At 67.3% G+C, this 56,616-nt stretch carries 49 protein-coding genes, 2 tRNA genes and 2 pseudogenes (2 of these 53 running past the window's edge); 34 read left to right on the plus strand and 19 right to left on the minus strand.

Going from position 1 to position 56,616, the window contains the following annotated elements:
- Positions 1–633 carry the 3' portion of an SIMPL domain-containing protein gene (locus ACPP3B_RS11580; protein ID WP_424859074.1) on the plus strand. The gene continues 117 nt to the left of window position 1, outside the view, so 633 of the gene's 750 nt are visible here — the last part of the coding sequence; its start codon lies beyond the left edge, outside the window; it ends in the stop codon at positions 631–633.
- An 8-nt stretch (positions 634–641) separates the two neighbouring features.
- Here ACPP3B_RS11580 and ACPP3B_RS11585 read toward each other — a convergent pair whose 3' ends face one another.
- Positions 642–1,412 (minus strand): 3-hydroxybutyrate dehydrogenase, encoded by a 771-nt coding sequence (locus tag ACPP3B_RS11585; protein ID WP_424859075.1) that lies wholly within the window; start codon positions 1,410–1,412, stop codon positions 642–644.
- Between the two features lie 66 nt (positions 1,413–1,478).
- Here ACPP3B_RS11585 and ACPP3B_RS11590 point away from each other — a divergent pair, with 66 nt between their 5' ends.
- From ACPP3B_RS11590 to dnaB, 7 genes are all read left to right on the plus strand, one after another.
- Positions 1,479–2,453, plus strand: a complete 975-nt coding sequence (locus ACPP3B_RS11590) for an alpha/beta fold hydrolase (protein ID WP_299021445.1) — start codon at positions 1,479–1,481, stop codon at positions 2,451–2,453.
- The gene (locus ACPP3B_RS11595; protein WP_424859076.1) at positions 2,450–4,693 is read left to right on the plus strand and encodes a RelA/SpoT family protein; all 2,244 of its coding nucleotides are present in this window, start codon (positions 2,450–2,452) and stop codon (positions 4,691–4,693) included. Before ACPP3B_RS11590 ends, ACPP3B_RS11595 begins: the two co-directional genes overlap by 4 nt.
- 77 nt (positions 4,694–4,770) lie before the next feature.
- Positions 4,771–4,847, plus strand: a tRNA-Val gene (locus ACPP3B_RS11600).
- Positions 4,848–5,058: 211 nt separating this feature from the next.
- Positions 5,059–5,667: a hypothetical protein gene (locus ACPP3B_RS11605; RefSeq protein ID WP_424859077.1), complete on the plus strand. Its 609-nt coding sequence runs from the start codon at positions 5,059–5,061 to the stop codon at positions 5,665–5,667.
- Between the two features lie 90 nt (positions 5,668–5,757).
- Complete coding sequence (locus tag ACPP3B_RS11610; protein ID WP_424859078.1) at positions 5,758–6,615, plus strand: phosphate/phosphite/phosphonate ABC transporter substrate-binding protein; 858 nt, start codon at positions 5,758–5,760, stop codon at positions 6,613–6,615.
- Positions 6,612–9,452, plus strand: coding sequence for an EAL domain-containing protein (locus ACPP3B_RS11615; protein ID WP_424859079.1), 2,841 nt, complete (start codon positions 6,612–6,614; stop codon positions 9,450–9,452). Before ACPP3B_RS11610 ends, ACPP3B_RS11615 begins: the two co-directional genes overlap by 4 nt.
- On the plus strand, positions 9,445–10,866 hold the full coding sequence (dnaB, locus tag ACPP3B_RS11620) for a replicative DNA helicase (RefSeq protein ID WP_424859080.1): 1,422 nt from the start codon (positions 9,445–9,447) through the stop codon (positions 10,864–10,866). Before ACPP3B_RS11615 ends, dnaB begins: the two co-directional genes overlap by 8 nt.
- Before the next feature lie 175 nt (positions 10,867–11,041).
- Here the strand turns inward: dnaB and ACPP3B_RS11625 are convergent, their stop codons facing one another.
- The 6 genes from ACPP3B_RS11625 to ACPP3B_RS11650 form a co-directional block, all read right to left on the minus strand.
- Positions 11,042–12,196, minus strand: a complete 1,155-nt coding sequence (locus ACPP3B_RS11625) for an MFS transporter (protein ID WP_424859081.1) — start codon at positions 12,194–12,196, stop codon at positions 11,042–11,044.
- Positions 12,197–12,378: 182 nt separating this feature from the next.
- A tRNA-Asn gene (locus ACPP3B_RS11630) sits at positions 12,379–12,454 on the minus strand.
- A gap of 35 nt (positions 12,455–12,489) precedes the next feature.
- On the minus strand, positions 12,490–13,437 hold the full coding sequence (locus ACPP3B_RS11635) for a thiamine phosphate synthase (RefSeq protein WP_424860188.1): 948 nt from the start codon (positions 13,435–13,437) through the stop codon (positions 12,490–12,492).
- A gap of 8 nt (positions 13,438–13,445) precedes the next feature.
- Positions 13,446–14,249 (minus strand): thiazole synthase, encoded by an 804-nt coding sequence (locus tag ACPP3B_RS11640; protein WP_299022248.1) that lies wholly within the window; start codon positions 14,247–14,249, stop codon positions 13,446–13,448.
- 8 nt (positions 14,250–14,257) lie between these two features.
- Positions 14,258–14,467, minus strand: a complete 210-nt coding sequence (gene thiS, locus ACPP3B_RS11645; RefSeq protein WP_424859082.1) for a sulfur carrier protein ThiS — start codon at positions 14,465–14,467, stop codon at positions 14,258–14,260.
- Positions 14,464–15,606 carry an FAD-dependent oxidoreductase gene (locus ACPP3B_RS11650; protein WP_424859083.1) on the minus strand — a complete coding sequence of 381 codons (1,143 nt, stop codon included), beginning with the start codon at positions 15,604–15,606 and terminating at the stop codon, positions 14,464–14,466. Before ACPP3B_RS11650 ends, thiS begins: the two co-directional genes overlap by 4 nt.
- An 81-nt stretch (positions 15,607–15,687) precedes the next feature.
- Here ACPP3B_RS11650 and thiD point away from each other — a divergent pair, with 81 nt between their 5' ends.
- Positions 15,688–16,551, plus strand: a complete 864-nt coding sequence (gene thiD, locus ACPP3B_RS11655) for a bifunctional hydroxymethylpyrimidine kinase/phosphomethylpyrimidine kinase (protein ID WP_424859084.1) — start codon at positions 15,688–15,690, stop codon at positions 16,549–16,551.
- On the opposite strand, the gene ACPP3B_RS11660 is transcribed toward thiD, so the two are convergent.
- Together ACPP3B_RS11660 and fdxA are read right to left on the minus strand one after the other, a co-directional pair.
- Positions 16,552–17,610, minus strand: coding sequence for an NAD(P)/FAD-dependent oxidoreductase (locus ACPP3B_RS11660; protein ID WP_424859085.1), 1,059 nt, complete (start codon positions 17,608–17,610; stop codon positions 16,552–16,554).
- Between the two features lie 26 nt (positions 17,611–17,636).
- Positions 17,637–17,966, minus strand: coding sequence for a ferredoxin FdxA (gene fdxA, locus ACPP3B_RS11665; RefSeq protein ID WP_299019248.1), 330 nt, complete (start codon positions 17,964–17,966; stop codon positions 17,637–17,639).
- A 209-nt stretch (positions 17,967–18,175) separates the two neighbouring features.
- Between fdxA and ACPP3B_RS11670 the strand changes: the two genes are divergently transcribed.
- A complete protein-coding gene (locus tag ACPP3B_RS11670; RefSeq protein ID WP_424859086.1) occupies positions 18,176–20,023 on the plus strand; it encodes a PHA/PHB synthase family protein in 1,848 nt (615 codons plus the stop codon).
- Here the strand turns inward: ACPP3B_RS11670 and mnmC are convergent.
- Together mnmC and ACPP3B_RS11680 are read right to left on the minus strand one after the other, a co-directional pair.
- Entirely contained in the window at positions 20,011–22,011 is a 2,001-nt protein-coding gene (gene mnmC / locus ACPP3B_RS11675) for an FAD-dependent 5-carboxymethylaminomethyl-2-thiouridine(34) oxidoreductase MnmC (protein WP_424859087.1), read from the minus strand. The genes ACPP3B_RS11670 and mnmC overlap by 13 nt on opposite strands.
- A 1-nt stretch (position 22,012) precedes the next feature.
- The gene (locus tag ACPP3B_RS11680) at positions 22,013–22,288 is read right to left on the minus strand and encodes an oxidative damage protection protein (protein WP_299019242.1); all 276 of its coding nucleotides are present in this window, start codon (positions 22,286–22,288) and stop codon (positions 22,013–22,015) included.
- A gap of 238 nt (positions 22,289–22,526) precedes the next feature.
- Here ACPP3B_RS11680 and ACPP3B_RS11685 point away from each other — a divergent pair, with 238 nt between their 5' ends.
- From ACPP3B_RS11685 to ACPP3B_RS11705, 5 genes and pseudogenes are all read left to right on the plus strand, one after another.
- Entirely contained in the window at positions 22,527–23,306 is a 780-nt protein-coding gene (locus ACPP3B_RS11685) for a ferredoxin--NADP reductase (protein ID WP_424859088.1), read from the plus strand.
- Positions 23,296–23,823: a disulfide bond formation protein B gene (locus tag ACPP3B_RS11690; RefSeq protein ID WP_424859089.1), complete on the plus strand. Its 528-nt coding sequence runs from the start codon at positions 23,296–23,298 to the stop codon at positions 23,821–23,823. Before ACPP3B_RS11685 ends, ACPP3B_RS11690 begins: the two co-directional genes overlap by 11 nt.
- Before the next feature lie 7 nt (positions 23,824–23,830).
- On the plus strand, positions 23,831–24,973 hold the full coding sequence (locus ACPP3B_RS11695; protein WP_424859090.1) for an NAD(P)/FAD-dependent oxidoreductase: 1,143 nt from the start codon (positions 23,831–23,833) through the stop codon (positions 24,971–24,973).
- A gap of 52 nt (positions 24,974–25,025) precedes the next feature.
- Positions 25,026–25,883: pseudogene (locus tag ACPP3B_RS11700) on the plus strand (cation:proton antiporter); the annotation flags it as partial.
- The gene (locus tag ACPP3B_RS11705) at positions 25,881–26,345 is read left to right on the plus strand and encodes a universal stress protein (RefSeq protein ID WP_424860189.1); all 465 of its coding nucleotides are present in this window, start codon (positions 25,881–25,883) and stop codon (positions 26,343–26,345) included. The pseudogene ACPP3B_RS11700 and the gene ACPP3B_RS11705, both read left to right, overlap by 3 nt.
- On the opposite strand, the gene ACPP3B_RS11710 is transcribed toward ACPP3B_RS11705, so the two are convergent.
- Complete coding sequence (locus ACPP3B_RS11710) at positions 26,346–27,401, minus strand: quinone-dependent dihydroorotate dehydrogenase (protein ID WP_424859091.1); 1,056 nt, start codon at positions 27,399–27,401, stop codon at positions 26,346–26,348.
- Between the two features lie 49 nt (positions 27,402–27,450).
- On the opposite strand from ACPP3B_RS11710, the gene rpiA reads away from it, so the two are divergent.
- Positions 27,451–28,155: a ribose-5-phosphate isomerase RpiA gene (gene rpiA, locus ACPP3B_RS11715; RefSeq protein ID WP_424859092.1), complete on the plus strand. Its 705-nt coding sequence runs from the start codon at positions 27,451–27,453 to the stop codon at positions 28,153–28,155.
- An 8-nt stretch (positions 28,156–28,163) separates the two neighbouring features.
- On the opposite strand, the gene ACPP3B_RS11720 is transcribed toward rpiA, so the two are convergent.
- Positions 28,164–30,224, minus strand: a complete 2,061-nt coding sequence (locus ACPP3B_RS11720) for a M3 family metallopeptidase (protein WP_424859093.1) — start codon at positions 30,222–30,224, stop codon at positions 28,164–28,166.
- Between the two features lie 70 nt (positions 30,225–30,294).
- Positions 30,295–30,774 carry a YhbY family RNA-binding protein gene (locus tag ACPP3B_RS11725; protein ID WP_424859094.1) on the minus strand — a complete coding sequence of 160 codons (480 nt, stop codon included), beginning with the start codon at positions 30,772–30,774 and terminating at the stop codon, positions 30,295–30,297.
- A 40-nt stretch (positions 30,775–30,814) separates the two neighbouring features.
- On the opposite strand from ACPP3B_RS11725, the gene ACPP3B_RS11730 reads away from it, so the two are divergent.
- From ACPP3B_RS11730 to glmM, 5 genes are all read left to right on the plus strand, one after another.
- Positions 30,815–31,504: an RlmE family RNA methyltransferase gene (locus tag ACPP3B_RS11730; protein ID WP_424859095.1), complete on the plus strand. Its 690-nt coding sequence runs from the start codon at positions 30,815–30,817 to the stop codon at positions 31,502–31,504.
- Positions 31,505–31,710: 206 nt separating this feature from the next.
- Positions 31,711–33,609: an ATP-dependent zinc metalloprotease FtsH gene (gene ftsH / locus ACPP3B_RS11735; protein ID WP_424860190.1), complete on the plus strand. Its 1,899-nt coding sequence runs from the start codon at positions 31,711–31,713 to the stop codon at positions 33,607–33,609.
- Positions 33,610–34,041: 432 nt separating this feature from the next.
- Positions 34,042–35,406 (plus strand): group II intron reverse transcriptase/maturase, encoded by a 1,365-nt coding sequence (gene ltrA / locus ACPP3B_RS11740; protein ID WP_424858785.1) that lies wholly within the window; start codon positions 34,042–34,044, stop codon positions 35,404–35,406.
- Between the two features lie 115 nt (positions 35,407–35,521).
- Entirely contained in the window at positions 35,522–36,403 is an 882-nt protein-coding gene (gene folP, locus ACPP3B_RS11745; protein WP_424859096.1) for a dihydropteroate synthase, read from the plus strand.
- Complete coding sequence (gene glmM, locus ACPP3B_RS11750; protein WP_424859097.1) at positions 36,400–37,761, plus strand: phosphoglucosamine mutase; 1,362 nt, start codon at positions 36,400–36,402, stop codon at positions 37,759–37,761. Before folP ends, glmM begins: the two co-directional genes overlap by 4 nt.
- A gap of 162 nt (positions 37,762–37,923) precedes the next feature.
- Here the strand turns inward: glmM and ACPP3B_RS11755 are convergent.
- Both ACPP3B_RS11755 and asd read right to left on the minus strand, forming a co-directional pair.
- A pseudogene (locus ACPP3B_RS11755) lies at positions 37,924–38,064 on the minus strand (gamma-glutamyl-gamma-aminobutyrate hydrolase family protein); the annotation flags it as partial.
- A 284-nt stretch (positions 38,065–38,348) separates the two neighbouring features.
- Positions 38,349–39,266, minus strand: a complete 918-nt coding sequence (asd, locus tag ACPP3B_RS11760) for an archaetidylserine decarboxylase (RefSeq protein ID WP_424859098.1) — start codon at positions 39,264–39,266, stop codon at positions 38,349–38,351.
- Positions 39,267–39,305: 39 nt separating this feature from the next.
- Here asd and ACPP3B_RS11765 point away from each other — a divergent pair, with 39 nt between their 5' ends.
- Positions 39,306–40,976, plus strand: a complete 1,671-nt coding sequence (locus ACPP3B_RS11765; RefSeq protein WP_424859099.1) for an aminotransferase class III-fold pyridoxal phosphate-dependent enzyme — start codon at positions 39,306–39,308, stop codon at positions 40,974–40,976.
- A 10-nt stretch (positions 40,977–40,986) separates the two neighbouring features.
- On the opposite strand, the gene ACPP3B_RS11770 is transcribed toward ACPP3B_RS11765, so the two are convergent.
- Positions 40,987–41,592 (minus strand): hypothetical protein, encoded by a 606-nt coding sequence (locus ACPP3B_RS11770; RefSeq protein ID WP_424859100.1) that lies wholly within the window; start codon positions 41,590–41,592, stop codon positions 40,987–40,989.
- A gap of 158 nt (positions 41,593–41,750) precedes the next feature.
- Between ACPP3B_RS11770 and ACPP3B_RS11775 the strand changes: the two genes are divergently transcribed.
- Positions 41,751–43,013, plus strand: a complete 1,263-nt coding sequence (locus ACPP3B_RS11775; RefSeq protein WP_424859101.1) for a glycosyltransferase family 4 protein — start codon at positions 41,751–41,753, stop codon at positions 43,011–43,013.
- Here the strand turns inward: ACPP3B_RS11775 and lplT are convergent.
- Positions 42,964–44,217, minus strand: coding sequence for a lysophospholipid transporter LplT (gene lplT, locus ACPP3B_RS11780; protein ID WP_424859102.1), 1,254 nt, complete (start codon positions 44,215–44,217; stop codon positions 42,964–42,966). The two genes, ACPP3B_RS11775 and lplT, sit on opposite strands and share 50 nt — an antisense overlap.
- A 182-nt stretch (positions 44,218–44,399) precedes the next feature.
- Here lplT and ACPP3B_RS11785 point away from each other — a divergent pair, with 182 nt between their 5' ends.
- The 4 genes from ACPP3B_RS11785 to ACPP3B_RS11800 all read left to right on the plus strand — a co-directional run bounded on the left by ACPP3B_RS11785 (position 44,400) and on the right by ACPP3B_RS11800 (position 48,845).
- Entirely contained in the window at positions 44,400–45,251 is an 852-nt protein-coding gene (locus ACPP3B_RS11785; protein ID WP_424860191.1) for a GNAT family N-acetyltransferase, read from the plus strand.
- Between the two features lie 68 nt (positions 45,252–45,319).
- On the plus strand, positions 45,320–46,168 hold the full coding sequence (locus tag ACPP3B_RS11790; protein ID WP_424859103.1) for a UDP-2,3-diacylglucosamine diphosphatase: 849 nt from the start codon (positions 45,320–45,322) through the stop codon (positions 46,166–46,168).
- A gap of 104 nt (positions 46,169–46,272) precedes the next feature.
- On the plus strand, positions 46,273–48,366 hold the full coding sequence (gene ppk1 / locus ACPP3B_RS11795) for a polyphosphate kinase 1 (RefSeq protein WP_424860192.1): 2,094 nt from the start codon (positions 46,273–46,275) through the stop codon (positions 48,364–48,366).
- Positions 48,367–48,371: 5 nt separating this feature from the next.
- Positions 48,372–48,845: a SixA phosphatase family protein gene (locus ACPP3B_RS11800; RefSeq protein WP_424859104.1), complete on the plus strand. Its 474-nt coding sequence runs from the start codon at positions 48,372–48,374 to the stop codon at positions 48,843–48,845.
- Between the two features lie 22 nt (positions 48,846–48,867).
- Here the strand turns inward: ACPP3B_RS11800 and ACPP3B_RS11805 are convergent, their stop codons facing one another.
- On the minus strand, positions 48,868–50,355 hold the full coding sequence (locus ACPP3B_RS11805) for an exopolyphosphatase (RefSeq protein WP_424859105.1): 1,488 nt from the start codon (positions 50,353–50,355) through the stop codon (positions 48,868–48,870).
- A 141-nt stretch (positions 50,356–50,496) separates the two neighbouring features.
- On the opposite strand from ACPP3B_RS11805, the gene pstS reads away from it, so the two are divergent.
- The 7 genes from pstS to phoR form a co-directional block, all read left to right on the plus strand.
- Positions 50,497–51,534 (plus strand): phosphate ABC transporter substrate-binding protein PstS, encoded by a 1,038-nt coding sequence (gene pstS / locus ACPP3B_RS11810; RefSeq protein ID WP_424859106.1) that lies wholly within the window; start codon positions 50,497–50,499, stop codon positions 51,532–51,534.
- Positions 51,535–51,632: 98 nt separating this feature from the next.
- Positions 51,633–52,616, plus strand: a complete 984-nt coding sequence (gene pstC / locus ACPP3B_RS11815) for a phosphate ABC transporter permease subunit PstC (RefSeq protein WP_424859107.1) — start codon at positions 51,633–51,635, stop codon at positions 52,614–52,616.
- A 1-nt stretch (position 52,617) separates the two neighbouring features.
- Entirely contained in the window at positions 52,618–53,472 is an 855-nt protein-coding gene (gene pstA / locus ACPP3B_RS11820; RefSeq protein WP_058615584.1) for a phosphate ABC transporter permease PstA, read from the plus strand.
- Positions 53,473–53,521: 49 nt separating this feature from the next.
- Positions 53,522–54,340 (plus strand): phosphate ABC transporter ATP-binding protein PstB, encoded by an 819-nt coding sequence (gene pstB / locus ACPP3B_RS11825; protein WP_068609968.1) that lies wholly within the window; start codon positions 53,522–53,524, stop codon positions 54,338–54,340.
- On the plus strand, positions 54,340–55,041 hold the full coding sequence (phoU, locus tag ACPP3B_RS11830) for a phosphate signaling complex protein PhoU (protein WP_143968137.1): 702 nt from the start codon (positions 54,340–54,342) through the stop codon (positions 55,039–55,041). The genes pstB and phoU overlap by 1 nt, the downstream gene beginning before the upstream one ends.
- Positions 55,038–55,760: a phosphate regulon transcriptional regulator PhoB gene (gene phoB / locus ACPP3B_RS11835; RefSeq protein WP_424859108.1), complete on the plus strand. Its 723-nt coding sequence runs from the start codon at positions 55,038–55,040 to the stop codon at positions 55,758–55,760. Before phoU ends, phoB begins: the two co-directional genes overlap by 4 nt.
- Before the next feature lie 55 nt (positions 55,761–55,815).
- Positions 55,816–56,616 carry the 5' portion of a phosphate regulon sensor histidine kinase PhoR gene (gene phoR / locus ACPP3B_RS11840; protein WP_424859109.1) on the plus strand. It continues 522 nt past the right edge of the window, so only the first 801 of its 1,323 coding nucleotides appear in the window; its start codon is at positions 55,816–55,818; its stop codon lies off the right edge, out of view.

Below are 56,616 nucleotides of genomic sequence, written 5' to 3' on the forward strand. Positions count from 1 at the left end.
CTGTCCGCGCCGCCCCAACGGGTGGTGCATTTGACCGCGCAAGCGGAGCAGCGGCTGCCCCATGACTGGGTGGTGCTGACGCTGTCGGCGCGCCACCAGGCTGCTGACGCCCGCACGGTGCAACATCAGTTGAACGATGCGGTGCAGCAGGCGCTGAGCCTGTGGCGTCCGCAGCTGCGCCCGGAATGGATCGAGGCCAGCACCGCCGGCATGAGTGTGCAGCCGCGCTACGGTCGCGAGGGCCAGATCGTCGGCTGGCAGGGCAGTGCCGAGCTGACGCTGCAAGGGCGCGACATGGCGGCAGTGGCGGCGTTGGCGCAGCAGGCCCCCGGGCTGACCGTGACGGCGGTGCGCATGATGCTGGCACGGGCCACCCAGCGCGCCGCCGAGGCCGCGCTACGCCAGCAGGCCATCGCGGCGTTTCGCCAGCAGGCCGACGAGGTGGCGCAGGCATTCGGCGCGCGCGGCTGGACGCTGCGCGAGGCGCACGTCAACCCCGCGCCGCTGCCCGCACCGGGCGAGCCGATCGCCATGCGCACCCTGGCAGCGTCACCCAGCGCAGAGGCGCTGCCGCTGCAACCGGGCTTGGCCTGGCTGCAGCTGACGGTGACGGGCAGCGTGGCGCTGGAGTAGGGCCGCGCTCACTGCGCCAGCCAACCGCCGTCCATGTTCCATGCCACCCCGCGCACGTTGTCGGCGGCGGGCGAGCAGAAAAATACCGCCAGCTCGCCTATTTCCTCGGGGGTGGTAAAGCGCATCGAGGGTTCTTTTTCGCCCAGCAGCAGGCGGGTGGCCTCCTCGATGCTCACGCCCAGCGCAGCGGCTTTGGCGTCGACCTGCTTTTGTACCAGCGGCGTCAGCACCCAGCCCGGGCAGATCGCGTTGCAGGTAACGCCCGTGGTCGCGGTCTCGAGCGCCACCACCTTGGTCAGGCCCACGATGCCGTGCTTGGCCGCCACGTACGCCGACTTATGTACCGACGCTACCAGCCCATGCACGGAGGCCACGTTGATGATGCGCCCCCAGTTGGCCGCGCGCATGGCAGGCAGTGCCAGCCGGGTGGTGTGGAAGGCGCTGCTGAGATTGATGGCGATGATCGCGTCCCAGCGCTCGACCGGAAACGCCTCGATCGGTGCCACGTGCTGGATACCGGCATTGTTGACCAGCACGTCCACCCGGCCGAAGCGCGCGGCCGCAGCCTGCATCATGTCCTCGATGTCGGCGGGCCGGCTCATGTCCGCCCCGTGGTAGAACACCTCCACGCCCAGGGCGGCTACCTCCGCGCAGGCTTGGTCGACGTCGCCAAAACCGTTGAGAACGATGTTCGCCCCCTGGCGCGCCAGCGCCTTGGCGATGCCCAGCCCGATACCGCTGGTCGATCCGGTGACGAGGGCGGTCTTGTCCTTCAGCATGGTGCGTGCTCCGTTTCCGATACGATGACGGCCGCATTATCCTATCCGTCACACACGAACAACGATATGGAACCGACGCTGCATCACTTGGTCGTCCCGGGACCGAGGGCCAAACACGGCGGACCGCGCCGCATCGCTTGGTGGGAATGGAATGCCACCGGCACCGCGGAGCCGGGGCATGTCGTGGTGTGCGTCCATGGGCTGACACGGCAGGCGCGCGATTTCGACGTGTTGGCGCGGGTGCTGGCGCCCCATGCTGCCGTGGTGTGTGTGGACGTGGCTGGGCGCGGACACAGCGACTGGCTCGAAGACCCGATGGCCTACCAGATACCGACCTATGTCAACGATCTGGCGGTGCTGCTGGCGCATCTGCGGCAACGCCACGCCGCCGCCACGGGAACGGCCGAACCGTACGCGCTGGGCATCGACTGGGTGGGCACCAGCATGGGCGGCTTGATCGGTATGGCGTTGGCGTCGCAGCCCGCCATCGGCTTGCGGCGGCTGGTGCTCAACGACGTCGGGCCGGTCATCGAGCCCCAGTCGCTCGAGCGCATCGCGCAGTACGTGGGCGTGCAGCCGGTCTTTCCCAGCGAGCAGGCGGCTGCCGACGCCCTGTGGCAGATTTCGCGCTCGTTCGGGCCGCACACGCCCGAGCAGTGGCTGGCGCTGACGCGCCCGATGCTGCGACCGGTCGAAGGCGGTTGGACACTGCATTACGACCCCGCGATCGCGGTGCCGTTTCGCGCCATGCTCGAGGCCCAGCGTGCGGCGCAGGCGGCAGATTCGCAAGCCACCCAGTGGCAGGACAGCGCCCGGCAGGCCGGCGAGGCGGCCTTGTGGGCGATGTATGACGCCATCACCTGCCCGACCCTGCTGCTGCGTGGGGCTGAGTCAGACCTGCTGTCGCGTGAGACGGCGCTGGCGATGACCCTGCGCGGGCCGCGTGCACGCTTGGTGGAGTTCGAGGGTGTGGGGCACGCGCCGACGCTGGTGCAGCCAGAGCAGGTGCAAGTGGTGGCGGACTTTTTGCTCGCGCCATGATCAGCCACAGCCAAGCCCATGGCCCGGCTCAGGCCGAGGCAACGGCGATCACTGCTGCATTGGGGGGACCCAGCGCGGACGATGGGCGCACCTTGCCGCGGGCGCGCGCATTCGCCGAGCCGCTGCTCAGCGGCGAGGTGCTCGACACGGGCGAGCCCGTGCTGGCCCACGCCGACGCCGTGGTGCAGATTTTGGAGCGCATCGGCGGCACGCCCGACCTACAGGCTTGCGTCTACCTGGTCTATGCCAGCCCGTTTCTGGCGCGCCCGCGCGAGATGATCGCCAAGGCCTTTGGCGCCGCCAACGCCGACGTGGCCATCGAGACCAGCAAGCTGATCCAGTTGCAGCGCCAGGCTCGCGCACGGGCCAGCGCCGCGGAGGCGGGCACCCCGTCGGGATCGGGGCGTGGCGCACCCTCGGCGCTCGCCGCAGCGCAGACCGAAAACGTGCGCAAGATGCTGCTGGCATTCTCGCGCGACCTGCGTGTGGTGCTGCTGCGGCTGGCCTCGCGCTTGCAGACCTTGCGCTACTGCGCCGCGACCCGGCAGCCGCCCAGCCCCGCGCTGGCCGCGGAGTCGCTGCACGTGTTTGCGCCGCTGGCCAACCGACTGGGCATCTGGCCGCTCAAGTGGGAACTGGAAGACCTGGCATTTCGCTTTCTGGAGCCAGATACCTACAAAGAAATCGCCCGCTTGCTCGACGAAAAGCGCGTCGAGCGCGAAAGCCATGTCGAGCAGGTGCGCCAATACCTAGAGCGCGAACTGGCGGCGCTTGGCTTGCAGGCGCAAGTGCAAGGTCGCCCCAAGCACATCTACAGCATCGTCAAAAAGATGCGCGGCAAGGGGCTGGCGTTCGACCAGTTGTATGACTTGCGGGCGCTGCGCGTGATCGTCGAGACGGTCGATGAGTGCTACCGCGTGCTGGCCTGGGTGCATGAGCATTTTCAGCCCGTGCCCGAGGAGTTCGACGACTACATCGCGCGGCCCAAGCCCAACGGCTACCAGTCGCTGCACACCGTGGTGCGCGACGAGCAGGGCCGCGCGTTCGAAATCCAGATCCGCACCCGCGCCATGCACGAGCACGCCGAACACGGCGTGGCCGCCCACTGGGCGTACAAAGAGGCCGGCACCAAAGGGTACGCGGGCGTGACGGCCGCCTCGTCCTACGATGCCAAGATTGCCGTGCTGCGCCAGCTGCTGGCGTGGCAGCGCGACTTGAGCGGCCTGTCGCACGGCTTGTTCGACGATCACATCTACGTGCTGACGCCGCAGGCGGCGATCGTCGAGCTGCCGCAGGGTGCGACACCGGTCGACTTCGCCTACGCCGTGCACACCGACCTGGGCCACCGCTGCCGGGGTGCGCGCGTGGACGGGCAGATGGTGCCGCTCAACACCCCCTTGGCCAATGGGCAGACGGTGGAGATCATCGCTGCCAAAGAGGGCGGACCGTCGCGCGACTGGCTCAACCCCGAGGCGGGCTACCTGGTCAGCCACCGCGCCAAGGCCAAGGTGCGCGCCTGGTTCAATGCGCAGGCGGCGGCCGACAACATCGCGCGCGGGCGCGAGCAGGTCGAGCGGCTGTTGCAGCGCGAGGGCAAAACCGCCGTCAAGTTGGAGGAGTTGGCCCTCGCGTTGGGATTCGATAGCCCGGATGCGCTGTTCGAGGCCGTGGGCAAAGAAGCGCTCACCCTGCGCGCCGTCGAGCAGGCCCTGCATCCGGCCGAGCCGGTGGCGCCACCCGAGACCTTGCCGCTCAAAAAGGCGCGCAGCGGCACCGCCGGGCCCCAAGGCGGGGTGCTGGTGATGGGCGTGGGCTCGCTGATGACGACGCTGGCGCGCTGCTGCAAGCCCGCGCCACCCGATGAAATCCGCGGGTTTGTGACGCGCGGCAAGGGCGTGAGCGTCCATCGCGCCGACTGTCCCGACTTTCAGGCACTCGCGCGGCGACAGCCCGGGCGGGTCATCGAGGTCGCGTGGTCAGGCGCGGTATCCACGGGGCCCCACGCGCCCACCTACGCGGTGGATGTGGGCGTGCAAGCCCTGGATCGCCAGGGCCTGCTGCGCGATATTTCAGAAGCGTTCGCGCGCGAGAAGATCAACGTCATCGGTGTGCAGACGCAGTCGGTCAAGGGGGTGGCGTGGATGACGTTTACCGTCGAGGTCAGCGACGCCACCCGGGTCAGCCGGGTCATGGCCGTGCTGTCGGACGTCGCTGGCGTGCAAAAAGTCTGGCGACGTTGACGCATGCCCGGTGAAGGCCCGTTTTTGCGCTATACTCTCGGTTCTGTCGACGCATCGATGCGATGGTTGACGACGATAGGCGCGTAGCTCAGCTGGTTAGAGCACCACCTTGACATGGTGGGGGTCGTTGGTTCGAGTCCAATCGCGCCTACCAATGGGGGCAATAAATACGCCGTCCGACATGGCATGCCCCGTTGCGAAAATCCCTCCCCGTCGTTTGAACCGCTGCGACAAAGTCTCGTGAGCGCTAAGGACTCGGCGCCCGACGGGCAGGCAGTTCACATGGCTGCTCCCGCCGCCCAAGAGTGTGACGTCTTTGCGTGGCTGGCCCCATAATACGGGCCGGAAATTGCAAAGGATGACCCATGGGCGCAACGGCTGGCGAGATGAGCTGGGAAGAGATCAAAGCCCTCTTTCGTGAGACGGACCGCAGGTTCCGGGAAAGCGACCGCAAGTTCCAGGAGACCGAACGTCTGCTCAAAGAGCGTTCGGAAGAAACCGACCGCAAGTTCCAAGAGACGCGCGAGCTACTCGATCGCCTCTCACGCCGCTTTGGCGACCTGGGCAACCGCCTGGGCGAGTTCGTCGAGGCGATGGTCGAGCCTGCACTGGTGGACCTCTTTCGGGCGCGCGGGCTCGATGTCAGCGAGGTCCATCGCCGCGTGACCTCGCGTCGGGGTGGCGAGGCGATCGAGATCGACCTCTTGGTGGTCGACGGCGACACCGCGGTCGCGGTCGAGTGCAAAAGCCGCTTGACCAAAGAGGAAGTCGAGCGGCATGTTGAACGGATGAACAAATTCAAGCGGCTGCTGCCCAAATATGCTGACATGCGCATTCATGGCGCAGTGGCTGGGATGGTGGTCGATGAGGATGCGGTCGAGGCGGCACAGACTGCGGGGCTCTGGGTGTTAGCGCAGTCGGGCGAGACGGTGGCGCTGCGCAACGCCCCCGACTTCAGTCCGCGGGTGTGGTAAAAAAGGGGTTGGTGACGAGAGCCGTCAGCGGCTGCGGCACGAGACATCCCCAGCCATGGCCCAATACGCGCGCGACAGGAGGCCGCGACCGTGCATGAACCCGTGATCGACCGTCGTCGGCGTACCCTATCTCAGGCGGCAGCGGTCGCCGCGCTGATGGCGGCCGCCCCCGCGATACGGGCACAGGGCAACCCGTCCCTGACGTTGGGCATCGTGCCCTATTTGCCTGCCCAGCGCTTGGTCGCGCTCTACGCTCCGCTGGCACCCGTGGTGCAGTCGGTGCTAGAGCGGCGTGTGGACATCTCGAGTGCCCGCGACTATGCAACGCATGTGCAGCGCCTGCGCGCAGGCGCGTACGACGTGGTGGCGGATTCGCTGTTTTTGGCGCGGCTGGCCCAGCGCGAGCTGGGCCATGTGCCATTGGTGCGCACCCAGGTGCCGCTGGAGCCGCTGCTGGTGGTGGCGCGTGACGGGGCGGTGCAAGACGTGGCGCAGGTGCGCGGGCGCACGGTCGCCGTCACCGACCGGTTGGCGGCGCTGACCGTGTTGGGCACGCGCGGGCTGCGCGATGTGGGGTTGGTCGTGGACCGCGACTATGGTCTGACCATCTCGGGGTCGCACGCCAACTCGTTGCACCGCGTGTTGGTGGGCGATGCCGCGGCGGCCATCGTTTCGGCGACCACCCTGATCCAGGTCGATCCGCTGCTCGTGCAGCGCGTACGGGTGCTCATGCCCCTGCCCAAGGGGTTGTCGGCGGTCGTGTATCACGCCGCGCCCCGTTGGCGAGCGCGCGCACCGGCGTTGACACAGGCCTTGCTCGCCTTCGCCCAGACCGAGGAGGGCCGGGGCTTCATCCGCACCTTGGGGCATGGCGGCCTCGTGCCCGCCACCGACGACGACCTGCGCATGCTCGACCCCTACGTCGTCGAATACTATCGCCTCTCATGACGACGCCGTCTTTGCTCCGTTGGGCCAGCCGCTGGCGTGCGTGGTGGTTGCAGCGTATCGATGACCGACCGTTTCGCGTCCAGCTCGCGTGGCTCACGGCGCTGAGCGCGCTGGCGGTGCTGCTGGTGGCGACCGTGGCGGGCATGGGCGTGGCGGATCGCGCCAACCAGCGCCTACTGGCCGCCGAAGAGGCGGCGCTGCGCCCCATGGTCGTGGCGGCGCTGACCGCGCCCATGATCGAGCGTGACTACGCCAGGATTGCCGAGGTGGTGCGCGAGTTGATGCGCAGCGAAGCGATCGATGCCATTGCCGTGCTCGACCACGGTGGGTGCGTCGTCGTCGACGAGCGGGCATCCGGGGCTTTGATGCGGGTGCCGTTTGCGCACACACTGTCAGTGCCGCTGGCGCAGGGCAGCTTGCAGTTTGGTGAGGTGCGGCTGTCGCTCAACCCGGCACCATTCCAGGTGCTGCTGCACATGCTGCTGGGGGGCGTGCTGGTGGCCGTGGCGGCTGGGGTCGCGCTGGCGGTGTGGCTGTTTCGCGGCTGGGGGCAGCACGTGGGCCTGCGGCTGCAGACCTTGCAGCAAGCCACCCACGCGCTGGCGAGCGGGGACTATCGGGTCCGTGTGCACGATTTGGGCCGCGACGAAATCGGGCAACTCGGGCAGGCCTTCAATGAGATGGCCGCTCGCATCGACGAGGCGGTGCAGGCCCTGGTGGTCAGCGAAAACCGCGTCAATGCCATCCTGCACTCGATCGGCGACGGGCTGGTGGCCACCGACCGCGCCATGCGCGTGACCTACCTCAACCCCATCGCGCAGGCACTCACCGGCTGGACGGCAGAGGAGGCCATCGGGCGGCCGGTGACCGAGATCATGCACATCGCCAACGCGCTAACCGGCGAGCCGGTCGATCTGCCGGTGGCGCGCGTGTTGGAGTGCGGTCGCATCGTCGGGTTGGCCAACCACACGGAGCTGATCGCGCGCGATGGCACCCGGCGCCACATCGCCGACAGCGCCGCGCCCATCCGCGACGCCAGCGGCGAACTGGTCGGGGTGGTGATGGTGTTTCACGATGTGTCGGAAGCGTACCGCCTGCGCAGCACGCTGGAGGACAGCCGTGCGCGTCTGGCGCTAGCGCTGGAGGCGGCGGCCCTCGGGCTGTGGGACCATTTCGTCGATGACGATCGCGTCGTATTGGACGCGCGCGCAGGCACGCTGCTGGGGTTCGAGTCGGGTCGGCAAGCGATCTGCCGCGACGAGTGGGTGGACCGCATCCACCCGGAAGACCGCGCCGTCGTCGAGCACCTGTACGTCACCCACTGCGCAGGCGCGACGCCGCACTACGAGGCCGAGTACCGTGTACGCCAGTCCAACGGCGGCTGGCGTTGGGTGACCTCGCGCGGGCGCATCACCGAGCGCGACGCGCACGGTGGCGTGCGCCGCATCACCGGCACGCTGTTCGACATTTCGGAGCGCAAGGCAGCCCAGGCCGAAATCATCAACCTGGCTTTCTACGACGCCTTGACGGGGTTGCCCAACCGCCGCCTGTTGCTCGACCGCTTGCAGCAGGCCGAGGCGCTGGCCCGCCGCAACGACCAGCGCGGGGCGCTGCTGTTCATCGACCTGGACCGCTTCAAGCACATCAACGACTCGCGCGGCCACGCGGTGGGCGACGCGCTGCTGCGGCAAGTCGCGCAACGCCTGCGCAGCCGGCTGCGCAGCGCCGACACGCTGGCCCGCCTGGGCAGTGACGAATTCGTGGTGTTGCTGACGGATCTGCCGGGTGACGCAGCGACGGCGGGCAGCCATGCGCACGAGCTGGCCGATCAGCTGCGGAAGGCGCTGCAAATTCCCATTGATGTCGACGGCGTGCCCTATCACGTCTCGGCCAGCGTGGGCATTGCACTCTTTCCCGACCGGCAGCGCCCGGTGGAAGACGTGCTCGCCTCGGCCGAAGCGGCCATGCACGCGGCCAAAGACGCCGGGCGTGACCGGGTGCGTTTTTTCGACCCGGCCATGCAAGCCGCCGCGAGCCAGCGCCTGCACCTGGAAAACGATTTGCACGAGGCGTTGGCGCGGGGCGAATTGGAAGTCTTTTTGCAGCCGCAGTGCGATGCGGCGGGCCGCGTCGTGGCGGCCGAGGCGTTGTTGCGCTGGCGCCACCCGCAGCAAGGACTGGTGCCGCCTGGCGCGTTCATCCCCCTGGCCGAAGAGACGGGGCTCATCGTGCCCATCGGCGACTGGGTGCTGGAGCAGGCGTGTGCGCTGCTGCGCGAGCTCGACGCGGCGGGTTTGGCCATCGAAATCAGCGTCAACGTCAGCGCGCGCCAGATCCATGAGCCGGACTTCGTGCCCCGTCTGCAGGAGCGGCTACGCCAGCACGGCCCGATCGCGTCGCGGCTGACGCTGGAGATCACCGAAAGCCTGCTGCTGACCGACACCGACCAGGTGGTCGGCAAGCTGCACGCGTTGCACCGCACGGGCGTCAAACTGTCGGTGGACGACTTTGGCACTGGCTATTCGTCGCTGGCGTACCTCAAGCAGTTGCCGCTGCACGAGCTCAAAATCGACCGCGCTTTCGTCGATGGTCTGCCCAACGACGCCAACGACACGGCCATCGTCAGTGCCATGCTCGGGGTGGCGCGCAACTTTGGCTTGCAGGTGGTGGCCGAAGGGGTGGAGACGCCCGCGCAGCGCGAGCATCTGCTGGCACTCGGATGCAGTCGCCTGCAGGGTTACCACCTGGGGCGGCCGCAGCCGGCATCGGCGTACTTGGCGCAGTGGCTAAGCGGTGGCGGAGCCAGCATTGCTGCCACAATTGCCCCTGATGCTTGACGAACCGACCCGCCTGCCCCCCGTCACCGACCCCACGGTGCCCCTGATCGACGACCCGCAGCTCAGCCAGCTGCGCGTGCCGCCGCACTCGCTGGAGGCCGAGTCCAGCGTGCTGGGCGGATTGCTGCTGGACAATGCCGCCTGGGACCGGGTGGCCGATCTGGTGACCGAGACCGACTTTTACCGGCCCGAGCACCAGCGCATCTTTGCCGCCATCGCCGCCCTCATCAACGGCGGCAAACCGGCGGACGTCATCACCGTCTTTGAGCACCTGGCCAGCCTGGGCCGCGCCGACGACGTAGGGGGGCTGGCGTACCTCAACCAGTTGGCCCAGTTCGTGCCCAGCGCCGCCAACATCCGCCGCTACGCGGAGATCGTGCGCGAGCGCGCCATCCTTCGCAAACTCATCGCCGCCAGCGACGAGATCGCCTCCCAAGCCTTTGCCCCGCGCGGCAAGCCGGTGGCCACCATTCTGGACGAAGCGGAGCAAAAAATCCTCTCCATCGGCGAAGAAGGCAGCCGCATGAAGCAGGGCTTTCAGTCGATGGACAAGCTGGTCGTCGAGCTGCTCGATCGCGTGCAGGAGATGGCCGACAACCCCAACGACATCACGGGGGTGCCCACCGGCTTCATCGACCTCGATCGCATGACCGCTGGCCTGCAGCCGGGCGACCTGATCATCATCGCCGCGCGCCCCAGCATGGGCAAGACGGCGTTTGCCATCAACATCGCCGAACACGTGGCGCTGCACGAGGGGCTGCCGGTAGCGGTGTTTTCCATGGAAATGGGGGCCGCGCAGCTTGCGGTGCGGGTGGTGGGGTCGATCGGTCGCATCAACCAGGGGCACCTGCGAACCGGCAAGCTCACGCCCGATGAGTGGCCGCGCCTGACCGAAGCGATCGAAAAACTGCGCCACATCTCGCTCTACATCGACGAGACGCCGGGCCTGACGCCTTCTGAGTTGCGCGCCAACGCGCGGCGGCTGGCGCGCCAGTGCGGCAAGCTGGGGCTCATCGTCGTGGACTATTTGCAGCTCATGAGCGGCAGCCAAAGCGCCGACGAAAACCGCGCCACCGAACTCGGCGAAATCTCGCGCGGCCTGAAAATGTTGGCCAAAGAGCTCCAATGTCCGGTGATTGCGCTGTCGCAGCTCAACCGCGGCGTGGAGCAGCGCACCGACAAGCGGCCGATGATGTCCGATCTGCGCGAATCGGGCGCGATCGAGCAGGACGCCGACATCATCATGTTCATCTACCGCGACGAGTACTACACCAAGGACCAATGCAAAGAGCCTGGTGTGGCCGAGATCATCATCGGCAAGCAGCGCAACGGGCCCACGGGGACGGTCAAGCTGGCTTTCCTGAGCGCGCTGACGCGCTTTGAAAACCTGGCAGGCTACGATAGCCATCCGTGATCGTTTATTGCGCAAGTCAACGCGGCGCTGGGACAACTCGATCAAACCAGGCAACAAAACGCCGCCCTCGTCGAAGAGGCGGCGGCGGCTGCCCAGAGCCTGCGCCAGCAAGCGGCCGAGCTGCAGCAGGTGGTCAGTCAGTTCCGCACCGGGGTGGGGGACGGAGCCCCCATGCTCATCGCCGCCAAATGAGCCCCAGCAGCGCAATCGCCGAAAACGCCGCCCCAGCGAAGAAGGTCATTGTAGGGCCGACCAGGGTCCACAGGCTGCCGGCGATGACGCTGGCGGCCAACAGCGCCGCGCTGCTGACCAGGTTGAAAACGCCAAACGCGGTGCCGCGCAAATCGGCAGGTGCCGCCTCGGCGACCAGCGTCGACAGCAGACCCTGCGTCGCGCCCATGTGCAGGCCCCAAATCGCAGCCCCGAGCCCCACAGTCCAAACGTGGGCGGCCAACGCGAGCGTGATGTCTGCGGCGATGAGCAGGAGCACGCCCCACACCAGCAGCGCGCGGCGGCTGCCGCTGTCGGACAGCCGACCAAAGGGGTAGGCACTGGCCGCGTAGACGCCGTTCATGATGATCAGGATCAGCGGTACCCAGGTCGCCGCGAGTCCCACATTCTCTGCGCGCAGCAGCAAAAACGCCTCTGAGAAGCGCGCCAGCGTCAGCACGGCGGCAAAGCCCACCACCCACCAGTAGCGGGAAGGCAACCGCGCGAGGCTATCGCGCGTGATGGGAAAACGCGGCTGCACGGCTGGACGGGTGGCATCGGGCTCGTCCACGCCAAAGGCGATGATCAACACGCACAAGACGGCTGGAACGACCGCCACCCAGAATACCAGGCGAAAGTTGTCGCCGCTGGCCGCCATCAAGGCCATGGCCACCAATGGACCGGCAAACGCCCCCACGGTATCCATCGATTGACGCAACCCGTAGGCGGCGCCGCGCTGTGCTTCTGGGGTGATGTCGGCGATGAGGGCGTCCCGCGGTGCGCCGCGTATCCCCTTGCCGATGCGGTCGAGAAACCGCGCCATCAAGATGGCGCCGATGCTGTTGGCGAGCGGGAACAGCGGCTTGGTCAGCGCCGCCATGCCGTAGCCGAGCAGCACCAGTGGTTTGCGGCGGCCGAACCAGTCGGACACCGCGCCGGAGAATACTTTGGCCATCGCCGCCGTGGCTTCGGCGATGCCTTCGATGATGCCCACCGACATCGCCGACGCGCCCAGCACCGTCACCAAAAACACGGGCAGCAGGCTGTGGATCATCTCCGATGAAAGATCCATGAACAGACTGACCAAGCCGAGAGCGATCACGCCTTGGGGCAATCTCATCGACACTCCTGACGGTTGTTGAACGGGTATCGACCGTTCGAGCATGTGCACGCGGTCGTCCCTGCGGGGTGGCTCGGGAGTGTGTCACGCTCGGTGTCGAGACGTGCCACGATATCACTGCAGATGGCCGTGCAGGATCATAAAAAAAGCCCACCGATGGGTGGGCTGGCGTGCTGGAATTTTGGCTCCCCGACCTGGGCTCGAACCAGGGACCTACGGATTAACAGTCCGGCGCTCTACCGACTGAGCTATCGGGGAATAGACAACTATTGTAGCACGGCGTCCTATCGATGTTACGGCGTTGCATCCGCTCGCAACGTTGCCCAACGCTGCATCAGTTCTGCAGCGGCGGCTGGCGCGTCGGGGGCGCCCACGAGGGCGCGCACGACGGCGAACGACCCCACGCCCGAGGCGGCCACGGCGGGCAGCTCGGCCAGACCGATACCCCCGATGGCAACGGTGGGGATGTCACGGGCGAGTCGTGCGTAGCGCGCCAGCCGCCCCGGTCCTTGGGGGGCGGTCGGCATGGCCTTGAGCGTGGTGGGGAATACCGCACCCAGGGCCAGGTAGCTGGGGCCCAGCGCCCAGGCGCGCGCCATTTCGGCGTAGCCGTGTGTGCTGATGCCCAGCCGCAGGCCGCTGTCGCGCAGCCGGGCGATGTCGTCTGGTGTCAACGTGTCGAGGTCTTCCTGCCCCAGGTGCACCCCGTAGGCGCCTGCGGCCATGGCGTGCTGCCAGTGATCGTTGATGAACAGGCGACAGGGCAGGCCGCGTACCGCCTCGACCGCTGCCTGTACCTCATGTGCCACGCGGTCGGGGTCGGGGTGTTTGAAGCGCAGTTGCAACGTGGGCACACCGGCGCGCGCCAGGCGCGCGACCCACGCAGCGTCGGGCAGCACGGCGTACAGGCCCAGTTCCCGCGGGCAGGGGGCAAACCGGGTCGGTGGCAGTGTCCAGCCAAAATCCGCCGGGTCATCGGGCCAGTCGGCGGGATCGAAGGGGCGGCCCTGGCAGCGCCGCGCCCACGCGGCCGACACATACCGGGCGTCCGCATCGATGAACCCCAGCCGACGGGCGGCGGCGTAGGCGACAGCGGCCACGGTCGCATCGGCTGGCGTGGCGTCGGGGTCCGCGTCGCGCTCGATGAACAAGTCGGTATGGTGGCGCACGATGGCGTGCATGGCCGCCAGCGGGTCATGGACCACCGTTGGCGTGGCGGTGGGGGCGTGCGCGTCGGTCATTCGGGCGGTCATCCCTGGTGCCAGAAGGGGGTGCCCAGCACGGGCGTGCTGGGCTGGGCCGAGGCTTGCGGTGGCATGGCGCCGGCACGGTACGCGGCCCGGCCGGCGGCGACGGCATCGGCAAAGGCGCCGGCCATGCGCACCGGGTCTTGCGCCTGCGCCACGGCCGTGTTGAGCAGCACGGCATCCAGCCCCCACTCCATGACCTGGCAGGCGTGCGAAGGCAGACCCAGCCCGGCGTCCACGATCAAGGGCACGTCGAGCCGCTCGCGCAGCGTGCGCAGCGCGTAGGGGTTGATCGGGCCGAGCCCCGTGCCAATGGGTGCTGCCCAGGGCATGACCGCCTGGCAGCCCACGTCCAGCAGGCGCTGGCAAAGCACCAGGTCGTCGGTGCAGTAGGGCAGCACCTTGAAGCCGCGCTTGATGAGCAGGTCGGCCGCTGTGGGGAGTTGCAGCGTGTCGGGCTGTAGGGTGTAGTCGTCACCGATCAGTTCGAGCTTGATCCAGTCGGTGCCGAAGACTTCGCGCGCCATTTCGGCGGTGGTGACGGCTTCTTGCACGCTGTGGCAGCCAGCGGTATTGGGCAGCACGGGCACGCCCAGCCGCTGCAACAGGGACCAAAAGCCGTGCGAGGCGTCGGCGCCTAACGCGCCGTGGCGGCGCAGCGATGCGGTCAACAGGCACGGCTGCGCGCGCGCGACGGCTTGCTCCAGCACCGCGGGCGAGGGATAACGCGCCGTGCCCAGCATGAGTCGGCTGCCAAAGGTTTGGCCGTAGAGGATGAGGGGGTCGGACGATGGGGTCGGGGTCATGGTGGGGGTCAGCCGCCGGTCACGGGGGCGATGATTTCGATGCGGTCGCCGTCGTGCAGGGGCGTGTGAGGATATTGGGCGCGCGGCACGAACTGCAAGTTGACGGCCACGGCAATGGGGGCGCTGGCAGGCAGGTCGGCCGTCGCGCGGGCCACGGCGTCGGCCACGGTGGCGCCGTCGGGCAGTTCGGTGGGATGGGCGTTGATGACGACGATCATGGCTCGCAGCAGGCAGCGGTTTGGCGGGCCGGCACGAAGCGCAGGCCCAGACGCTGGGCCAGTGACACGGTGCCACCATGCAGGTATTCGATGACTGCATCGTGCACGGCAGGCGAGATCAGATAGCCGTGTCGATACAACCCATTGATCTGCAGCACGCGCGGCGCCGCCTCGACCACGGCGGGCAGGTTGTCGGGCAGCGTGGGGCGGCACTGTGCGCCCAGTTCGAGCACCCGGCCTTCGGCAAAGCCGGGGTGGACGGCGTAGGCGGCGCTGAGCAGCTCCAGCGTGGAGCGCACGCTCGCAGGGGAGAGGTCGTCGGATTCGATCTCGGTGGCGCCGATGACGAACAGGTGGTTGGGCTTGGGCGCGATGTAGATGGGATAGCGCGGATGCAGCAGGCGCGTGGGGCGTTGCAACGTGACGTCGGGCGCATACACGCGTGCGACTTCGCCGCGCACGCCCCGCAACGGCCCCGCCGCTGGTGCCGGGGCGCTGGGCCAATCCGCCTGGGCCCCCAGGCCGCGACAGTCCAACACCCAGGCGCCGGGGTGGTCGCGCTGCCAGTCTTGGGCCTGCGCCAGCGTCATCGGGGTGGACCACTGCACCGTCACACCGCACGACCGCAGTGTGGCCAGCAGCGCATCGAGCAGCTGCCGGTTGTCGAGTTGCCCTTCCTCGGGCAAATACAGCGCTTGCGCAAACCGGCCCGCCACCGCGGGCTCCACAGTGGCCAGCGCGGCGGCGTCGAGCGGCTGCGGCGCGGGCAGCTCCGGCAAGCGCTCGGTCGTGGCGCGCAGCAGGGCTTCGAAGCGAACGGCCTCGCGGGCGTCTTGCCGATGCCACAGGATGAGCGTGCCGTTTTGCTGAAAAAAGACCGGCTGGTCGAGCCCTTCGCACAGGGCGCGCCAGCGTGGCAGCCCGTAGCGCCCCATGGCGACGACGTTGGGCTCGGTGACAGCGGACTCGGCCAACGGTGCGAGCATGGCCGCGGCGATGCGGGCCGCTCCCCCGGCCTGTGACGGCCCGTCGGCGGCATCGACCAGGTGCACGCGGTGGCCCGCACGGGCCAAGGTGACCGCCAACAAGCGGCCCATCAGGCCAGCGCCCAGAATCAGCACGGGGGGAGACGTCGTCATGATCCGCGATGGTACCCCAGGGAAAACCCGCGCCATTGACAGAACACAACAATCCTCCCCACGCGGCGGATAATGTCACACATGTCACACCTCAACGATCTCGCTCACCCCAAGGCGGCGCGTTACGCGCGCGTGTTGACCATTGCCGGCAGCGATTCGGGCGGCGGCGCGGGCATTCAGGCCGACCTCAAGACCATCGCGGCATTGGGCTGCTACGGCATGACGGCGATCACGGCACTGACGGCCCAAAACACGCTGGGGGTACGCGCCATTCACGCGGTACCGGCGTCGTTTTTGAAAGAGCAGATCGCGGCCGTGGTGGAGGATATCGGGGTGGACGCGGTCAAGATCGGCATGTTGCACGCACCCGACATCGTGGACGCGGTGGCCTGGGCGATCGATCGCTACCGGTTGCCCAATGTGGTGCTGGACCCGGTGATGGTGGCCACCAGCGGTGACACGTTGATCGAGCCCGAGACCATCGAACGCTTGGTGGCGCAGTTGTTTCCGCGCGCGACGGTGGTCACGCCCAACCTGGACGAAGCCGGGCTGCTGCTGGGCCGTGCCTTGACCCATGTCGACGAGTTGGAAGCCGCCGCCGCCGATTTGCTGCAGCGGGGTGCGTCGGCGGTACTGCTCAAAGGGGGACACTTGCCCGGCGACTGGGTGACCGACCTGCTGGCACTCCGCGGCGAGCCTGCAGCGTATTGGATTCGCCTCAGCGGCGAACGCATCGCAAGCCCCAATGGCCACGGTACCGGCTGCACGCTGTCGTCGGCGATCGCGTCGTATCTGGCGCTGGGGCACACGCTGGAGGAAGCGGTGCAGTCGGCGCACGGGTGGGTGCGCGGCGCCATCACCGCGGGCGCCCATGTGCGCACGGGGCAGGGCAGCGGGCCGCTCAACCACGGCTATGCGCCCGTGCCGATGCGGCTGCTGGATTGATCAGTCTGGCGCTACCCCCAGCAGGCGCTGCAGCCGGGCGCTGGTGGTGGTGTACTCGAGCGCGATGCGCTCACCCGGTCGCAGCGCTTGTGCGATGGCAAAGGCGGCCAGCGTCGCTTCGTGGAAACCGCACACGATGAGTTTGCGCTTGCCGGGGTAAGCGTTGACGTCGCCCACCGCATGAATACCCGGCTCGCTCGTGCGAAAGCCCTCTGTGTCCACCACCAGGTGTTTGCGCTCCAGGGCCAGCCCCCAGTCGGCGATCGGTCCCAGGCGCGGGTGCAACCCCAAGCGCGGCATGAGCAGATCCAGCGGCAGCGTCAGGCGCTGGTCGTCGACGGTGGCGATGGCCAGCGCTTGTAAGCGTCCCTCATCGTCGGTGAGCACTTCCACCGGTTGGCCCAGGCACAACCGCACCCAGCCCGCGCCGATGGCGGATTGCAACTGCGCATCCAGATCGGGGTCGATGTCGAAGCGCTCGGTGCGGTGCAACAGCGTGACGTGCGCCGCTTCGCCCTCCGCCAAGCGCAGGGCCAGGCGCACGGCGGCATCCGTGCCGCCCATGACGACGACACGCTGGCCTGCCCAGACGGACGGATCAACGTCCCGATAAAACACCTGCCGCCCTTCCCAACGTTCGAGTGCCGGTAGCGGCACCTTGCGCGGCAAAAACGCCCCGACGCCGGCGGCGATGACGATGGCGTCGCACCAAAAGGTCAGGCCGCCGTCGGTTTGCAACGCAAAGCGCGCCGGGCCGTCGGTGCCCAGCCGCTGCAGGCCCGACACGATTTGCCCCAGGTGCAGCGGCACGCGCAGCGGCTGGAGCTGGCGCAGCAAGCGCTGCGTGAGCTCTTGCCCGCTGCACGAGGGGATGCCCGGGATGTCGTAGAGAAATTTGTCGGGATACAGCTCGGCGCACTGGCCGCCCGCGTGCGCCAGTCCTTCGACGATATGCACCCCTACTTCCTGCAGCCCGAGCTGGAACGCCTGATACAGCCCCACTGGGCCCGCGCCGATGACCACGGCGTCTGTGCGGATGGGGGCGTCGGCGTTCGTCATGGCGTGCAGCCCGACGGCGGCGTGTCTCAGCGCTTGAGCAGCGCGAGCTTACCCGTCATGTCCTTGTACTGGTCTGCGTCGGGCAAGGGCGCCTTGCGCTTGGTGATGCTCTTCCAGGTCGGCAGCTTGGCCAGCTCGGCGTTGAGCGCGATCATGTGCTGCTGGTCACGCGGCACGTCCTCTTCGGCGTAGATGGCACCCACGGGGCACTCGGGGATGCAGACGGCGCAGTCGATGCACTCGTCGGGATCGATGGCCAGAAAATTGGGGCCCTCGCGGAAGCAGTCTACGGGACAGACGTCCACGCAGTCGGTGTACTTGCAGGCGATGCAGGCTTCGGTAACAACGTGTGTCATGGCGCTGGGTCTTATCAGGTGGCGATCGTCGACCCGGCACGGCCGCGGGCCGCGAATCGACAAGCGCCGAATTGTAGGCCGAGCGCACACGGCACTGGGTTGACGCGCGTCATGACAACGTTGGATGAAACGGTTATCGTGTGGCGTGTGCGGTCCAGCGCGGGCGATGCCTTGCTCCTCGCTCGTGCCCATCTGACAGGCCTTACCTCATGAATCCATCCTCTCCCAGCGATCCATCCCTCCATCGCCGCCGCGGCGACGCCGCCGACACCCTAGACCAGCAGGCGTCGGTGGTGCTGGCACAGCTCTACAGTGGGTTGTCGCCCGTTTCGCTGGCGTTGGCCGCGACCGATTGGGCCTTGCACCTGTGGAGCGCGCCCGGTTCGCAAATGCGCCTGTGGCGGCAGGCGCTCGCGCAGGGGCAGAACTGGTGGCAGGACGCCGTGCTGGCTGCCGCCCGCACGGCGGTCGTGCCGCCGGGCCCCGGTGCGCCGGGCGGAGACTCGAACGAGCCCACCCCGACGCTGCCCTTCGAGGCCGCGTTGCAGGAAGACCCGCGCTACACCCACCCCGCGTGGCGCCAATGGCCATGGCGGACGCTCGCGACCGCAGGCAAGGCGACCGAAGCCTGGTGGGAGCAGGCCGCCGCGCTGCGCGGGATGCGCGCGCACAGCCGGGAGCAGATGCGCTTCTATGGCCGGCAGTGGCTGGACCTGTGGGCGCCCAGCAACGTGTTGTGGACCAACCCGCAGGCACTGCAGCGGGCGTGGGAGACGGGCGGACAGTCGCTGTGGAAAGGTTGGGGGCAGGCGCTGCAGGATGTGAGTGCCCGCCTGGGGCTGCAGCCGCCGCCGCAACGCTTTGGGCCGGATGCGGTGCCGGGCCGCGGGCTGGCCACGACGCCGGGACAGGTGGTGCTGCGCAATGCGCTCATCGAGCTGATCCAGTACGCGCCGACGACCCCGACCGTGCAGCGCGAGGCGGTGCTCGTCATCCCCTCGTGCATCATGAAGTACTACATCCTGGACTTGTCGCCGCACAATTCGCTGGTGCGCTGGCTGGTGGGGCAGGGGCACACGGTCTACATCGTGTCGTGGAAAAACCCCGACGAAAGCGACGCCTTGCTGGGCATGGACGACTATGTGCGCGATGGGGTGCTGGCCGCGCTCGATCATGTGCATTGCGCAACGGCGGCACCGGTGCATCTGATGGGCTACTGCCTGGGCGGCACGTTTGCGGCCATCGCCGCCGCGGCCCTGGGGGGCGGCGATGCCACGCTGGGCTGCCAGCCGCTGGCGGCGCCCGCGCACCCGCTGGCAAGCCTGACGCTGCTCGCGGCCGAGACCGACTTCAAAGAACCGGGCGAGTTGGGCATCCTGATCGACGAGGCGCAGGTGCGGCTGCTGGAGGACATGATGGCCGCGCGCGGCTTTCTCACGGGGCAGCAGATGGCGGGATCGTTTCAGTTTTTGCACTCGCGGGAGCTGGTGTGGTCGAGTCAAACCCGGCGCTGGCTGCTCGGCGAGGACGAGATCGCCAACGACCTGATGGCGTGGAATGCCGATGTGACGCGCCTGCCCGCGGTCATGCACAGCCAGTACCTGCGCAGCTGCTACCTGAACAACGATCTGGCCGAGGGGCGTTTTCGGTTCGAGGGGCAGCCGATTTCGCTGCGCGACATCCGGGTGCCGGTGTTTGCCGTCGGCACCATCAAGGACCACGTCGCGCCGTGGCGCTCGGTGTACAAGATCCATCATTTGGTGTCGGCCGAAGTGACGTTTGCCCTGACCAATGGCGGGCACAACGCCGGGATCGTGTCCGAGCCCGGACACCGGGGGCGTTACCACCATGTGCGCACGACGCCGCTGGACGAACCGTGGCGCACGCCCGACGAGTGGCTGGCCGTGGCCCCGCGCGTCGAAGGCAGTTGGTGGCCGACGTGGGGCGACTGGCTGCGCCGCCACTCCAGCGGCGAGGTGCCGGCGCGGACCCCGCCCGTGCACCGGGGGCTGGGCCCCGCGCCGGGCCAATACGTGATGGTGCGCTACGGCGATTGAGAGTAGCGGCCAGAATCGGCGGCCGACGCGGGTGCGCCCCGCGTGGCGAAGCGCTGGGCCAGCAAGGCGCGCGCCAATGCGGGCTCCAGCGGCCACGGTTCGCCATGCAGGCCCGCGGCGAGCACTTCGCCACACAGCGCGGACAACGTCAGACCGCGCGCGCCCAGCCCGGTGATGACGTGCAAGCCCGGCAGGGTCTCGGGGTTCACGGCCCCCACCGCCGGGAAGCGATCCGGCAGCGTACAGCGCACGCCTGCCCAGGCCTGCGCCTGGGACCACAACGGCGACAGCGCCGCCGCCGCACGGGGTAGCAAGCGGCGCAGCTTGTCCCAATTGGCGGCATGATCGTCCGCGCGGATCGTGCGGCCGGTGCTGCCACGAACGAAGGTCGAGCCCATGCACCAGACGGGGCGGCCGTCTGGACCCGGCACGCCCGCGATAAGTGAGCCATGCCCATTGACGGGGTGGGGCGGTAGCGCCGCGGCCACGTCGGGCGGCAGGGCCTCCATCGGGCCCCACGCCACCTGCCCACGCAGTGCGTGCAGCGGCAGCGGGGCGCGACCCTCGGCCGCCAGCAGCGCCAGTGAGTCGAAGCCCGCGCACACCACCACGATATCGCCTTGCGCGAGCAGCGCCCCTGTGGCGTCATGGGCACTCCAACCGTGCCCGCCCGCTTGCCGCCGCAAGTGCGCCACGGCGGCCCCGCCGACGAAGCGGATGCGCGGGTGTGCCAACTGCGCCGCCACCAGCCGCGCGGGCCGCAGCCAGGCCGCACGCGGGTGCCACAGCGCGGGCGTTTCAGGGGGCAGTCCAACCGCGACGATCGATTCGGGGGTGGCGGCCTGGCTCCACGCGGCGCGCTGCTCGGTCCAGTCGTCCGGCGCGGGCAGGGCGTGTTTGCCTTCCACGCGGTGTTCCAGCACGCCACTGGCCGCCCCATCGATGCCGGGTGTGAGCAGCAGCTGTGCGCGCTCCAGCGTGCAGGCCAGCCCGGCGCGCGTCAGCCGCGACAGCGGGGCATCGTCGGGCGAGACGTGCGGGGCGACCAAGCCCACGGGCAGGCCAGATGCCCCTGCGGCGGGCGTGTCGGCCTGGTCCAACACCGTCACCCGCCAACCCCGTTGCGCCAGACTCCAGGCCGCGGCGGACCCGGCCAGTCCGGCCCCGATGACCAGCGCGTGCCGGCCGTTCGGGCCAAGATTGTCCGGGGTGTTGGGGGCGTGGCGCAGCGACGTGCGCGGGGTCCACGCGGGGGCCCAGCGCGCGCGCAGGCAATGCCGCTTGGGCGGCAAGCCCGGGGCTTTTTCAACCTGGAACCCCGCTTGCGTCAGCGCCTCGCGCACCGAGCGCGCCACCGTCCAGGTGGCCAGCCGGGTGCCGGGGCGGCACAGGCGCGCGACCGCGCGCATCAGGGGCGGCGACCACATGTCGGGGTTGGCGGCGGGGTCGAAGCCATCGAGGAACACGCTGTCCACGGGCACGTCGAGCGTGGGCAGCCAGCGCTGTGCGTCGCCCACGCACAGCGTCAGCCGCAGGTGGCGCACACGGCCGGTGGCGTCGGTCGCTTGCCACGCCCAACGGTGCACGCCGGGCAGCAGCCCCACCCAGCGCTTGGCCAGTGACTGCGCCAGTGCCTGCAAGGGCGCAAACGGTGCGGCGCTGCGGCGCAGGTCGTCGGCACTGACCGGATGGGCCTCGGTGGCGGTGTAGAACAGCGTCTCAGGCGCGTCGGGGTCGTCGCGCCAGGCACGCCAGGTAGCCAGAAAGTTCAGTCCCAGGCCGAAGCCGTTTTCCAGCACATGCCAGCGGGGTTGGCCGCGCCACACCGCATCAGGCCCCGGCGGCCACAGGCCGCAGCCGCCCAAAAACACGTGTTGCGCCTGCGCCCAACCGCCGTGGCCGTCGGCGCCGCGGCTGCGGTAGATGTCGCCAAAGCGCGGGCTGCGTGGCGTGCCGTCCGGCAGCCACTCGACCACGGCGTCACCCATGTCACCCCTGCGTGGGTGGCACGTAACCGGCCGCGACGTCGGCGCCCTCGCCGAAAAAATGTTTTTCCATCTGCCGCGCCAGGTACTGGCGCGCGCGGGCGTCGGCGAGGTTCAAGCGGTTTTCGTTGACCAGCATGGTTTGGTGCCGCAGCCAGTCTTGCCACGCCTGTTTGCTGACATTGTCGTAGATGCGCTTGCCCAACTCGCCAGGGTAGGGGGGAAAGTCCAGTCCTTCGGCTTCGATGCCGAGTTTGATACAGCGAACGGTGCGTGCCATGGGTGATGCTCCTGTGCGAATGTGTGCTTCATGCCATGCCGTCATAACGGCGTCGGGGCAACGGTATAACGGCTTTGTTACGATCGGCGTATGGTCTGGTGTTCGCCATCGGCGACCAGCGACCCCGAGACTGTAGCGCAGTCGTGCTGCCCCAGCGTGGTCAGGGTTGAGACAGGTCAACCCCGCAGGCCCGGATCGCCGTTACCCTCGCCCGTATCTTTTTCGACTCCCTTCCATCATGAGTGCATTCGACGACGAACGTGTTTTGACCGTCCATCACTGGACCGATCGGCTGTTTAGCTTCACCACCACGCGCAATGCGGGGCTGCGCTTTCTCAACGGCCAGTTCACCATGATCGGTCTGCGGCTGGAAAATGGCAAGCCGCTGCTGCGCGCTTACAGCATCGTGTCGGCCAACTATGAAGAGCACCTAGAGTTTCTCAGCATCAAGGTGCCCGATGGGCCGTTGACCAGTCGCCTGCAGCACATCCAGCCCGGCGACTCGATCATCGTGGGGCACAAGCCCACCGGCACGCTGGTCATCGACTATCTGCTGCCGGGCAAACACCTGTACCTGTTCGGCACGGGCACGGGGCTCGCGCCGTTCATGAGCATCATCCGCGACCCGGCCACCTACGAACGTTTCGAGCAGGTGGTGCTGGTGCATGGCGTGCGCCTGGTGGCCGAGCTGGCGTACCGCGACTACATCACGCACGAGCTGCCGCAGCACGAGTTCCTGGGCGAGATGGTGCGTGCGCAGCTGCGCTACTATCCCACCGTGACGCGCGAGCCGTTCGAGCGCCAAGGCCGCATTCCGCAATTGGTGGAAAGCGGTCAGATGGCGCGCGAGCTAGGCTTGCCCCCGCTCAACCCCGAGACGGACCGCGTCATGATCTGTGGCAGTCCCGCGATGCTGCGTGACCTCAAGGCGATGTGCGAGCGCTACGGCTTCGTCGAGGGCAACACGAGCACGCCGGGGCAATTCGTGATCGAACGCGCCTTTGCCGATGCCAACTGATTTTTCTGCCGAACGACTGCGCACCTGGGTGCGGGCGCACCCCCGGGCCTGCCCGGCGCTGGTGGCGCTGTGGGCGGTGGGTTTGTTGGCCTTTGGCCTGTACTTGCAGCACGGGGTGGGGCTGGAGCCCTGTCCGATGTGCATCGTGCAACGCTATGCCCTGGTGGGGGTGGCGCTGCTGGCCGGGATGGCCGCGGCATGGCCTGGTCTACGTGGCCGTCTCGGCGGGATGTGGGCGGCGGCGGGGCTGGCGGTGTTTGGGGCGTTCGTGGCGGCGCGCCAGTCGTGGCTGCAGTGGTTCCCGCCCGAGATCCAGACCTGCGGGCGGGATTTCTACGGCATGATCGAAGCGTTTCCACTGCGCCGCGCGATCCCCATGATCTTTCGCGGCAGCGGTGACTGCTCGGCGGTGGATTGGACTTTTCTGGGGCTGACGATCGCCAACTGGTCGTTCGTGAATTTCGTCGCCATGGCGCTGGTGCTGGCCATGGGCGGGTGGTGGGTGCGCTCGCGTTAGGGTGGCCATGGAGCGCGTGGGTGCCATCGTCATCGGGGCCGGCGTGGTGGGCCTGGCGGTGGCGCGGGCGCTGGCCCAGGCTGGTCGCGAGGTGGTGGTGCTGGAGCGTGCCACGGCCATCGGTACCGGCGTGAGCTCGCGCAGCAGCGAGGTCATTCACGCCGGTCTGTACTATCCCCCAGGGTCGCGCAAAGCCCGCTGGTGCGTGCGGGGCAAACCGTTGCTCTTCGAATATGCGCAGCGCCACGGCGTGGCGCACCGCCGCTGTGGCAAGTGGGTGGTTGCCACCGACGACACGCAGATCCCGGCACTGGAGAGGCTGCTGCAACGAGCCCAGGCCAATGGGGTGCCCGCACAGTGGGTCGACCGTGCGGCGCTGCGCGCTCGTGTGCCCGCGCTGCACGGTGTGGCCGCGCTGTGGTCGCCAACGACCGGCATCATCGACAGCCACGGGCTCATGCTGGCACTGCAGGGAGACTTGCACGACGCGGGCGGCAGTGTGGCGCTGGGATCGGTCTTCGAGGCGGCGGAACCGCTGGGCCCGCAGGCCCAGGGCGGCTGGGCGGTGCGGGGCAGGACGTTGGATGGCGAGCGCTTCGCGGTGCAGGCGGACGTGTTGGTCAATGCCGCCGGACTGTGGGCCTGCGACGTGGCGCGCGCCGTGTGGGGCCCGCCGCCCGAGCGTTGGCCCGTGCCGCGCTATGCCAAGGGTAGCTACTTTGCGCTGGCGGGGCGCCCACCGTGCGACGCCTTGGTCTATCCCGCGCCGCAGGATGCCTGGCTGGGGGTGCATCTGACGCTGGATCTGGGCGGACAGGCCCGCTTCGGCCCCGATCTCGAATGGCTGCCCGAGGGCACGCGACCCGAGACGCTGGACTACACGGTGGACGCTGCCCGTGCCCCCGCGTTCGAGGCGGCGATTCGGCGCTACTGGCCAGGGTTGCCCGATGGGGCCTTGCGGCCCGCCTACAGCGGGGTGCGGCCTAAAATCCACGGGCCGGATACCCCCGCGCCGGATTTTCGGCTCGAGGCGCCGGCCCAGCATGGCTGGGCTGGGCTGGTGCACTTGTTGGGGATCGAGTCGCCCGGATTGACGAGCGCGTTGGCGATCGGTGAAGCCGTCGCCAGGGCCCTGGACACGCCGACATGAGCGTGGCGACGACCGCAGGGAACCATCGCCGCACGACCGGTTCCCCCCCACCATGACTTTGACGCCGTTTGCTGAGTTCGCCCTCCTGCTGCTCGCGGCAGGGTTGGGCGCGCTGTTCGTGCGGCTGCGCCAGCCGGTGCTCATCGCCTACATCGTGAGCGGCATCGCGCTGGGTCCGGCGGGCTTGGGGTTGGTCAAGGCGCACGACCAAGTCGCGCTGCTGGCCCAGATCGGTGTGACGGTGCTGCTCTTCATCGTCGGCTTGAAGCTCGACTTGTAGCACGTGCGCCACATCGGTCCGGTGGCGCTGGCCACGGGGTTGGGGCAACTGGGCTTTACCATCGCAGGTGGTTTCGTGCTCATCCTGCTGCTGGGGCAGAACCTCATGACCGCGCTCTACGTCAGCGTGGCGCTGACGTTTTCCAGCACCATCATCATCGTCAAGCTGCTGACCGACAAGCGCGAGCTCGACTCCCTGCACGGGCGGATCGCCGTCGGGTTTTTGATCGTGCAGGACATCGCCGTCGTGCTGGCGATGATGGCGATGAGCGCGCTGCGCGTGCCAGAGGGGCAGGCCGCGCCCGAGGGCTGGGTGGTGGCGCTGTCGTTGGTGGCGCGATTGGCGCTGGCCGTGGTGCTGGTCGCGGCGGTGATGCGCTGGGTGCTGCCGCGCCTGGTCACGGCCATGGCGCGCTCGCAAGAGTTGCTGCTGGTGTTTGCCATGGCCTGGGGTCTGGGCTTGGCGGCACTGGGGGCCTGGGCCGGGTTTTCGATGGAGGCTGGGGCCTTCGTGGCCGGGTTTACCCTCGCCAACACCCCGTACCGCGAGGCCATCCATGCGCGCTTGTCCGGGATTCGCGACTTTTTGCTGTTGTTCTTTTTCATCCACCTGGGGGCCGAGCTGGAGATGTCGACGCTGGGCGATGCGCTGGGGCCGGCGCTGGTGCCGGTGGATTTTTCACCCTGGTCGGCCCCGACGCTGGCGCTGGTGGATACGATGGCGCCCCACGCGTTGGTCGAGTTGCTGCACGTCTACACGGTGCCGTTCGAAGAGAAGCTGCGGTTTGCCGGGGTGGACGACGACACCATCGCCCACTACCGCGAGCGCACTCGCGCCCAAGCCCATGCCCGGCTGCTGGCCTTGGCACACGAGCAGGGATGGTCGCCCAGCCGCTACCGTGTGCATTTGTACGAAAGTGACGCCGCGCCGGCCGTCGTGCGCAGCGCCCAGGAATGGGGGTGCGACTTGGTGGCACTGGGCAAGCACGGCCAGGGTGTGGCGGAAGAATTGCTGCTGGGCAGCGTGACCAAGCACGTGGTGGCCGAGGCCTCGTGTGACGTGCTGGTATCTCCCGCCGCGCAGCGCGTGTGATCAGCCCATGGCCGCATCGCGCAGGGCGCGCGCCACCTGGGGCACCAAGCCCGGGCCGTGGTAAATCAGCCCGGTGTAGAGCTGCACCAGATCGGCCCCCGCTTGCCGCTTGGCCAGCGCGTCGTCGGCGTCCATCACGCCGCCCACACCGATGATGGGGTAGCCCGGCCCCAGCCGCTGGCGCAGCGCCACGATGACCCGGTTGCTGGCCTTGGCCACGGGACGGCCCGACAGGCCACCCGCCTCATCGGCGTGGGGCAGGCCCTGCACGGCGTCACGCGCCAGCGTGGTGTTGGTGGCAATCACACCGTCCATGCCGTGGCGCACGAGCGCGTCGGCGATCATGCCGATTTGCACCTCATCCAAGTCTGGGGCGATCTTGATGAACAGTGGGCGCCAGCAGCCGTGTTGATCGGCCAGTGCCTGACGCCGCTGCGCGAGCGCGGCCAGCAGGCCCTCCAGCGCGCTGTCGCTTTGCAGCTGGCGTAGGTTTTGTGTGTTGGGGCTGGAGATGTTGACGGTGACGTAGTCGGCGTGGGGGTACACGCCTTCCAGGCCCCGCAGGTAGTCGTCGGTGGCGCGCTCGATCGGGGTACTGGCGTTTTTGCCGATGTTGAGCCCGAGTACCAGCGCTGGCGAGCCCGTTTGCCGCACGCGCGCGCGCTGCACGTGCTCGACGAAGGCGGCCAGGCCTTCGTTGTTGAAGCCAAAGCGGTTGATGAGGGCGTGCGCCTGCGGCAGCCGGAACAGCCGCGGTTTGGGGTTACCGGGCTGGGCCAGCGGGGTGACCGTGCCCACTTCGACGAAACCAAAACCCATGGCGGCCCAGGCATCGATGCAGCGCGCGTTTTTGTCCAGGCCGGCGGCCAACCCTACGCGGTTGGGAAAGCGCAGACCTGCCAGTTCCACCGGGTCGTCGATGCGCGGCTGGGCAAACAGCGCGCGCAGCGGGGTGTGTTGCAGGCGCTCCAGCGTGTGCAGGGTTAGATCGTGCGCGGCTTCGGCGTCCAGGCCGAAGAGCAGCGCGCGCAGCGGGGCGTAAGGCAGCCAAGTCATCGGATAATTGTCGCACTCCCGCCCACCCGTTTATCGAGGATACTCACTCATGCCCCACGATGCCCCTACCGCCCCCATGAGCCCAGACGCCCTCAAGGCCTTGGTCGGTCAAGCCGCCTTGGCGTATGTGGAGCCGGGCCAAATCATCGGCGTGGGTACCGGATCGACGGTCAACTGTTTCATCGACGCGCTGGCCACCGTGCGCGACCGTATCCCTGGGGCGGTCTCGAGCTCCGTGGCCACGACGCAGCGGTTGCGCGCGATCGGTGTGCCGGTATTCGACGCCAACGAGGTCGAGACGCTGTCGGTCTACATCGACGGTGCGGACGAGATCGACCCGCGCGGCTACATGATCAAAGGCGGGGGGGCGGCGCTGACGCGCGAAAAAATCGTGGCCGCCCAGGCCCGGCGCTTCGTGTGTATCGCGGATCAGTCCAAGTGGGTGTCCACGCTGGGGCGTTTTCCGTTGCCGGTGGAGGTGATCCCGATGGCCACACAGCGGCTGATGCGCCAGTTTGCCGCGCTGGGCGGGCAAGCGCGTCTGCGCTTGAAGGATGGGCAACCGCTGGTCACCGACAACGGCCAGCACATCCTGGACGTGCACGGCCTCACGATCGATGACCCGCTCGCGTTCGAGTCGATGGTGAACAACTGGCCGGGTGTGGTGACGGTGGGGGTCTTTGCCCACCAACGCGCGCACGTGTGTCTGCTCGGCACGCCCGAGGGCGTGCGCACCATCGCCTTCGAGGGCTGAACCCGCCGCTACGCCATACCCTGGTGCCGCAACAGGGCGTCGATTTGTGGGTCGCGCCCGCGAAAGGCACGAAACGACTCGAGTGCGGGGCGGCTGCCGCCCACTTCCAAGATTTCTCGCCGCAGGCGCTGCCCGACTTCCGGGTCCAGTACCGAGCCGCGCTGCACCGCGGCTTCTTCGAACGCCGCGTAGGCGTCGGCGCTGAGTACCTCGGCCCACTTGTAGCTGTAGTAGCCGGCCGCGTAGCCGCCCGCGAAAATGTGACTGAAGGTGTGCGGCATGCGGTGCCAGGCCGGTGGCTGCAACACCGCGACCTCGTCACGCACCTGCTGCAGCAGGGCCATGACATCGCCGTCGGGCGCTCCCTCCAGGTGCAGCCGCATGTCGAACAGCGCATATTCGACCTGGCGCAGCGTCTGCAGGCCGCTTTGAAAATTGCGGGCGGCGCGCATTTTGTCGAACAGCGCACGCGGCAAGGGCTCGCCGGTATCGACGTGGGCGGTCATGCCTTGCAGCACCTCCCACTCCCAGCAGAAGTTTTCCATGAACTGGCTGGGCAGTTCCACCGCGTCCCATTCCACGCCGCTGATGCCCGCCACATCGTGTTCGTCCACCTGCGTCAGCAGGTGGTGCAAGCCGTGGCCAAACTCGTGGAACAGCGTGATGACGTCATCGTGCGTGAGCAGCGCGGGCTTGCCGTCCACCCCGTCGGCAAAGTTGCACACCAGGTGCGCCAGCGGCGTTTGCAGGCGGCCATCGTCCGGGCGCCGCCAGCGGCTGCGCGCGTCGTCCATCCAGGCGCCCCCACGCTTGCCGGCGCGCGCGGCCGGGTCCAGGTAAAACTGCCCGAGCAGCTGCCCGTCGCGTTCGATGCGGAAAAACCGCACACTTGGGTGCCACACGGGGGCTTCGTCGGGGCGGATGCGCACCTCGAACAGCGTCTCGACGATGGCGAACAGCCCTTGCAACACGCGCGGTAGCGGGAAGTAGGGCTTGACGTCCTGTTCGCTGTAGGCGTAGCGCGCTTGCCGCAGTCGCTCGGCGATGTAGGGCCAGTCCCAGGCCTGCGGATCATCCAGTCCCAGATGTTCGCGCGCGAAGGCGCGCATGTCGGCCACGTCGCGTTCGGCGTAGGGCCGGGCGCGGCGCGCCAGGTCGCGCAGGAAATCGATCACTTGCTGCGGCGACTCGGCCATCTTGGGCACGAGCGACAGGTGGGCAAAGCTGGGGTAGCCCAGCAGCCGCGCCTCTTCGGCGCGCAGCGCAAGCAATTCGCGCAGGATGGGGCCGTTGTCGAAGCGGCGCAAGTCGCCCTCTGCCTGGTCGCTGGCACGCGTGCCGTAGGCGCGGTAGAGGCGCTCGCGCAGGGCGCGGTGGTGGGCAAATTGCAGCACCGGCAGATACACCGGCAACTTCAACCCCAGGCGGTGGCCGCTGCGCCCTTCGGCCTCGGCGGCTTGGCGCGTGGCGGCCAGCACGTCGGGCGGTACGCCGTCGAGCTCGGCCGTGTCCACGTATTCCACATAGGCGTCGGTGGCATCGAGGGCGTTTTCGCTGAATTTTTGCGCGAGCTCCGCCTGGCGCTCCTGGATGGCGGCAAAGCGCGCCTTCGCTTCGCCTTGGAGCTCGGCACCGCCCAGCACGAAGCCGCGCAGCGCCAACTCGCGCGCGCGGCGCTGGGCGGCATCCAGCGACGCGGGGTCGATGGCCTTGTAGCGTGCGTACAGCCGTTCATCCGCCCCCAGTCGGGTCCAGAACTCCGTCACGCGCGGCAGCATGGCGTTGTATGCCTCGCGCAGCGCGGGCGTATCGGCCACGGCGTTGAGGTGGCTGACCATGCCCCAGGCGCGGCCCAGCCGTTCGGTGGCGACGTCCAGCGTGCGCGCCAGTGCATGCCAGTTGGCAGGGAACTCGGCCGCCGTCACCGCGGCCAGGGCGGTCTCGGCCTGTTGCAGCAAATGCTCGATGGCGGGCGCGATGTGTTCGGGAGCCACCGCGTCGAAGCGCGGCGTGCCACCGTCGTCGAGCAGGGGGTTGGCAAGCAGAGCAGGGTCGGTGCGATCGTTCATGGGGTCAAGAATGCCAGTGAAGGGCGCCAGCGGCGCTAGACGGCCTCGGTTGGCCCGGCCGCGCGGCGGGTTACTGGGCGGCGGAGGCCGCCTTCTTGGCGCTCTTTTGGCGGCGTTTGGCCTTTTTGACGAGCCCCCCCGGCGTCAGGCGCTGGTTGCCCAGCACGCGCACGGTTTTGATTTCGGGGCGCTGGCCGCCTTTCTTGCTGTATTTGACGACTTTGAACTCACGCGGGCCGGGCTTGCGGTCCTCGTCCGGCGCCTTGGCTTTGGGCGGGATGGGGCGCCAGAGCACGAGCAGCTTGCCGATGTGCTGCACCGGCGCGGCGCCCAGCTCCTCGGCCAGTTGTTGCAGCCAAACTTCGCGTTGTGCGCGGTCGTCACCGAGGACGCGAACCTTGATCAGGCCATGGGCCTTGAGGGCGGCGTCCACTTCGGCCTTGACCGCATCGGTCAGGCCCTCGGCGCCGATCATGACGACCGGTTCGAGGTGGTGCGCTTGGCCGCGATAGGCGGCCCGCTGGGCGGGAGTCAGAATGATCGGGGGCATGGACGGATTATCCCGCATGGCGCCGTATAGTCGGGGGAACATGAAAGTCAAGACACAAAGCAAAAAGGTCAACAAGGCGTGGCTGAACCAGCACGTGACCGACCCCTGGGTACGCCTGGCCCAAAAGGAGGGCTATCGTGCCCGTGCCGCGTACAAACTCAAGGAGCTCGACGAGACATACGGCCTGGTGCAACCGGGCCAGTGCATCGTCGATCTGGGTTGCGCGCCGGGCGCGTGGTGTCAGTACCTGCGTCGGCGCCTGGGCACGGTGGCAGGACCCGATGGGCAGCCGCGGGTGCGTGGCGTCATCGTCGGGCTGGACTTGCTGCCCATGGAACCCATCGACGGGGTGCGCTTCATTCAGGGCGATTTTCGCGAGGAGGCGACGCTGGCCGCGCTGCGGGCGGCGCTGGCCGAGGCGCTGGGCACGGAAGCGGCGCACCGCGTGGACGTCGTGCTGTCGGACATGGCACCCAATCTGTCCGGGGTCGAGAGTGTGGATGCGGCGCGCATCGAGCACCTGATCGAGCTCGCGGTCGAATTCGCCGTCCAGCACCTCAAGCCCACGGGCGCGCTCGTGGCCAAGGTGTTTCACGGCAGTGCGTACGACGCGGCCGTGCGGCGGTTTCGCGAGCACTTCCGCGCCGTCAAGGTGCACAAGCCCAAGGCGTCGCGCCCTCAGTCGGCGGAAACCTTTTTGGTGGGACTGGGTCTGAAAGGCAGCGGTTGACGTGGCGTCTCGCGCAACGCGGTGAGCTATCCCGACGATTGAAAGGGTTTCGCTTTTCCGTGCCAGAGCGGGTGTGCACAAGCCATACAATGGGGTCGGCGTGGAGCATGCAGCCGATGGTTGGCGGTCGTCAACCCATCTCCACCCAGTTTATCGAGGAGTTATCGTTGAACAACAACCAGTGGTTCTCCAAGGTGGCGATCTGGATGGTGATCGCCATGGTGCTGTTCACGGTCTTCAAGCAGTTTGACGGCCGTGCCACCGCCGGTGCGGGCTACATGGCGTACTCGGATTTTCTCAACGAGGTCAAGGCGCAGCGCATCAAGAGCGCCACCATTCAAGAAGGCGCCAACGGCACCGAAATCATCGCCATCACCACGGACGACCGGCGTGTGCGCACCAATGCCACCTACCTCGACCGCGGACTGGTGGGCGACCTCATCGCCAACGACGTCAAGTTCGACGTGCGACCGCGTGAAGAGGGCTCGCTGCTGATGACCCTGCTCGTGAGTTGGGGGCCGATGCTGCTGCTCATCGGCGTGTGGATTTACTTCATGCGCCAGATGCAAGGCGGCGGGCGCGGTGGTGCCTTCAGCTTCGGCAAGAGCAAGGCGCGCATGCTCGACGAAAACGCCAACACCGTCACCTTTGCCGACGTGGCAGGCTGCGACGAAGCCAAGGAAGAAGTCAAGGAGGTCGTCGACTTCCTGAAGGATCCGCAGAAGTTTCAAAAGTTGGGTGGGCGCATCCCGCGTGGGTTGTTGCTGGTGGGGCCGCCGGGTACGGGTAAGACCTTGTTGGCCAAGGCCATCGCGGGCGAAGCCAAGGTACCGTTTTTCAGTATCTCGGGCTCTGACTTCGTCGAAATGTTCGTGGGTGTGGGTGCGGCGCGTGTGCGCGACATGTTCGAGCAGGCCAAGAAGAACGCGCCCTGCATCATCTTCATCGATGAAATCGACGCCGTGGGCCGCCAGCGCGGTGCTGGCTTGGGCGGGGGCAACGACGAACGCGAGCAGACGCTCAACCAGATGCTGGTTGAGATGGACGGCTTCGAGACCAATCTGGGCGTCATCGTCATCGCGGCGACCAACCGGCCCGACATCCTGGACGCGGCGCTGCTGCGCCCGGGGCGATTCGACCGCCAGGTGTACGTGACGCTGCCCGACATTCGGGGCCGCGAGCAGATTCTCAAGGTCCACATGCGCAAGATTCCGGTGGGGCCGGATGTCAGCCCGGAGGTCATCGCCCGCGGCACACCGGGCATGAGTGGCGCGGACTTGGCCAACCTGTGCAACGAAGCCGCGTTGATGGCAGCGCGCCGTAACGCGCGCGTGGTGGAGATGCAGGACTTCGAGCGCGCGAAGGACAAGATCTTGATGGGGCCCGAGCGCAAGTCCATGGTGATGCCCGAGGAAGAGCGCCGCAACACCGCCTACCACGAGGCAGGCCACGCGCTGATCGGTAAGCTGCTGCCCAAGTGCGATCCGGTGCACAAGGTCACCATCATCCCGCGCGGGCGCGCCCTAGGCGTCACGATGAGCCTGCCTGAGAAGGACCGCTATTCCTACGACAAGGAGTACATGCTCAACCAAATCGCCATGCTGTTCGGTGGCCGCATCGCGGAAGAAGTGTTCATGAACCAGATGACCACCGGGGCCAGCAACGACTTCGAGCGCGCGACCCAGATTGCGCGCGACATGGTGATGCGCTACGGCATGTCCGAAAAGCTCGGCCCCATGGTGTATGCCGAAAACGAGGGCGAGGTCTTCCTGGGTCGGTCGATTACCAAGACCACCCACATGAGTGAAGAGACCATGCGCCAGGTCGACGCAGAGGTGCGGCGCATCATCGACGAGCAGTACGCGTTGGCGCGACGCCTGATCGAGCAAAACGCCGACAAGATGCATGCGATGGCCAAGGCGCTGTTGGAGTGGGAGACGATCGATGCCGAACAGATCGACGACATCATGGCAGGCCGCCCGCCACGCCCGCCGAAGGATGCGGCGCCGGGTTCGCCCAATACCGGTGGCGGTAGCGGCTCGGGTGGCGCCGCCGAGCCGGTGAAGGCGGCTGACCCCACGCCACAGGCGCCCAGCGCGGCGTGAGCATGGCTGCCCGTTGGGGTTGACGAGAGCCGGGGCTTGCCCCGGCTTTTTTATGTGCGCCCGGCACGGGCGCACTCTTGTGGGTGAAAGTCCCACCGTAAGTTGATCACAGCGAACGAAGCGAAGCGCAACTGCATGAGGGCGACCGAGTGTGGGGAGGAAGCGTGGAGCGAAACTGCGAGCCGATGGACAAGAACCGGATAGAAGGCGCTGCCGAGCAGGGCGAGCGGGCATGAATCCGCGAAGCTCTCGTGATCAAGGCGAAGCGGCGTAAATCCGGCGGTTGTGCAGTGAAGGAGTGCGTTCTTACCCGGGGAGATCTCGCCTTATGCCTGAAAGGGCGACGTGGTGACACGGAGCGAGAAGTCAGCAGAGGCCATAGTAGCTGCCAGTCGTGAGCGAAGGGCCGAACGAGAAGGAGTGCTTGAGACCATGTCGATGCTGGAAGCAAGGCGTCAGAAGTCTGCGCAAGCAGAGCGGGCGGGGGTAGCGCACGGTGAAGCCGGGCGGGAACCTGTCAGCGACGAAGCGGCCGGCCCGCGACGGGACACCGAGAGCACAGGGCCGGGACTGCTGCAAGCGGTTCTGGCGAGAGAGAACCTGCGGCGAGCATGGAAGAGAGTCAAAGCCAACAAAGGCGCAGCCGGCGTGGATGGGCTGGACATTGACCAGACCGCCCGCCATCTGGTGACGGCGTGGCCATTGATTCGGGAACAACTGCTGCAGGGGAGGTACCGGCCCAGTCCGGTACGACGGGTAACGATCCCGAAGCCGGACGGTGGCGAGCGCGAGCTCGGCATTCCGACGGTCACGGATCGGCTGATCCAGCAAGCACTGCTGCAAGTGCTGCAACCGCTACTTGACCCGACATTCAGCGAGTACAGCTACGGCTTCCGGCCGGGCCGACGAGCCCACGACGCGATACTGGCGGCGCAGGGCTACATCCAGTCCGGACGGAAGATCGTGGTTGATGTCGATCTGGAGAAATTCTTTGATCGAGTCAACCACGACATCCTCATCGACCGCCTACGCAAACGCATCGACGATGCTGGAATCATTCGGCTGATACGGGCGTACCTGAACAGCGGCATCATGAGCGATGGCGTAGTGTTTGAGCGGTATCAAGGCACGCCGCAAGGTGGGCCGCTGTCGCCGCTGCTGGCGAATGTGATGCTGGACGAAGTGGATAAGGTACTGGAGAAGCACGGCCACTGCTTTGCGCGCTATGCCGACGACTGCAACGTCTATGTCCGTAGTCGGAAAGCTGGCGAACGGGTCATGGCGCTGCTGCGCAAGTGTTACGGCAAGCTGAGGCTCAAGATCAATGAAGCCAAGAGTGCGGTGGCCAGCGTCAAGGGAAGGAAGTTCTTGGGCTACAGCTTCTGGTTTGGCAAGGAGGGCGTCAAGCGCAGGGTGGCCGACAAGCCGATGGCGACGTTCAAGCAGCGGGTGAGGCAACTGACCCGGCGCTCAGGCGGACGCAGCATGGCGGAGGTCATTGAGCGACTGAAACCTTATCTGTTGGGATGGAAAGCCTACTTTGGGCTGGCGCAAACACCGGGCGTCTGGCGATCGCTGGACGAATGGCTGCGCCACCGACTACGGGCGATCCACCTCAAGCACTGGAAGCGGGGTAGCACGATCTACCGGGAACTGCTCAACCTAGGCGCGTCCGAACACGTGGCAAAGCGGGTGGCAGGCAATTCCCGCTGCTGGTGGCGGAATAGCGCGGGCGAGCTCAACCGGGTGCTGACCATTGCCTACTTCGACAAACTTGGCGTTCCCCGTCTCTCATGACCTCAACTTCTCGAACCGCCCGGTGCGGACCCGCATGCCGGGTGGTGTGGGAGGGGCCCGGTCAGGTATCCTGACCGCCCCTATCCCGATTCCCGCTCCGCGGCACAATAGCGGGATGTCGTCGCACGACCGCTATTCACCCCCGATCTGGCAGACCCGTCGGTTTGCCATCGATTTGCGGCATCCCCGCGTGATGGGCATCGTCAATGTCACGCCGGATTCGTTTTCCGACGGTGGTGCCCATGCCGGCGTGGACTCGGCGCTGCGCCATGCCGAAACGCTGCTGCGCGAAGGGGCGGACATCCTGGACATCGGCGGGGAGTCCACGCGCCCCGGCGCGCAGCCGGTGCCCCTGCAGGAAGAGCTGGCGCGGGTGCTGCCCGTGGTGCGCGAAGCCGTGCGCTGGAACGTGCCCCTCAGTATCGACACCTATAAACCCGAGGTGATGGCCGCCTGCCTGGCCGAGGGCGCGGATATCGTCAACGACGTGTGGGCCTTGCGTCGCGTGGGCGAAGACGGGCGCAGTGCCGAAGCGGTGGTTGCGCAACACCCGGCGTGCGGCGTGGTGTTGATGCACATGCACCGCCAGCCACAGGACATGCAGGTGCAGCCGATGCAGGGTGACGCGGTCACCCAGGTGCGCGATTTCTTGGCCCAGCGCGCGCAAGCGCTGCAGGCGCGCGGCGTGGCAGCCGCGCGCATCGTGCTGGACTACGGCATCGGTTTTGGCAAAACGGTGGAGCAAAATCTCGACTTGCTCGCGCGCCAGCACGAATTGCTGACGTTGGGGTACCCGCTGCTGGCTGGCTGGTCGCGCAAATCGACGCTCGGGCGCATCACGGGCGTGGACGATCCCCAACAGCGCATGCCCGCCAGTGTGGCCGCGGCACTGCTGGCGGTGCAGCGCGGCGCGCGCATCGTGCGCGTGCACGATGTGGCCGCGACGGTGCAGGCCCTGCGGGTCTGGATGGCCTTGAACGATAGGGAGGACGCATGACACGCCAATACTTTGGTACCGATGGCATCCGCGGCACCGTGGGCACGCCACCCATCACGCCCGACTTCGCGCTGCGGCTGGCCCATGCCGTGGGCCAAGTGCTGAGGCGCACCGAGCCCCGCCCCACGGTGCTGATTGGCAAGGACACCCGTATCTCCGGCTATATGCTGGAGTCGGCGATGGAGGCGGGCTTCGCGTCGGCCGGGGTGGACGTGGTATTGCTGGGGCCGGTGCCGACGCCCGCGGTGGCCTACCTCACGCGCGCACAGCGCGCGAGTCTCGGTGTGGTCATCAGCGCTAGCCACAACCCGTACCCGGACAACGGCATCAAGTTTTTCAGTGCGCGGGGTACCAAGCTACCGGATGCGTGGGAGGTCGAGGTCGAGGCGGCGCTGGCCCAGCCGCCGCAGTGGGCCGACGCGGCCACGCTGGGTCGGGCGCGACGGCTCAACGATGCTGCAGGCCGCTATATCGAATTTTGCAAAAGCACCTTTGCACCCGAGTCGAGCCTGCGTGGTCTCAAGATCGTGGTCGATGCCGCGCACGGGGCCGCGTACCAAATCGCCCCCGCGGTGTTCCACGAACTCGGCGCCGAGGTGGTGCCCATTGGCTGCCAGCCCGACGGCCGCAACATCAACGACGGTGTGGGCGCCACCCACCCGCAAACCCTGGTGCGCGCCGTGCGCGAGCATCAGGCCGATCTGGGCATTGCGCTGGACGGGGACGCGGATCGCCTGCAGATGGTGGACGCCAGCGGTCGCCTGTTCAACGGTGACGAGCTGCTGTACCTGCTGGCCGATGACCGCCTGGGGCGCGATGAAGTGGTGCCCGGCGTGGTGGGCACGCTGATGACCAACCTGGCCGTGGAGCAGGCGCTGGCGGCACGGGGCGTGCGCCTGGTGCGCGCCAAGGTTGGCGACCGCTATGTGCTGGAGGAGCTGCACCGCCACCACTGGCTGCTCGGTGGCGAGGGGTCGGGACACCTCATCATCTTGGATCGCCAGACGACGGGGGACGGGATCGTCGCGGCGTTACAAGTGCTGCAGGCCTGTGTGCGTCAGGGGTGTTCGTTGGCCGAGCTGCTGCAAGGGGTGACGCTGTTCCCCCAGGTCATGCGCAATGTGCGCCTGGCGCCGGGCGTACGCTGGCAACAGAAGCCCGCGCTGCAGCGTGCGCAGGCCGAGGCAGAGGCGGCGCTGCAGGGGCAGGGGCGGGTGCTGATACGCGCCAGCGGTACCGAGCCCGTGTTGCGGATCATGGTAGAAGCGCGCGATGCGGCGCTGGCCGAGCAATGGGCCGAGCGGCTCGCGCAGGCTGTCGCGCAGCCCCAGCCGGTGGTCGAGGTCAATGCTGCCTGACACGCTGCTGGCGTTCTCTCGCAGCCTAGCGCCGGGTGGCCGCCAATAAGGCGTCCAGCATCGGCATCGGGTCGAGCACACCACCTGCCGGCCAGCCAGTACCCCATTCCAGTGTTGCAGCCAACTGCTGTCGGCCAGTGTCACCTCGTGGCGGTGGCGGTCGTCGTGCGGGGTTTCGTGGGCGATGGCCGCTGGTAAGAGGGCGGGGATGTCCTGGATCAGGCTGCCGCCAAACGCCACCTTGATGAGCTGCATACCGCGACAATTTAGAATGGGCTTGCCGGCCTCCCTAAACTCGCGCACGAGCTCCAGTTCGTAAGCGTCGCGTACCGGGTTGCCGCTCTATTTGGACCAGCGTGTCGCGCGAGGTGGCCCACTGTGCGACCGATTGTTCCCGCACTTGCAGTGTCTTGCTGCGCAGCCCCGTGCTGCCCGCCTCCGGATGAAAAATCCGGGCCGACAGGCCGATGTGGATGGGGCGGCGGCGTCCAAACATGGTAGTGAATCAAATTGCACCACATGGCAGACGCTGGTGCGGGTGTCTGGTTCCCACCTGTGGGCCCAATCCGCGGTACGGGGACTGCCTGTCAAACCCTGGCACTGCCGTCGATGCGCCGCCACAGCGCTTGCCCGGCGCGGATCACGCGGCCCGGCTCGATCCCGGTGGCCAACGTCCAGCCTCGGGGCACGAACATCAGGATGGTGGAGCCGTGCTCGAACCAGCCCAGCTCTTCACCGCGCGCGACGTGGGCGTCGCACGGGATGTCATGGGCCCCACGCCAGCGCAGGTGCAGCGTCACATCGACGAAGTGCAGCCGGATGCTGGCCACCAGAATCGCCGCCACGGGTACGAGTGCAATGTCGTGGCCGGCGCCTTGTAGCGTGGCCTCGACGACGGCGCGCTCGTTGCGGCAAAACAGGCGCGGGATACGCCGCACCGCCGCTGGGTTGACGTTGAACGCGTCACCGCTGATGTAGTGCACATGGTGCACGTGCATGTCGGCCGGCGCGTGAAAGCGGTGGTACATGGTCGCTGTCAGGCGCAAGGTCACGAAGTGGCCGTCCGTGTAGCGCGCAGCCGCCCGCGGCCCCATCAGTTCCTCTAGCCGGTAAGTCAGCCCCTTGGCTTGCCACGCCTGCGTGCCCAGGACGGGGCCGCAGGCACCGACGATGGCGTCGCACGGACTGCACAGCACGTCTGGATCGTCGTCGAACGGGCGTGCCCCCGGGCGCAGGGCGCGCGTGAACACGTCGCGCAGGCTGCGGTAGGGGCCCGGTGCGGCTTCGCTGAGATCCAAATCCGACCAGCGCTGCCACAGCGTGACCGAGATCCGCGTCAACCCCGGGGATCGCACCCGGCTGAACCAACCCATCGCGTACGTCAACAAGGCGCGCGGGACGTGGTTGGTGAGCACGAAGTTGAGCGTATCCGCCGCCGGCAGGTAGGCACGCCAGCCGGTGCGGGGTTGGTCCAGCGCGGCTTTCACACGGGTGTCAAAGGGCATGGTTATAACCATGCCACGACTGTTTGAAGGGACCGTGACATGATCGAATGGACCTGGTGGCCCGCCCTGGTGACCGCGGCGGGGCTCCCCTGGGGATGGCGGAGGCTGCAACTGTCGCGTGCCAAACACCCCTCGCTGGCGGGGCACGTGCGCATGGCCAAACGGGTGGCACGGGCGCTGCCGGCGTATCAGTGGCAGGCGCCGCAAGCCTTTGCGCTCGATGGCGCGCCGCCACCTATCGTGCAGCAGCGACGGGCGGCGTGGCAGGCGCTCGGTGAGCGGCTGCGCGAGCGCGCCCCGCGCACACTGGCGCTGACCGCGCAGGCGCGCGACGGCATGCCCGACTTGCGACTGACCGGGCGCTACCGGGTGCCGTATCCGTTCGCGGAACTGGCGCGCGAGTTGCCCATCGGTGCCTTTTGGGCACGCAACGACGGTCCTTGGCTGGTCGATCTGGACGACAACCGCTACTTCGACCTGACCGGCTCGTACGGCGTCAATCTATTGGGGCTGGACGCGTACAAAGCGCTGACGCGGCAGGGGGTTGAGATCGGCGCCGAATTGGGCCCGGTGCTGGGCGGGCTGCACCCCTGTGTGGCCGACAACGTCGCGCGCCTGAAGGCAATCAGTGGCATGGACGATGTGACATTTCACATGTCCGGCACCGAGGCGGTGATGCAGGCGGTGCGTTTGGCGCGCTACCACACCGGACGGCGCTACGTGGTGCGCTTCGCCGGCGCCTACCACGGCTGGTGGGAGGATGTGCAACCCGGCCCCGGCAACCCCATGCCGCCGCGCGAGACGTACACGCTGGCCGACATGAGCGAGCACGCGCTGCGGGTGATTCGCACCCGGCGCGACATCGCCTGCGTGCTGGTCAACCCGCTGCAAGCGCTACACCCCAACCGCGCAGCACCCAGCGACTCGACGCTGGCCACCGGGACGCGCCAAGCAGGCTTCGACCGCGCCGCCTATACCGCGTGGCTGCAGGCATTGCGCCAGGCGTGCACCGACGCCGGCGTGGCGCTGATTTTGGATGAGGTGTTCGTCGGTTTTCGCCTCGCGATGGGGGGTGCGCAAGCCTACTTCGGTGTGCCTGCGGACCTGGTCTGCTACGGCAAGACGCTGGGCGGTGGCTTGCCGGTGGGCGTGGTGTGTGGACGGCGTCGCTGGATGGAGCGCTGGCGGCCGGAGCGCCCCGCCGACCTGTGTTTTGCACGCGGAACGTTCAATGCGCACCCCGCCGTCATGGGAGCGATGAATGCCTTTTTGCGTGTGCTCGACACCGCTGAGGTCAGCCGGCTCTACGAGGGGCTCGACGAGCGCTGGCGCCATTGGGAAGCCCGCTTCAATGAGGCGTTGCGCGCTGCAGACCTGCCGGTACGGGTGGCGGCGCTGTCGTCCATCTGGACGCTGACGTACCACCAACCGGGGCGCTACCACTGGCTGCTGCAATACTACCTGCGCGATGAAGGGTTGGCGCTGAGCTGGGTGGGCACGGGGCGCTGGATCTTTCCGCTCACCATCCGCGATGAAGAATTGGAAGAGGTGCTGCAGCGGCTGCTGCGCGCCTGCAGGCGCATGCGCGACGACGGCTGGTGGTGGCGGGATCCTGAACTCGATGACGCCGCCTGGGCGCGACGTATTCGGCGGGGTCTGCTGCGCGAGACGGTGCGTGCTTGGTTGCGACGCCCGCCCGCGCAGCCGTGACGGGGGCTGCTCAGCCCGCCCGCGGGTGGCCCGGGTCCAGCAGCTCGCCGCGCAACAGGTGCAACGGGGCGCGGTGGTACAGCACGATGTCGTGGAAGGGATCGGTCAGGATCTTGGTCACCCACACGATGCCGGTGAACAGGTCCTTTTGCACCGCCAGTTGCAGCACGCGCACGACGAGCGCGGCCACGGCCAGCCACAGCCACAGCCAGCCCACATTGCGCCAAAAGCCCCACATGTCTTCATGGGGAGTCAGCCAACCAAAGAACGACGGATCCCACCACAACGCGATCGGGGCGGCGGCCCACACCGCGTGCAGGATCACTTTACGGCGCAGGTTGTAGCCCACCTTGATCGCTTCTTTGTATTCGTGGGTACATTGGTTGCGCGCGTCATAGCCCTTGGGCTCGAAGAAAAAATGGCCCGACTGCCGAGCAATCATCGCCACACCCCAGGCGATGAGGGACGCGACCGCGGGGTCGAAGAAGACCCAAACGTACGCCACCAGAAAGCTGCAGGCGCTGATCAGGTGCAGCGTCTGGTTGATGCGGCTTTGGTGGTAGTAGCGGTGATCGTCCCAGCGCTGTTCGTGCAGGGTGCGTAAAAAACGTTGCATGGCCGGTTGTCCTCGTCGAGATGCAGGGGAGTTCGTCGCTGCGCCGCAGCCGCCCGCAGGGGCCCCAGCGCGCGGGCTTCATCGTGGTGTCACCGTGTGACGCCGTCGTGACAATGCCGCAGCCGCCCCTTGTCACACGTTTGACGCACTGGCCACGCATGCTGCTGGCCATGGACGAGCGCATCATGATCGAGAGCTTCCCGCCCCGGCGCATCACGCTGCGCGTCTCGGTGGTGACCGAAACCTTTCCGCCCGAGGTCAACGGCGTGTCGACCACGGTCGAGCGCCTGGTGCGCGGGCTGCAGCGTCGTGACCACGATATGCAGGTCATTCGCCCGCGCCAGACCAGCGACGGTTGGGACCGCGAGGGGGCTCGGCTGGGGCTGGAGCAGGTGCTCACGCGCGGCTTGCCGATTCCGCGCTATCCACAGCTGCGTATGGGGCTGCCCGCGCAGCGTGCGCTGCAGTCGCTGTGGATGCACCGCCGGCCTGACATCGTCCACATTGCCACCGAAGGCCCCTTGGGCTGGTCGGCGCTGCGTACGGCGCGCAAATTGCGGCTGCCGGTCAGCACCGATTTTCGCACACACTTCGAGGCGTACAGCACCCACTACGGCGTGGGCTGGCTGCGCCGCTCGGTGCAGGCGTATCTGCGCCGCTTTCACAATCAGGCCGACTGCACGCTCGTGCCCACGCAGGCGCTGGCCGACGCGCTGCGCGCGCAAGGGTTCGAGCGCTTGATCGTGGTGCCACGCGGCGTGGACACCGACCGATTCACGCCGCGCCACCGCCATCCCCTCTTGCGCGAGTCGTGGGGGGCGCCCGGCGATACGCCGGTGTTGCTCTATGTAGGGCGGCTGGCACCGGAGAAAAATCTCGAGCTGCTGGTGCGCACCTATCGGGCGATGATCGACATCGACCCACGCTGGCGTCTGGTGGTGGTGGGTGACGGACCGATGCGTGACCGGCTCGCCGAACACTGCCCGCAGGCGGTCTTCACTGGGGCCCTGACGGGCGACGCACTGGCGCGTGCCTATGCCAGCGGCGATGTGTTGGCCTTTCCGAGCATGACGGAGACATTCGGCAACGTTACGCTAGAGGCGCTAGCCAGCGGGTTGCCCGTGTTGGCCTTCGACTACGCGGCTGCAGCCCAGGTGGTGCGCTCCGGTGTCAACGGATGGTTGGCGCCAGTGGGCGATGAGGACGCTTTCGTCGAGCATGCCCGGCGCCTCGCGCGCGAGCGGGACTGGCTGCCGCGCCTGCGCGCGGGTGCGGCCGATGCGGTGGCGCATTTGGGGTGGGACCGGATCGTTACCCAAACAGAGCATATTTGGGTTCGCCTGCTGGCCGCGCATGCCGCGGGGCCGGGCGTCATTCGCTCGTCGGCTTGGTGGGACGGTCAGCCCGCCATTGGCGGGTGACCAGCCATAACGCGGCCATCGACGCGGACAACATGAGCCCCAGCGACGTCAACAGCGGCACCAGCGGGACGTCGGCACGCAAGGCGGCGGCCAGCAGTGCAGTCGACAGCAGCACGCCCGCGTTCTCGTTGAACCCCTGAATCGCGATCGACTGGCCGGGCTGCAGCAGCCGATGCCCCCGATATTGCAGCAATGCATTGAGGGGCACTACCAACACACCACCCAAAAAGCCGAGCAGCATCAAAATCCCCACCGCCCACGGCGTCGAAGTGAGTTGTACCCCCACCGCGAGGAGCAGCCCCATGGCCACACCGGCTGGCAGCACCCGCCACGCGCGCACCAGTGCCACGCGGTGTGCCGCCCAGCCGGCACCGGCAATCACACCCAGTGCGACGGTGGCCTGCAGGTAGGCCGCTCGGTCTAACGGCAACCCGAGTCGCTGCTCGGCCCAGCGCAGCATAGCCACCTGCATCAACGCCCCGATGGCCCAAAAAGACGTGGTCACGGCCAACGAGAGTCCACCGAGCAGGTCACGCCACAGGCGTCGGTTGTCGTGCCAGAAGCGCGGCCACAAGCGGCGCCAGTCGTCCGTTTGCCAGGGCCGTCGGGCTGCCCGTGCAGGGATGCGGCCGTTGCACCACGCCGCCACCGCGTACAGCGCCAGCACCACCCCAAAGGCTGGCAGCAGCGCCGTCGGTGGGCACACCGGGCCAAGCAGGTTTGCCCATGTGCCATCCAGCGGCAAGCGCCACATCGGCGAGACCCACCAGCCGCCCAGCGCCGTGCCCAGCAGCAGCGACAGCACCACCGAAACCTCCGCCCAACCGTTGGCGGCGACCAGCAGCCGCCCGGGTACCGACTCGGTGATCCAGCCGTACTTGGCGGGCGCGTACAGTGCCGCGCCCAAGCCAAGCAGGGCGAAGGCCAGCAAGGGCTGCAAGCCCGCGACCAGCGCCAGTACCGCCACCGCTTTGAGCGCGTTCATCTGCGCCATCAAGCGCTGTTTAGGGACGGCGTCGGCCCACGCGCCTGCCACCGGTGCCAGCAACACATAGCTCCAGGTAAAGGCGAACTTGAGCAAGGGTGCCCACCACAGCGGATGCTGTTGTTCTTGAAGGTAGGCGATGGCCACGATCAGTACCGCGTGGTCGGCCAGGCCCGAGCAGAACTGCGCCGCCAGCAGCCAAAAAAAACCTGCAGGCATGGTGGGCAAGCCTGACACGGGCACGTGACGGCGTCGTGACGCAGCGGGGCAGGGCGGCTCATGTCACGGCCATGACACGCTTTCGCCAAGGGCGTGTCATGACGGGTTTTCAGAATGCGGTTCAACGGGGTCGGGCTGGCGATCGCCGGCTCCCCGCCCCACTTTGCGGAGACGTCCACATGATGAAAGAAGTGCCCACGCCCACGTTGCACCTGACACCCGTGGGGGATTTGTCCCCTGGCCGCACGGCCGGGAGGTTACTTCACCCTGGGGTGGCTGAAGCGGCTCGCCCCGCTGCGCCGCTCGAAGTCGTCTGGGCGCGACACCTCGATGACGTGCGCGCGGCGCAACGGCTGAGGTATCACGTGTTTGCCGAGGAGATGGGGGCGCGCCTGCGCACGCCGCTACCCGGGCACGACGTGGATTTGTTCGACGACCACTGCGAACATTTGCTGGTGCGTGACGGTGCCAGCGGCGATGTGGTGGGAACCTACCGCGTGCTCACGCCGGTGCAAGCGCGTCGCGTCGGCTGTTTTTACAGCGACACCGAATTCGACCTGACGCGGCTGCGGTCGCTGCGCGACCAAATGGTCGAGCTGGGCCGCTCGTGCGTGCACCCGGCGCACCGGCACGGCGGCGTCATCATGGCGCTGTGGGCGGCGCTGGCCGACTTCATGCAGCGCAACCGGCTAGAGGTGATGATCGGCTGCGCCAGCATCCCGATGCAGCACGAGGGTCCGCACGGCATGGCGGGGGGCGGGCACGCCGCCGCCAGCATCTGGCGCCAGGTGCGCGAGCGTTACCTCGCCCCTGTCGAATATCACGTTCACCCGCGCTTGCCGCTGCCGGTGGACGAGTTGGACGACGGCCTTCCGGTCGAGCCGCCCGCGCTGGTCAAAGGCTATCTGCGATTGGGCGCCAAGGTACTCGGCCCCCCCGCGTGGGATCCAGACTTCAACACGGCCGATCTGCCGATGATGATGCGGCTGGGCGACATGCCGGCCCGCTATCGGCGCCACTTGCTGGGGTCGTGATGTTGCGCAGCGGGTGGTCGAGCGTCACGACGGCCCCGGCGGCGGCCGCCGGGGCTTGGACGCCCAAGATGGCAGCGCGCTGTGTGGAGCCGTTGGTCGAGGACGACGACGGCGAGCCCTTGGGGGTGCGGCGCCAGCGGTTGCGCACCGTATTCATCTCGGATGTGCACTTGGGCACGCCCGGCTGCCAGGCCAAGGCGTTGCTGGCGTTCCTCAAGGCCCATCCCAGTGATCGCCTGTACTTGGTGGGCGACATCATCGACGGCTGGCAACTGCGGCGGCGCTGGTACTGGCCGCAAAGCCACAACGATGTGGTGCAGAAAATCCTTCGCCGTGCGCGCAAGGGCTGTCGCGTGGTGTTCGTGCCGGGCAACCACGACGAATTCGTGCGTCACTTCGTGGGCCACCAGTTCGGCGGGGTAGAGGTGGTGGACGAGGCGGTGCACGTGACCGCCGACGGACGCCGCTTGTGGGTGACGCACGGTGATCTCTACGATGGCGTGATTCAGTATGCCAAATGGCTGGCGTATCTGGGTGATACGGCGTACGAGCTGGCGCTGCGGCTCAACCGGCACCTCAACTCTTTACGCGCGCGGCTCGGGTTGCCGTATTGGTCGCTGTCGCAGTACCTCAAGCACCGGGTCAAGTCGGCGGTGGGCTTCATCACCCGATACGAGGAGGCGCTGGCCGCCGAAACGCGTCGGCGCGGGCTCGACGGGGTGGTCTGCGGGCACATTCACCGCCCCGAGATGCGTACGATCGATGGGGTGTTGTATTGCAACGACGGTGATTGGGTGGAAAGCCTGAGCGCCTTGGTGGAGCACAGTGACGGGCGGTTGGAAATCATCCATTGGGCGCATGGTCGCCTGCTGGAACCGGCGGACACCCCGACACGCGCTGATGTGTTCCCCGGATAAATCCGGTTGTCATCGTTTCGTCACGTGGCGGGACGCCGAAGCGGCAATAATCGCAGGCGATGGCACACCGCCCTTCCTTTGACCGGCCGGCCTCGCCGGCGGCGATGACCATGACCCAGGCAGTCCACCCCTCACACCCCCGTCACGCTTTTCTCGACCGCGACCAAAGCATTCTGGCCTTCAACGAGCGCGTGCTCGACTGGGCCTGCCGTGCCGACGTGCCGCTGCTGGAGCGGCTGCGCTACCTGGCCATCGTCTCGTCCAACCTGGACGAATTTTTCGAGGTCCGCTTCGCCCCGCACCACACCGCGCGCCTGACCAACGAACAGCGCGGCCCCGCGACTGTCGAGACCTACCGGGCATTGACCGAGCGCGTGCATGCGCTGGTCGAGCGTCAATACGCCATTTACAACGATGAGGTCCTGCCCGCCCTGGAAAAACGTGGTATCCGCATCATCGCACACGGTGAGCGCAACCCGCGCCAGCGCCGTTGGGTGCGCGAGTATTTTGTCAACGAAGTGCAGCCGCTGTTGTTGCCCGTCGGGCTCGACCCTTCGCACCCGTTTCCGCAGGTAGCCAACAAGTCGCTCAACTTCATCGTTCGGCTCGGGGGACGCGACGCGTTCGGGCGCGAAAACGAAATCGCTATCGTCAAGGTGCCGCGCGCGCTCAAGCGCTTCGTGCAGATGCCAGCGGTCAAGGGTTCCAAGCAACTGCACTTCGTGTCCGTCTCCAGCATCATCCGTGCACACCTGCCGGATCTCTTCCCCGGTCGCACGGTGCTGGAGTTTTCGCAATTTCGCGTCACGCGCCACTCGGACCTGGCGTTGGACGAGGAAGAGGTGAAAAACCTACGCACCGCGCTGCGGCTGGGGCTGCAGCAGCGCCACTATGGTCAGGCGCTGCGGCTGGAGGTGTCGGCGGGCTGTTCGGACTTTTTGGCCAACTTTTTGCTCGAACAGTTCAATTTGCCACCCGAGAGCCTCTATCGCGTGCCCGGCCCCGTCAACCTGGTGCGGCTCAACCAATTGGTGGACCTGATCGACGCACCGGCGCTGCGTTTCGAGCGTTTCACGCCCGGTTGGCCGGTGGCGCTCACGCCGGGGCAATCGTTTTTCGAGCGGCTCAAGCGCGGTGATGTGCTCATCCACCAGCCCTACGAGAGTTTCGACGCGGTGCTGGCGTTTTTGCGCGAGGCGGTCGAGGACCCACAGGTGCTGGCCATCAAGCAAACCATCTACCGCACCGGCTCCCGTGGCGAGATGACCGAGCTGTTGCGCGAAGCGGTGCGCCGCGGCAAAGAAGTGACCGCCGTGGTGGAACTCAAGGCCCGTTTCGACGAGGAAGCCAACATCAATCACGCCGAACGACTCGAATCGGTCGGGGCGCAAGTGGTCTATGGCATCGTGGGCCTCAAGACCCACGCCAAAATGCTGCTCGTCACGCGCCGCGAGGACGGGCGGCTGGTGCGCTACGCGCACGTCTCCACGGGCAACTACAACCCCGGTACGGCCAAGCTCTACACCGATCTGAGCTACCTGACGGCCGATGAGGCCCTGACAGTCGATATCGACCACATTTTTAGGCATCTCGCCAGCCAGAACCGGCTGCCACGGCTGCACAAGGTGTTGATGGCGCCGTTCCAGTTGCAAAAAGGCCTGCTCGAGCGCATCGATGCCGCGATCGCGGCCGCCAAGGCGGGGCAGCCCGCCCAGATCACGCTCAAAATGAACGCGCTGACGGACGAGCTGTTGGCGCGCGCGCTGGTGGCGGCGTCGCAGGCAGGGGTGCAGATCGACGCCATCGTGCGCGGCGCCTGCATCCTCCCGGCGGGCGTGCCCGGCTACACCGACCATGTGCGCATTCGCTCCGTCATCGGCCGTTTTCTCGAACATTCGCGGGTGTTTTATTTCCGCTACGGCGAGACCGAGGAGCTGTGGCTGTCGAGCGCCGACTGGATGAACCGCAACATGCTGCGGCGGGTAGAGCTGGCCTGGCCCGTCACCGATCCCCAGCTACGGGCGCGCATCATGGATGAGTGTTTGCACCTGTACCTGAGCGACCAGCGCGACGCCTGGCTGTTGCAGCCCGACGGGCAATACGTCAAAGCGGCGGCCGCGGCGGGCCGGTCGGTGCGCGGTAGCGGCCTGCTGTCCGCGCAGTCCACGCTGATGGGGCGCTACGGCACGAAAGGGTGATGGCGATGGACTTGATTTTGTGGCGACACGCCGAGGCCGAGGACCTGGACGAAACCGACGAGGGCGGCGGCGACGACCTGTCGCGGCGCCTGACCCCGCGCGGGGAAAAACAGGCCGCACGCATGGCCGCGTGGCTGGACCGCCAGTTGCCTGAGGGTACCCGCATCTGGTCCAGCCCCGCGGTGCGCACCGAGCAGACCGTGCTGGCCCTGGGGCGCCGCTACCGCGTGCGGCCCGAGCTGGGCCCCGACGGGTCGCCACAGGCGCTGCTGGACGTGGTGCAGTGGCCCGATGCGCGCCACCCTTCGCTGGTGGTGGGACACCAGCCGACGCTGGGCCGGGTGGTGGCCCAGCTGCTGGGCATCGAGTCGGGTGAGTGTTCGATTCGCAAAGGGTCGGTCTGGTGGCTGCGCCGGCGCGAGCGCCATCAAGACTGGCAGACCATCGTGCTGTGCGTGCAGACGCCGGAACTGCTGTAGCCAGCGCCACCGGTGCCGGCCCTCAGCCCAGATCGACCACCAGACGCCACGGCGTGCGTGACCAAGCCTCGGCTTCCTCTTGCAACAACCACGCCGATTGCGGGTACTGGCGCGCCCAACCGGGGCCAGTGGTCAGCCGAAACTGGCGTGTCGACGTCTGCTTCAGCTGCACGGTGGCGACGTCCGGATCCCGACGGGCGTGGCACAGCAGCACCGCCAGCCGCAGACACAGCAGCTGTTTGACGAACAACTCGTCCTCCAGCATGGTTTCTACTTTGCGCAGTTTGCCGCGCTGGCCCAGCACCAGCAGACTCAGCCGGTGTAACTCGGGCAGCGAAAAGCCCGCCGCGTCCACATGATCCAGGATGTAGGCGCCGTGTTTGTGCGCGTCCGTGTGCGAGATGTGCGCGCCGATCTCGTGCAGCCGCGCCGCCCAGGCCAGCTTCTGGGAAAAGCGCCCGTTGTTCGGGTCTGGCCTGGCCACCTGCTCGAACAGGCGCACCGCGACGCTGCGCACCCGCTCGGCCTGCGCGGCGTCGGTCTGAAACTTTTGCGCCAACCAGCGTACCGTACGTTCGCGCACGTCGGTCTCGAGCGAGGCGCGGTCGATCAAATCGACCAGCGCTCCTTGGCGCAGCGCCCCCTGAGCCCGATGGACGACCGTCCAGCCAAACAAGTCGAACAGCGCCAGCATGACGCTGAGCCCGCCCGCCAGCACGGGGCGGCGATCATCCTTGAGCCCCTCCAAGCGCACCGCATCCACGTGGCCTGCGCGCACCAGCCGCTCGGCCACCCAATCGATGCCCTCGCGCGTGATGAGGCCGGGTGGAAACCCGGCCAGCCCCAGCATGTCGGCCAGCGCCCCGGCCGTACCGGAGGAGGCGTAAACCGCATCCCAGCTGCCGGGCACGAACACCTCGAGTACCTCATCCAGCACCGCTTGGGCGGCGATGACCGCCCGCCGCAGCGCTCCCTCGCTGACACGTCCCCCAGGGAAATACCGGTTCGACCACGCCACGCTGCCCAAGCCGTACGACTCCATGCGTTGCGGGCGGTAGCCCTGGCCCAAAATGACCTCGGTCGAACGACCGCCGATGTCGACCACCAGGCGCCGCTCGTCCGAGTGCGGCAGCAAGTGGGTCACGCCCTGGTAGATCAGGCGCGCCTCTTCGTGCCCGGCGATGACGTCGATCGGAAACCCCAGAATGGCTTGGGCGCGGACCAAAAAGTCGTCACGGTTGCGGGCTTCCCGCAGGGTTTGCGTGGCCACGGCCCGAACCTGTCGGCGATCGAACGTGCGCAGTCGCTCGGCAAAGCGGGCCAGGCATGCCCATCCTCGCTCCATCGCCACCAGGCTGAGGGTGTGGTTTTCGTCCAAGTCGGCCCCAAGACGCACCGTCTCCTTGAGGTACTCGACCCGTTCGATGTGGCCGCTCTGGTAGCGGCCAATCTCCAGGCGAAAGCTATTGGATCCAAGGTCCAGGGCGGCCAGCAGGGTTCCGTCTTGCATGCAGGGCTTCCAGTCGTCGGCCTGCAGCATACCAAACCCCCGTGACGGCGCCGCGGTGCCGCGCCGCACGGATGTCACAAAACCGTCACAAAGCGTCACTACACTCCCGATCGTGTTGATGCACACCACGAAAGGATCCGCATGAAACGCCAATTCCTCAAGGCCGTCGCCGCCGTCGCCGTGGCTTCCGTCACCCTGGGCTGGGGCTCCGCCGCCATGGCCGCCGACATCACCGGCGCGGGCGCGACCTTCCCGTTCCCGATCTACGCCAAGTGGGCGGAAGAGTACAAAAAGGTCACCGGCATCGGCCTGAACTACCAGTCCATCGGATCCTCGGGCGGTATTCGCCAGATTCGCGCCAAGACGGTGGCCTTCGGTGCTACCGACGCCCCCCTGCCGGGCGACGAGCTGGAGCGCGACGGCATGGTGCAGTTCCCCGCCATCATCGGCGGCACGGTGCCCGTGTTCAACCTGGACGGCTTCGGCAAGGGTGAGCTGCGCATCACCGGCCCCGTGCTGGCCGAGATGTTCATGGGCAAGATCAGCAAGTGGAACGATCCCAAGATCGCCGCGCTGAACCCGGGCAAGAAGCTGCCCGACCAGGCCATCACCGTCGTTCACCGTGCCGACGGCTCGGGGACCACCTTCAACTGGACCGATTACCTGAGCGCGGTCAGCAAGGAATGGGCCGACACCGTGGGTAAGGGCGCCGCCGTCAAGTGGCCGGCACCGACCTCCGTGGGCGGCAAGGGCAACGAAGGCGTGGCGGCCAACGTCTCGCGCATCAAGGGCTCGATCGGCTATGTCGAGTACGCCTATGCCAAGAAGAACAACATCCCCGTGATGCAGTTGCAGAACCGCAACGGCAAGTTCGTCATGCCCGACGATGCGACCTTCGCCGCCGCCGCGGCCGGCGCCGACTGGTTCAGCGTCCCCGGCATGGGCATCTCCCTGGTCAACCAGCCCGGCGACAACGCCTATCCGGTGGTCACGGCGTCCTTCATCCTGATGTACAAGGAGCCGACCAACAAGGCCGAGAGCGCCGAGGTGCTCAAGTTCTTCGACTGGGCCTTCAAGAACGGCAAGCAGATGGCGCTGGACCTGGACTACGTGCCGCTGCCCGACAAGCTGACCGCCGAGATCCGCAGCAAGGTCTGGTCGCAGATCAACAACAAGTGATCCGCTGAGACCCGTGCGCCCGTCGGCGGCTTGTGAGCGCCGACGGGTTTTTGTTGGATATTCTCCGGAGCCTCAGGTCGATGAACGTGGACATTCCCATGACCCACCCCACCGAAGCCCCCGATGCCGCCGATGCGTCCCGCGTGACGGCGATCGCCCGCCGCCAGCGGCTGCAGGATGTCGTCTTCCATCGGCTGACGCAGGCGTTTTCCCTGCTGGTGTTGCTGGCGTTGCTGGGCATCATCGTCTCGCTGTTCATCAACGCCTGGCCCGCATTCCAGAAGTTCGGCATCCGCTTCCTGTGGTACGTGGAGTGGGACATCGTCAACGAGGAGTTCGGTGCCGCCATCGCCATCGTCGGCACCCTCATCAGCGCCGGCATCGCGCTGCTGCTGGCGGTGCCGCTGGCCTTTGGCATCGCGCTGTTCCTGACCGAGACGTGCCCGGTCTGGCTGCGGCGGCCGCTCGGCACCGCGGTGGAGCTGCTCGCCGCGGTACCCTCCATCATCTACGGCATGTTCGGCCTGTTCGTGTTCGCGCCCCTGTTCGCGGACTATGTGCAGGTGCCGCTGCAAAGCCTGCTCGGCGGCATGCCCCTGATCGGCTGGCTGTTCGGCGGTGCGCCCACGGGTCTGGGCATCCTGGCCGCGGGCATCATCCTCGCCTTCATGATCCTGCCGTTCATCGCGGCGGTCATGCGCGACGTGTTCGAGATCGTGCCCGGGATTCTGCGCGAGTCGGCCTACGGCCTGGGCTGCACGACCTGGGAGGTGGTGCGCCGTATCGTGCTGCCCTACACGCAAAAGGGCGTGATCGGCGGCGTCATGCTGGGTCTGGGGCGCGCGCTGGGCGAGACGATGGCCGTGACCTTCGTCATCGGCAACGCCAACCGCATGCCCACGTCGCTGTTTTCGCCCGGCACGTCGATTGCGTCCACGCTGGCCAACGAATTTGCCGAAGCGGCCGACTTTCACCTCTCGGCGCTGTTTGCGCTGGGGCTGCTGTTGTTCCTCATCACCTTCGTGGTCTTGGCACTGGCCAAGCTCATGATTTTGCGCGCCGAAAAGGCCAAGGGGCTCTGACATGGCGATCGACGACCGACTCTACGCCCGGCGCCGGCTGTCCAACGCCGTCGGCCTGACCCTGTCGATGGCCGCGATGGCCCTGGGCCTGGCGGTGTTGCTGTGGATTCTGTATGTGCTGTTTTCCAACGGCATCGCGGCCATCGACGGCAACATCTTCACCAAGGACACGCCGGCCCCCGGCACCGAAGGCGGCGGCCTGCGCAATGCCATCGTCGGCAGCCTGATGATCGTTGGCCTGACGGTGCTGGTTTCCACGCCGATCGGCATTCTGGCGGGGGTCTATCTGGCGGAGTACGGCGACACCAGCCGCACCGCGTCGCTGACGCGCTTCGTCACCGACATCATGCTGTCGGCGCCGTCCATCGTGTTGGGTCTGTTCGTCTACGCCATTGCCGTGGCGACGGTGGGCAATTTCTCGGGCTATGCGGGCAGCCTGGCGCTGTCGCTGATCGCCGTGCCGGTGGTGGTGCGCACCACCGAGAACATGCTGCGGCTGGTGCCCGGCAGCCTTCGCGAGGCGGCGTTTGCCCTGGGCGCGCCGCGCTGGAAGGTGGCGACGATGGTGACGCTGCGCGCGGCCCGCAGCGGCGTCATCACCGGGGTGTTGCTGGCCGTAGCCCGCATCAGCGGCGAGACGGCGCCGCTGCTGTTCACGGCGCTCAACAACCAGTTCTTCAACACCGACATGGGCAAGCCCATGGCCAACCTGCCGGTGGTCATCTTCCAGTTCGCCATGAGCCCGTACGACAACTGGATCCGCCTGGCGTGGGGCGGGGCGCTGCTGATCACGCTCGCCGTGCTGCTGCTCAACATCCTGGCGCGCGTCTACTTCCGCGAGCGCGCGCCCAAGTGAGCCGATGACCCATTCCCAGGATACGCAGGATACGCAGGAACATTCCACCATGACCGCCTCCATTTCTACCGCAGCGGCACTCGGCGAGAACCGGGCGGCCTCGGCCGCGCCCGAGCGCAACGCGATCGAGATCCGCAACCTCAATTTCTATTACGGTCAGTTCCAGGGGCTCAAGAACGTCTCGCTGGACATCCCCGAGCGCCGCGTGACGGCCTTCATCGGCCCCTCGGGCTGCGGCAAGTCCACGCTGCTGCGCACGCTCAACCGCATGTACAGCCTGTATCCGGGGCAGCGTGCCGAGGGCGAAATCCGCTTCGACGGCCGCAACATCCTCGACCCCGACACGGACCTGAACCTGCTGCGCGCGCGCATCGGCATGGTGTTCCAAAAGCCCACGCCGTTTCCGATGACGATTTACGAGAACATCGCCTTTGGCGTGCGTCTGTACGAAAAGCTGTCCAAGTCCGACATGGACGACCGCGTCGAGTGGGCGCTGACCAAGGCGGCCCTGTGGAACGAGGTCAAGGACAAGCTGCACCAAAACGGCATGTCGCTGTCGGGCGGCCAGCAGCAGCGTCTGTGCATCGCGCGCAGCGTGGCGGTCAAGCCCTCGGTGGTGCTGCTCGACGAGCCGACCTCGGCGCTGGACCCCATCTCCACCGGCAAGATCGAAGAGCTGATCCACGAGCTCAAGACCGAGTACACGATCGCCATCGTCACCCACAACATGCAGCAGGCCGCGCGCTGCAGCGACTACACCGCCTACATGTATCTGGGCGAGTTGATCGAGTTTGGCGAGACGGAGCAAATCTTCGTCAAGCCCAAGCGCACGGAAACCGAGGACTACATCACCGGGAGGTTCGGCTGATCATGGAAAAACACCTGTCCAGCCAGTTCGACGAGGAACTCAACCGCATCTCGACCCGCGTGCTCGAGATGGGGGGCGTGGTGGAGTCGCAGCTTCGCCATGCCATCTATGCCCTCTATCAGCTCGACCTGCCGGCCACGCAGCAGGTGCTGGAGCTGGAGGAGCGCGTCAACCGGCTCGAGGTCGAGATCGACCGCGACATCACCTCGGTGATGAGCCGGCGCCAGCCCACCGCGCGCGATCTGCGCCTGCTGGTGGGCGTCTCGCGCGTCATCGTCAACCTGGAGCGCGCTGGCGACGAGGCCGCGCGCATCGCACGCCTGACCAAGGACTTCATCGACGCCGGTGCCCCGCGCGCGCTGCCCATCGACGATCTGGTCAACGCCGCCAAGATGGCGGCCGAGTCGATTCGCGCCACGCTCGACGCCTTTGCCCGGCTGGATGTGCAGGCGGCGATCAAGGTCATCGACGAGGACAACCGCCTCGACGTGGTGTACGAGGGCTTCGTGCGCAAGCTGATCACCTACATGATGGAAGACCCGCGCATGATCACCCCGTGTCTGGGGCTGATGTTCCTGGCCAAGGCGGTCGAGCGCGTGGGCGACCACGCGAAGAACATCGCCGAGGCCGCGGTCTATGTGGCCATGGGCAAGGACATCCGGCACGCCACGCCGGCCGAGCGCGAATCTGCCATCAAATGAGAAAGCTGCCCCGTGTTCTGGTGGTCGAGGATGAGCCCTCGATCGCGGAATTGATCGCGGTCAACCTGCGGCACAACGGATTCACGCCGATCGTGGTGTTCGACGCCGACGCAGCGGTGCGCGAGGTCGAAGCGGTGTTACCCGACGTGATTCTGCTCGACTGGATGCTGCCCGGCGGCAGCGGGGTGCAGCTGGCACGCCAGTGGCGAACCCTCGAGCGCACGAAGACCGTCCCCATCATCATGTTGACGGCGCGCTCGGAGGAGTCCGACAAGGTCCAGGGACTCGATGCCGGCGCGGATGACTACGTTACCAAGCCATTTTCCACCCAGGAGCTGCTGGCCCGCATTCGCGCCGTCCTGCGTCGGCGGGCACCGGAAGCCGTCAACGACACGGTTCAGGCCGGTGGTTTGCTGCTCGATGCGGCAGCGCACCGCGTGTCGTTCGAGGGCCGCGAGCTCAAGGTCGGCCCCACGGAGTTTCGGCTGCTGCATTTTTTGATGAAGCACCCCGAGCGGGTGCACACGCGAGCGGCGCTACTCGATCGCATTTGGGGCGACCATGTCTTCATCGAAGAGCGCACCGTTGACGTGCACATCAAGCGCCTGCGCGAGGCCCTGGGGGCGGCCGGGGCGATGATCGAAACCGTGCGCGGCGCGGGATACCGGTTTTCGCCTCGGGCCATCGAGTCGGTGACCGACGGCGTGCGCACCGCGTGATCCGTGCTGCGCCATTCGGCGGGATGGCGCAGGGGTTCGTCATAATGTCCCCATCATGACGCGACGTGCGCTCGAACTGCTGGTCTCGACCGCGGTGCCCGCAGCGGTGGCTTTGTGGTGGCCCGGTGGCGGCACGTGGGGCGTGCTGGGGGCGCTGGGGGGGGCGTTGGTCTGGCTGGCGTGGGACGAGCGGCGTGCCCAGCGGGTGTTGGCTTGGTTGCGTGAGCCGTCGGTCTCTCGGTTGCCCGACGTGGGGCCGTGGTGGGGTGAGCTGGTGGAGCGCACGCGCCGCGCGCTCAAGGCGGCCAACCGCAAAGCGCGCAAGGCCAATGCGCGTTTGCAGGAATTTTTACTTGCCATCCAAGCGTCGCCCAATGGTGTCGTGCTGCTCAGCAAGGAAGGCACCATCGAGTGGTGCAATCTGACCGCGGGCGAGCATCTGGGCTTCGACGCCAAGCGCGATCTGGGCCAGCGCATCCGCAACCTGGTGCGCGACCCGACATTCATTGCCTATTTGAACCAGCGTGATTTCACCCGTGCGGTCGAGATCGACGGTCGCCACGCCCGCCCAGGGCACCCCCAGCGCATCTCGGTACAGATATTCCCGTACGCCAAAGGGCGTCGGCTGTTGCTCACGCGCGACATCACCACCATTGAGCTCGCCGAAGCGATGCGGCGTGACTTCGTGGCCAACGTCTCGCACGAGATCCGCAGCCCGCTGACCGTGATCTCTGGCTTCATCGAGACCCTGCAAACCTTGCCCCTGCAGGAGGACGAGCGGCGCCATTATCTGGCGCTTATGCAGCAGCATGCGCAGCGCATGCAAACCTTGGTCGACGATCTGTTGACCCTGTCG

This window comes from Tepidimonas sp. HKU77 (assembly GCF_049728535.1).
Taxonomy (GTDB): domain Bacteria; phylum Pseudomonadota; class Gammaproteobacteria; order Burkholderiales; family Burkholderiaceae_C; genus Tepidimonas.

Bases quoted from the DNA above. Each gene is read 5' to 3' on its own strand.
- ACPP3B_RS11585 (WP_424859075.1), bottom strand. From the start codon at position 1,412: ATGCTGAAGGACAAGACCGCCCTCGTCACCGGATCGACCAGCGGTATC.
- ACPP3B_RS11590 (WP_299021445.1), top strand. From the start codon at position 1,479: ATGGAACCGACGCTGCATCACTTGGTCGTCCCGGGACCGAGGGCCAAA.
- ACPP3B_RS11595 (WP_424859076.1), top strand. From the start codon at position 2,450: ATGATCAGCCACAGCCAAGCCCATGGCCCGGCTCAGGCCGAGGCAACG.
- ACPP3B_RS11605 (WP_424859077.1), top strand. From the start codon at position 5,059: ATGGGCGCAACGGCTGGCGAGATGAGCTGGGAAGAGATCAAAGCCCTC.
- ACPP3B_RS11615 (WP_424859079.1), top strand. From the start codon at position 6,612: ATGACGACGCCGTCTTTGCTCCGTTGGGCCAGCCGCTGGCGTGCGTGG.
- dnaB (WP_424859080.1), top strand. From the start codon at position 9,445: ATGCTTGACGAACCGACCCGCCTGCCCCCCGTCACCGACCCCACGGTG.
- ACPP3B_RS11625 (WP_424859081.1), bottom strand. From the start codon at position 12,196: ATGAGATTGCCCCAAGGCGTGATCGCTCTCGGCTTGGTCAGTCTGTTC.
- ACPP3B_RS11635 (WP_424860188.1), bottom strand. From the start codon at position 13,437: ATGACCGACGCGCACGCCCCCACCGCCACGCCAACGGTGGTCCATGAC.
- ACPP3B_RS11640 (WP_299022248.1), bottom strand. From the start codon at position 14,249: ATGACCCCGACCCCATCGTCCGACCCCCTCATCCTCTACGGCCAAACC.
- thiS (WP_424859082.1), bottom strand. From the start codon at position 14,467: ATGATCGTCGTCATCAACGCCCATCCCACCGAACTGCCCGACGGCGCC.
- ACPP3B_RS11650 (WP_424859083.1), bottom strand. From the start codon at position 15,606: ATGACGACGTCTCCCCCCGTGCTGATTCTGGGCGCTGGCCTGATGGGC.
- thiD (WP_424859084.1), top strand. From the start codon at position 15,688: ATGTCACACCTCAACGATCTCGCTCACCCCAAGGCGGCGCGTTACGCG.
- ACPP3B_RS11660 (WP_424859085.1), bottom strand. From the start codon at position 17,610: ATGACGAACGCCGACGCCCCCATCCGCACAGACGCCGTGGTCATCGGC.
- fdxA (WP_299019248.1), bottom strand. From the start codon at position 17,966: ATGACACACGTTGTTACCGAAGCCTGCATCGCCTGCAAGTACACCGAC.
- ACPP3B_RS11670 (WP_424859086.1), top strand. From the start codon at position 18,176: ATGAATCCATCCTCTCCCAGCGATCCATCCCTCCATCGCCGCCGCGGC.
- mnmC (WP_424859087.1), bottom strand. From the start codon at position 22,011: ATGGGTGACGCCGTGGTCGAGTGGCTGCCGGACGGCACGCCACGCAGC.
- ACPP3B_RS11680 (WP_299019242.1), bottom strand. From the start codon at position 22,288: ATGGCACGCACCGTTCGCTGTATCAAACTCGGCATCGAAGCCGAAGGA.
- ACPP3B_RS11685 (WP_424859088.1), top strand. From the start codon at position 22,527: ATGAGTGCATTCGACGACGAACGTGTTTTGACCGTCCATCACTGGACC.
- ACPP3B_RS11690 (WP_424859089.1), top strand. From the start codon at position 23,296: ATGCCAACTGATTTTTCTGCCGAACGACTGCGCACCTGGGTGCGGGCG.
- ACPP3B_RS11695 (WP_424859090.1), top strand. From the start codon at position 23,831: ATGGAGCGCGTGGGTGCCATCGTCATCGGGGCCGGCGTGGTGGGCCTG.
- ACPP3B_RS11705 (WP_424860189.1), top strand. From the start codon at position 25,881: ATGTCGACGCTGGGCGATGCGCTGGGGCCGGCGCTGGTGCCGGTGGAT.
- ACPP3B_RS11710 (WP_424859091.1), bottom strand. From the start codon at position 27,401: ATGACTTGGCTGCCTTACGCCCCGCTGCGCGCGCTGCTCTTCGGCCTG.
- rpiA (WP_424859092.1), top strand. From the start codon at position 27,451: ATGCCCCACGATGCCCCTACCGCCCCCATGAGCCCAGACGCCCTCAAG.
- ACPP3B_RS11720 (WP_424859093.1), bottom strand. From the start codon at position 30,224: ATGAACGATCGCACCGACCCTGCTCTGCTTGCCAACCCCCTGCTCGAC.
- ACPP3B_RS11725 (WP_424859094.1), bottom strand. From the start codon at position 30,774: ATGCCCCCGATCATTCTGACTCCCGCCCAGCGGGCCGCCTATCGCGGC.
- ACPP3B_RS11730 (WP_424859095.1), top strand. From the start codon at position 30,815: ATGAAAGTCAAGACACAAAGCAAAAAGGTCAACAAGGCGTGGCTGAAC.
- ftsH (WP_424860190.1), top strand. From the start codon at position 31,711: ATGGTGATCGCCATGGTGCTGTTCACGGTCTTCAAGCAGTTTGACGGC.
- ltrA (WP_424858785.1), top strand. From the start codon at position 34,042: ATGTCGATGCTGGAAGCAAGGCGTCAGAAGTCTGCGCAAGCAGAGCGG.
- folP (WP_424859096.1), top strand. From the start codon at position 35,522: ATGTCGTCGCACGACCGCTATTCACCCCCGATCTGGCAGACCCGTCGG.
- glmM (WP_424859097.1), top strand. From the start codon at position 36,400: ATGACACGCCAATACTTTGGTACCGATGGCATCCGCGGCACCGTGGGC.
- asd (WP_424859098.1), bottom strand. From the start codon at position 39,266: ATGCCCTTTGACACCCGTGTGAAAGCCGCGCTGGACCAACCCCGCACC.
- ACPP3B_RS11765 (WP_424859099.1), top strand. From the start codon at position 39,306: ATGATCGAATGGACCTGGTGGCCCGCCCTGGTGACCGCGGCGGGGCTC.
- ACPP3B_RS11770 (WP_424859100.1), bottom strand. From the start codon at position 41,592: ATGCAACGTTTTTTACGCACCCTGCACGAACAGCGCTGGGACGATCAC.
- ACPP3B_RS11775 (WP_424859101.1), top strand. From the start codon at position 41,751: ATGCTGCTGGCCATGGACGAGCGCATCATGATCGAGAGCTTCCCGCCC.
- lplT (WP_424859102.1), bottom strand. From the start codon at position 44,217: ATGCCTGCAGGTTTTTTTTGGCTGCTGGCGGCGCAGTTCTGCTCGGGC.
- ACPP3B_RS11785 (WP_424860191.1), top strand. From the start codon at position 44,400: ATGAAAGAAGTGCCCACGCCCACGTTGCACCTGACACCCGTGGGGGAT.
- ACPP3B_RS11790 (WP_424859103.1), top strand. From the start codon at position 45,320: ATGGCAGCGCGCTGTGTGGAGCCGTTGGTCGAGGACGACGACGGCGAG.
- ppk1 (WP_424860192.1), top strand. From the start codon at position 46,273: ATGACCATGACCCAGGCAGTCCACCCCTCACACCCCCGTCACGCTTTT.
- ACPP3B_RS11800 (WP_424859104.1), top strand. From the start codon at position 48,372: ATGGACTTGATTTTGTGGCGACACGCCGAGGCCGAGGACCTGGACGAA.
- ACPP3B_RS11805 (WP_424859105.1), bottom strand. From the start codon at position 50,355: ATGCAAGACGGAACCCTGCTGGCCGCCCTGGACCTTGGATCCAATAGC.
- pstS (WP_424859106.1), top strand. From the start codon at position 50,497: ATGAAACGCCAATTCCTCAAGGCCGTCGCCGCCGTCGCCGTGGCTTCC.
- pstC (WP_424859107.1), top strand. From the start codon at position 51,633: ATGACCCACCCCACCGAAGCCCCCGATGCCGCCGATGCGTCCCGCGTG.
- pstA (WP_058615584.1), top strand. From the start codon at position 52,618: ATGGCGATCGACGACCGACTCTACGCCCGGCGCCGGCTGTCCAACGCC.
- pstB (WP_068609968.1), top strand. From the start codon at position 53,522: ATGACCGCCTCCATTTCTACCGCAGCGGCACTCGGCGAGAACCGGGCG.
- phoB (WP_424859108.1), top strand. From the start codon at position 55,038: ATGAGAAAGCTGCCCCGTGTTCTGGTGGTCGAGGATGAGCCCTCGATC.